Origin of the sequence: Pseudomonas oryzihabitans, assembly GCF_014522265.1 — a bacterium.
In the GTDB taxonomy this organism is placed as follows: Bacteria; Pseudomonadota; Gammaproteobacteria; order Pseudomonadales; family Pseudomonadaceae; genus Chryseomonas; species Chryseomonas aestiva.
Genome location: NZ_CP017024.1, coordinates 2,149,151 through 2,205,302 on the forward strand (window position 1 = coordinate 2,149,151; position 56,152 = coordinate 2,205,302).

General features: G+C 67.7%; 47 protein-coding genes, 2 tRNA genes, 1 other RNA gene, 3 pseudogenes and 1 riboswitch (2 of these 54 cut by a window edge). Of the genes and pseudogenes, 36 read left to right on the forward strand and 17 right to left on the reverse strand.

All coding sequences use genetic code 11. The features are described 5' to 3' along the window. The 7 genes and pseudogenes from hflX to BGI51_RS24035 form a co-directional block, all read left to right on the forward strand. On the forward strand, positions 1-849 hold the 3' portion of the coding sequence (gene hflX / locus BGI51_RS09925; RefSeq protein WP_158891393.1) for a ribosome rescue GTPase HflX. It extends 456 nt beyond the left edge of the window; the window shows 849 of its 1,305 coding nt (coding positions 457-1,305); its start codon lies off the left edge, out of view; its stop codon occupies positions 847-849. Between the two features lie 98 nt (positions 850-947). Further along, complete coding sequence (gene hflK, locus BGI51_RS09930) at positions 948-2,135, forward strand: FtsH protease activity modulator HflK (RefSeq protein WP_158891391.1); 1,188 nt, start codon at positions 948-950, stop codon at positions 2,133-2,135. Next, a complete protein-coding gene (gene hflC / locus BGI51_RS09935; protein WP_017642910.1) occupies positions 2,135-3,004 on the forward strand; it encodes a protease modulator HflC in 870 nt (289 codons plus the stop codon). Before hflK ends, hflC begins: the two co-directional genes overlap by 1 nt. 255 nt (positions 3,005-3,259) lie before the next feature. Next, the gene (locus BGI51_RS09940) at positions 3,260-4,447 is read left to right on the forward strand and encodes an ATP phosphoribosyltransferase regulatory subunit (protein ID WP_187981000.1); all 1,188 of its coding nucleotides are present in this window, start codon (positions 3,260-3,262) and stop codon (positions 4,445-4,447) included. Positions 4,448-4,525: 78 nt separating this feature from the next. Next, a complete protein-coding gene (locus BGI51_RS09945; RefSeq protein WP_187981001.1) occupies positions 4,526-5,821 on the forward strand; it encodes an adenylosuccinate synthase in 1,296 nt (431 codons plus the stop codon). A 1,105-nt stretch (positions 5,822-6,926) separates the two neighbouring features. Beyond that, positions 6,927-7,097 (forward strand): annotated as a pseudogene (locus BGI51_RS24030) (HAMP domain-containing protein); the annotation flags it as partial. Between the two features lie 342 nt (positions 7,098-7,439). Beyond that, positions 7,440-7,955: pseudogene (locus BGI51_RS24035) on the forward strand (methyl-accepting chemotaxis protein); the annotation flags it as partial. A gap of 88 nt (positions 7,956-8,043) precedes the next feature. Here the strand turns inward: BGI51_RS24035 and BGI51_RS09955 are convergent. Then, positions 8,044-8,130, reverse strand: a tRNA-Leu gene (locus BGI51_RS09955). Between the two features lie 112 nt (positions 8,131-8,242). Beyond that, a tRNA-Leu gene (locus tag BGI51_RS09960) sits at positions 8,243-8,329 on the reverse strand. 210 nt (positions 8,330-8,539) lie between these two features. Here BGI51_RS09960 and rnr point away from each other — a divergent pair. The 10 genes and pseudogenes from rnr to BGI51_RS10010 all read left to right on the forward strand — a co-directional run bounded on the left by rnr (position 8,540) and on the right by BGI51_RS10010 (position 19,381). Beyond that, positions 8,540-11,755, forward strand: coding sequence for a ribonuclease R (rnr, locus tag BGI51_RS09965; protein WP_187981003.1), 3,216 nt, complete (start codon positions 8,540-8,542; stop codon positions 11,753-11,755). Next, on the forward strand, positions 11,752-12,504 hold the full coding sequence (gene rlmB / locus BGI51_RS09970; RefSeq protein WP_187981004.1) for a 23S rRNA (guanosine(2251)-2'-O)-methyltransferase RlmB: 753 nt from the start codon (positions 11,752-11,754) through the stop codon (positions 12,502-12,504). The genes rnr and rlmB overlap by 4 nt, the downstream gene beginning before the upstream one ends. A 130-nt stretch (positions 12,505-12,634) precedes the next feature. Then, the gene (locus BGI51_RS09975; RefSeq protein WP_007161147.1) at positions 12,635-13,009 is read left to right on the forward strand and encodes a response regulator; all 375 of its coding nucleotides are present in this window, start codon (positions 12,635-12,637) and stop codon (positions 13,007-13,009) included. 182 nt (positions 13,010-13,191) lie between these two features. Next, positions 13,192-13,608: a 30S ribosomal protein S6 gene (gene rpsF / locus BGI51_RS09980; RefSeq protein ID WP_007161146.1), complete on the forward strand. Its 417-nt coding sequence runs from the start codon at positions 13,192-13,194 to the stop codon at positions 13,606-13,608. Between the two features lie 26 nt (positions 13,609-13,634). Next, positions 13,635-13,865 carry a 30S ribosomal protein S18 gene (rpsR, locus tag BGI51_RS09985; protein WP_059316384.1) on the forward strand — a complete coding sequence of 77 codons (231 nt, stop codon included), beginning with the start codon at positions 13,635-13,637 and terminating at the stop codon, positions 13,863-13,865. Positions 13,866-13,900: 35 nt separating this feature from the next. Beyond that, entirely contained in the window at positions 13,901-14,791 is an 891-nt protein-coding gene (locus tag BGI51_RS09990; RefSeq protein ID WP_187981005.1) for a hypothetical protein, read from the forward strand. A gap of 20 nt (positions 14,792-14,811) precedes the next feature. Beyond that, positions 14,812-15,258 (forward strand): 50S ribosomal protein L9, encoded by a 447-nt coding sequence (gene rplI, locus BGI51_RS09995; RefSeq protein WP_158896715.1) that lies wholly within the window; start codon positions 14,812-14,814, stop codon positions 15,256-15,258. Positions 15,259-15,408: 150 nt separating this feature from the next. Beyond that, positions 15,409-16,802, forward strand: a pseudogene (gene dnaB / locus BGI51_RS10000) (replicative DNA helicase). Beyond that, the gene (locus BGI51_RS10005) at positions 16,802-17,818 is read left to right on the forward strand and encodes a D-alanine--D-alanine ligase (RefSeq protein ID WP_187981006.1); all 1,017 of its coding nucleotides are present in this window, start codon (positions 16,802-16,804) and stop codon (positions 17,816-17,818) included. Before dnaB ends, BGI51_RS10005 begins: the two are co-directional and overlap by 1 nt. Before the next feature lie 81 nt (positions 17,819-17,899). Continuing rightward, positions 17,900-19,381 (forward strand): glucosyltransferase domain-containing protein, encoded by a 1,482-nt coding sequence (locus BGI51_RS10010; protein ID WP_187981007.1) that lies wholly within the window; start codon positions 17,900-17,902, stop codon positions 19,379-19,381. 108 nt (positions 19,382-19,489) lie between these two features. Here the strand turns inward: BGI51_RS10010 and BGI51_RS10015 are convergent, their stop codons facing one another. Next, on the reverse strand, positions 19,490-20,866 hold the full coding sequence (locus BGI51_RS10015; protein ID WP_187981008.1) for an amino acid permease: 1,377 nt from the start codon (positions 20,864-20,866) through the stop codon (positions 19,490-19,492). 355 nt (positions 20,867-21,221) lie between these two features. On the opposite strand from BGI51_RS10015, the gene BGI51_RS10020 reads away from it, so the two are divergent. Both BGI51_RS10020 and BGI51_RS10025 read left to right on the forward strand, forming a co-directional pair. Continuing rightward, positions 21,222-23,489 (forward strand): YgiQ family radical SAM protein, encoded by a 2,268-nt coding sequence (locus tag BGI51_RS10020; protein WP_187981009.1) that lies wholly within the window; start codon positions 21,222-21,224, stop codon positions 23,487-23,489. Positions 23,490-23,623: 134 nt separating this feature from the next. Next, positions 23,624-24,079 carry an REP-associated tyrosine transposase gene (locus BGI51_RS10025; protein WP_187981010.1) on the forward strand — a complete coding sequence of 152 codons (456 nt, stop codon included), beginning with the start codon at positions 23,624-23,626 and terminating at the stop codon, positions 24,077-24,079. A 99-nt stretch (positions 24,080-24,178) separates the two neighbouring features. On the opposite strand, the gene BGI51_RS10030 is transcribed toward BGI51_RS10025, so the two are convergent. The 7 genes from BGI51_RS10030 to urtA all read right to left on the reverse strand — a co-directional run bounded on the left by BGI51_RS10030 (position 24,179) and on the right by urtA (position 31,656). Then, entirely contained in the window at positions 24,179-25,033 is an 855-nt protein-coding gene (locus BGI51_RS10030) for a shikimate dehydrogenase (protein ID WP_187981011.1), read from the reverse strand. Positions 25,034-25,037: 4 nt separating this feature from the next. Continuing rightward, on the reverse strand, positions 25,038-25,481 hold the full coding sequence (gene aroQ, locus BGI51_RS10035) for a type II 3-dehydroquinate dehydratase (RefSeq protein WP_133862306.1): 444 nt from the start codon (positions 25,479-25,481) through the stop codon (positions 25,038-25,040). A gap of 146 nt (positions 25,482-25,627) precedes the next feature. Continuing rightward, on the reverse strand, positions 25,628-26,326 hold the full coding sequence (gene urtE, locus BGI51_RS10040; protein WP_187981302.1) for an urea ABC transporter ATP-binding subunit UrtE: 699 nt from the start codon (positions 26,324-26,326) through the stop codon (positions 25,628-25,630). 129 nt (positions 26,327-26,455) lie between these two features. Further along, positions 26,456-27,301: an urea ABC transporter ATP-binding protein UrtD gene (urtD, locus tag BGI51_RS10045; protein ID WP_187981012.1), complete on the reverse strand. Its 846-nt coding sequence runs from the start codon at positions 27,299-27,301 to the stop codon at positions 26,456-26,458. Continuing rightward, positions 27,298-28,377, reverse strand: a complete 1,080-nt coding sequence (gene urtC / locus BGI51_RS10050; protein ID WP_187981013.1) for an urea ABC transporter permease subunit UrtC — start codon at positions 28,375-28,377, stop codon at positions 27,298-27,300. Before urtC ends, urtD begins: the two co-directional genes overlap by 4 nt. After that, the gene (gene urtB / locus BGI51_RS10055) at positions 28,374-29,942 is read right to left on the reverse strand and encodes an urea ABC transporter permease subunit UrtB (protein WP_187981014.1); all 1,569 of its coding nucleotides are present in this window, start codon (positions 29,940-29,942) and stop codon (positions 28,374-28,376) included. The genes urtC and urtB overlap by 4 nt, the downstream gene beginning before the upstream one ends. Positions 29,943-30,381: 439 nt before the next feature. After that, positions 30,382-31,656, reverse strand: coding sequence for an urea ABC transporter substrate-binding protein (gene urtA, locus BGI51_RS10060; RefSeq protein WP_187981015.1), 1,275 nt, complete (start codon positions 31,654-31,656; stop codon positions 30,382-30,384). 261 nt (positions 31,657-31,917) lie between these two features. On the opposite strand from urtA, the gene BGI51_RS10065 reads away from it, so the two are divergent. The 3 genes from BGI51_RS10065 to BGI51_RS10075 are packed head-to-tail and all read left to right on the forward strand — an operon-like array spanning position 31,918 to position 35,567. Beyond that, positions 31,918-32,889, forward strand: a complete 972-nt coding sequence (locus BGI51_RS10065) for an NAD(P)-dependent oxidoreductase (RefSeq protein ID WP_273862791.1) — start codon at positions 31,918-31,920, stop codon at positions 32,887-32,889. Between the two features lie 2 nt (positions 32,890-32,891). Then, positions 32,892-34,409, forward strand: a complete 1,518-nt coding sequence (locus tag BGI51_RS10070; protein WP_173147203.1) for an aldehyde dehydrogenase family protein — start codon at positions 32,892-32,894, stop codon at positions 34,407-34,409. Between the two features lie 3 nt (positions 34,410-34,412). Further along, positions 34,413-35,567 carry a M20 aminoacylase family protein gene (locus tag BGI51_RS10075; protein WP_133862299.1) on the forward strand — a complete coding sequence of 385 codons (1,155 nt, stop codon included), beginning with the start codon at positions 34,413-34,415 and terminating at the stop codon, positions 35,565-35,567. Between the two features lie 27 nt (positions 35,568-35,594). Here the strand turns inward: BGI51_RS10075 and BGI51_RS10080 are convergent, their stop codons facing one another. Next, positions 35,595-36,497 carry a LysR family transcriptional regulator gene (locus tag BGI51_RS10080; protein WP_187981017.1) on the reverse strand — a complete coding sequence of 301 codons (903 nt, stop codon included), beginning with the start codon at positions 36,495-36,497 and terminating at the stop codon, positions 35,595-35,597. A gap of 273 nt (positions 36,498-36,770) precedes the next feature. Beyond that, positions 36,771-36,846: non-coding RNA, sX9 sRNA (locus BGI51_RS10085), on the reverse strand. Between the two features lie 124 nt (positions 36,847-36,970). Between BGI51_RS10085 and BGI51_RS10090 the strand changes: the two genes are divergently transcribed. The 4 genes from BGI51_RS10090 to BGI51_RS10105 all read left to right on the forward strand — a co-directional run bounded on the left by BGI51_RS10090 (position 36,971) and on the right by BGI51_RS10105 (position 41,939). Continuing rightward, a complete protein-coding gene (locus BGI51_RS10090) occupies positions 36,971-38,296 on the forward strand; it encodes a DUF3100 domain-containing protein (protein WP_059316366.1) in 1,326 nt (441 codons plus the stop codon). A 238-nt stretch (positions 38,297-38,534) separates the two neighbouring features. Next, entirely contained in the window at positions 38,535-39,461 is a 927-nt protein-coding gene (gene rbsK, locus BGI51_RS10095) for a ribokinase (protein WP_187981018.1), read from the forward strand. A gap of 47 nt (positions 39,462-39,508) precedes the next feature. Then, a complete protein-coding gene (gene fucP, locus BGI51_RS10100) occupies positions 39,509-40,840 on the forward strand; it encodes an L-fucose:H+ symporter permease (RefSeq protein WP_187981019.1) in 1,332 nt (443 codons plus the stop codon). A 13-nt stretch (positions 40,841-40,853) separates the two neighbouring features. Beyond that, the gene (locus tag BGI51_RS10105; RefSeq protein ID WP_187981020.1) at positions 40,854-41,939 is read left to right on the forward strand and encodes an aldose 1-epimerase family protein; all 1,086 of its coding nucleotides are present in this window, start codon (positions 40,854-40,856) and stop codon (positions 41,937-41,939) included. Here the strand turns inward: BGI51_RS10105 and deoR are convergent. Then, positions 41,932-42,696 carry a DNA-binding transcriptional repressor DeoR gene (deoR, locus tag BGI51_RS10110; RefSeq protein WP_187981021.1) on the reverse strand — a complete coding sequence of 255 codons (765 nt, stop codon included), beginning with the start codon at positions 42,694-42,696 and terminating at the stop codon, positions 41,932-41,934. The genes BGI51_RS10105 and deoR overlap by 8 nt on opposite strands. 94 nt (positions 42,697-42,790) lie before the next feature. Here deoR and deoC point away from each other — a divergent pair, with 94 nt between their 5' ends. Next, positions 42,791-43,468: a deoxyribose-phosphate aldolase gene (deoC, locus tag BGI51_RS10115; protein WP_187981022.1), complete on the forward strand. Its 678-nt coding sequence runs from the start codon at positions 42,791-42,793 to the stop codon at positions 43,466-43,468. A 100-nt stretch (positions 43,469-43,568) separates the two neighbouring features. Here the strand turns inward: deoC and cobM are convergent, their stop codons facing one another. From cobM to cbiE, 3 genes are all read right to left on the reverse strand, one after another. Beyond that, positions 43,569-44,300, reverse strand: coding sequence for a precorrin-4 C(11)-methyltransferase (cobM, locus tag BGI51_RS10120; protein WP_187981023.1), 732 nt, complete (start codon positions 44,298-44,300; stop codon positions 43,569-43,571). Continuing rightward, complete coding sequence (locus BGI51_RS10125; RefSeq protein WP_187981024.1) at positions 44,297-45,019, reverse strand: cobalt-precorrin-6A reductase; 723 nt, start codon at positions 45,017-45,019, stop codon at positions 44,297-44,299. Before BGI51_RS10125 ends, cobM begins: the two co-directional genes overlap by 4 nt. Positions 45,020-45,360: 341 nt before the next feature. Next, on the reverse strand, positions 45,361-46,563 hold the full coding sequence (gene cbiE, locus BGI51_RS10130; protein ID WP_187981025.1) for a precorrin-6y C5,15-methyltransferase (decarboxylating) subunit CbiE: 1,203 nt from the start codon (positions 46,561-46,563) through the stop codon (positions 45,361-45,363). A 98-nt stretch (positions 46,564-46,661) separates the two neighbouring features. On the opposite strand from cbiE, the gene cobG reads away from it, so the two are divergent. From cobG to BGI51_RS10165, 7 genes are all read left to right on the forward strand, one after another. Further along, on the forward strand, positions 46,662-47,948 hold the full coding sequence (gene cobG, locus BGI51_RS10135) for a precorrin-3B synthase (protein ID WP_187981026.1): 1,287 nt from the start codon (positions 46,662-46,664) through the stop codon (positions 47,946-47,948). Next, the gene (locus BGI51_RS10140; RefSeq protein WP_187981027.1) at positions 47,941-48,567 is read left to right on the forward strand and encodes a precorrin-8X methylmutase; all 627 of its coding nucleotides are present in this window, start codon (positions 47,941-47,943) and stop codon (positions 48,565-48,567) included. The genes cobG and BGI51_RS10140 overlap by 8 nt, the downstream gene beginning before the upstream one ends. Continuing rightward, on the forward strand, positions 48,567-49,307 hold the full coding sequence (locus BGI51_RS10145; RefSeq protein ID WP_133862286.1) for a precorrin-2 C(20)-methyltransferase: 741 nt from the start codon (positions 48,567-48,569) through the stop codon (positions 49,305-49,307). The genes BGI51_RS10140 and BGI51_RS10145 overlap by 1 nt, the downstream gene beginning before the upstream one ends. Further along, positions 49,295-50,965, forward strand: a complete 1,671-nt coding sequence (cobJ, locus tag BGI51_RS10150) for a precorrin-3B C(17)-methyltransferase (protein ID WP_187981028.1) — start codon at positions 49,295-49,297, stop codon at positions 50,963-50,965. The genes BGI51_RS10145 and cobJ overlap by 13 nt, the downstream gene beginning before the upstream one ends. A gap of 6 nt (positions 50,966-50,971) precedes the next feature. Further along, positions 50,972-51,118: riboswitch (cobalamin riboswitch) on the forward strand. A gap of 31 nt (positions 51,119-51,149) precedes the next feature. Next, positions 51,150-52,166, forward strand: coding sequence for an ABC transporter substrate-binding protein (locus tag BGI51_RS10155; RefSeq protein ID WP_187981029.1), 1,017 nt, complete (start codon positions 51,150-51,152; stop codon positions 52,164-52,166). Next, complete coding sequence (locus BGI51_RS10160) at positions 52,163-53,197, forward strand: FecCD family ABC transporter permease (RefSeq protein WP_187981030.1); 1,035 nt, start codon at positions 52,163-52,165, stop codon at positions 53,195-53,197. The genes BGI51_RS10155 and BGI51_RS10160 overlap by 4 nt, the downstream gene beginning before the upstream one ends. Further along, positions 53,194-53,958: an ABC transporter ATP-binding protein gene (locus BGI51_RS10165; protein WP_187981031.1), complete on the forward strand. Its 765-nt coding sequence runs from the start codon at positions 53,194-53,196 to the stop codon at positions 53,956-53,958. The genes BGI51_RS10160 and BGI51_RS10165 overlap by 4 nt, the downstream gene beginning before the upstream one ends. Here BGI51_RS10165 and BGI51_RS10170 read toward each other — a convergent pair. Continuing rightward, positions 53,943-54,461, reverse strand: coding sequence for a DUF962 domain-containing protein (locus BGI51_RS10170; RefSeq protein WP_187981032.1), 519 nt, complete (start codon positions 54,459-54,461; stop codon positions 53,943-53,945). The genes BGI51_RS10165 and BGI51_RS10170 overlap by 16 nt on opposite strands. 143 nt (positions 54,462-54,604) lie before the next feature. On the opposite strand from BGI51_RS10170, the gene BGI51_RS10175 reads away from it, so the two are divergent. Together BGI51_RS10175 and BGI51_RS10180 are read left to right on the forward strand one after the other, a co-directional pair. After that, complete coding sequence (locus tag BGI51_RS10175) at positions 54,605-55,459, forward strand: IclR family transcriptional regulator domain-containing protein (RefSeq protein WP_133862282.1); 855 nt, start codon at positions 54,605-54,607, stop codon at positions 55,457-55,459. A 117-nt stretch (positions 55,460-55,576) separates the two neighbouring features. After that, on the forward strand, positions 55,577-56,152 hold the start of the coding sequence (locus BGI51_RS10180; protein ID WP_252977260.1) for an MFS transporter. 801 nt of this gene lie beyond the right edge of the window; only the first 576 of its 1,377 coding nucleotides appear in the window; the start codon lies at positions 55,577-55,579; the stop codon falls past the right edge of the window.

Genomic DNA, 56,152 nt, shown 5'->3' on the forward strand with positions numbered 1-56,152 from the left:
CTGCGCGGTCCGGGTGAAACCCAGCTGGAGACCGACCGCCGTCTCCTGCGGATCCGCATCCGCCAGATCCGCCAGCGCCTGGACAAGGTGCGCAGCCAGCGCGAGCAGGCCCGTCGTGGGCGTCGGCGGGCCGAGATCCCCTCGGTGTCCCTGGTCGGTTATACCAACGCCGGCAAGTCCACCCTGTTCAACAGCCTCACCGAATCCGGCGTCTATGCGGCCAACCTGCTGTTCGCCACCCTCGACCCCACCCTGCGCCGTCTGGAGCTGCCGGATCTGGGGCCGATCGTGCTGGCCGATACCGTGGGCTTCATCCGCCATCTGCCGCACAAGCTGGTCGAGGCGTTCCGCGCGACCCTGGAGGAATCCAGCAACTCCGACCTCTTGCTGCACGTGATCGATGCCCACGAGGACGATCGCCAGCTGCAGATCGAGCAGGTCGAGGCGGTGCTGCACGAAATCGGCGCCGATGAGCTGCCGATGCTGGAAATCTACAACAAGCTCGATCTGCTCGACGGGGTCGAGCCGCATATCCAGCGCGACGACGAAACCGGACGCCCGATCCGGGTGTGGGTGTCGGCGCGCGAAGGTCGCGGTCTGGAGCTGGTCGGTCAGGCCGTCGCCGAATTGCTTGGCGAGGATCTCTTCGTCGGCGTGCTGCGCCTGCCTCAGCGACATGCCCGGCTGCGCGCGCAGCTGTTCGACCTGGGCGTGGTTCGCCAGGACGATCATGATGACGAAGGCAACATCCTGTTGTCTGTACGAGTACCCCGCGCCGAACTCAATCGACTGCTCAGCCGGGCCGGTGAAGAACCGGAAGTCTTTATCCAGCAACATGTTTTGCAATAAACCCCCGCTCGGCGCTTTTGTTCGGGCAGGGACCATCCGGTAGCATTGGTCGGCGCGCCATTTCGGCGCGTTTTCGCGTTATCAGTAGGGAGAGCGCTATGGCTTGGAACGAGCCCGGTGGCAACTCGAACAATCAAGACCCCTGGGGCGGCCGCAACAACAACGGTGGCGGCAATGGTGGACGCAAGGGGCCGCCGGATCTCGACGAAGCCTTGCGTAAGTTTCAGGACCGCATCAACCGCCTGGTCGGCGGCAAGAAGCGGTCCGGCGGCAGTGGCGGCGACAGTTTCGGCTCGGGTGGTGGCAAGGGCTTGCTGCTCCTGGGCGTACTGCTGGTCGGCGCGCTCTGGCTGTACAACGCCGTCTACGTCGTGGACGAGCAGGAGCAGGCGGTGGTGCTGCGCCTGGGCAAATACCATGAGACGGTAGGGCCCGGCCTGAACATCTACTTCCCGCCCTTCGAGACCAAGTACCAGGAAAACGTGACCCGTGAGCGGGCCTACAGCAAGCAGGGCGCCATGCTGACCCAGGACGAGAACATCGTCGAGGTGCCGCTGACCGTCCAGTACCGCATCACCAACCTCAAGGACTTCGTCCTCAACGTCGACCAGCCCGAGGTCAGCCTGCAGCAGGCGACCGACAGCGCCGTGCGCCACGTGGCCGGCTCCTCGACCATGGATCAGTTGCTGACCGACGGCCGCGAGCAGGTCGCCACCAATGTGCGCGAGCGTCTGCAGCGCTTCCTCGACACCTATGGCACCGGCATCACGGTGACCCAGGTGAACATCCAGAGCGCGGCGGCGCCGCGTGAAGTTCAGGAAGCCTTCGACGACGTGATCCGTGCTCGCGAGGATGAGCAGCGCGAGAAGAACCAGGCCGAAGCCTATGCCAATGGCGTGATCCCCGAGGCTCGCGGTGCTGCCCAGCGCATCATCGAGGAAGCCAACGGCTATCGCGACGAAGTCGTGGCTCGTGCCCAGGGTGATGCCTCGCGCTTCAGCCAGCTGGCGGTCCAGTACGCGGCCAATCCGCAGCTGACCCGCGAGCGTCTGTACATCGAGACGATGCAGGAAGTGCTTGGCCAGTCGAGCAAGATCATGGTCACCGGTCAGGCCGGCCAGAATCTGCTCTATCTGCCGCTCGACAAGCTGATGCAGAACCGTGCCCCGGCACCGACCTCGGCCATCAGCAGCGGTGCTGCCCCGGCGGCATCGAGCGACACGGCGGCCTCGGTCATTCGCAATCTGCCGCAGTCCACCGAAGCGCGTACGAGGGAGAGCCGCTGATGAGCAACAAATCGCTGGCCGCGCTGATCGTCGTGGTCGTTCTGGGCCTTGCGGCCTGGAGCAGTCTGTTCGTGGTGAAGGAGACCGAGCGCGCGGTGATGCTGCGCTTCGGTCGTGTGGTCGAGCCCAACCTGGAGCCCGGTCTGCACTTCAAGATCCCGTACGTCAACCGGGTACGCAAGTTCGATGCCCGCCTGCAGACGCTGGATACCCCGACGCAGCGTTTCCTGACGCTGGAAAAGAAAGCGGTGATGGTCGATGCCTACGCCAAGTGGCGCATCTTCAATGCCGATCGCTACTACACCGCGACTTCGGGCCTCAAGCAGATCGCCGACGAACGCCTGCTGCGCCGCCTGGAAGCGGGACTGCGTGACCAGTTCGGTCGTCGCACCCTGCATGAGGTGGTCTCCGGTGAGCGGGACGCCATGGTCGGTTCGCTGACCGCGGCGCTGAACAAGATGGCCAACCAGGAGCTGGGTATCGAGGTACTGGACGTGCGCGTCAAGGCCATCGACCTGCCCAAGGAAGTCAGTCGCAGCGTCTATGAGCGGATGAGTACCGAGCGCGAACGGGAAGCCCGTGAGCACCGTGCCAAGGGTCGCGAACTGGCCGAAGGCATCCGTGCCGACGCCGATCGTCAGCGCCGCGTGCTGCTGGCCGAAGCCTATCGCCAGGCCGAACAGGCTCGCGGTGAGGGTGATGCCCAGGCGGCCCAGGTGTATTCCCAGGCCTACTCGAAGAATCCGTCGTTCTTCTCCTTCTATCGCAGCCTGCAGGCCTATCGCTCCAGCTTCTCCAGCAAGAGCGATGTCCTGGTGCTGGATCCGAAGAGCGATTTCTTCAAGTATTTCCAGAGTCCGGGGCAGTGAGGTCCGGGATGAACGACGGCTAGGCTTCGCTCGTCGTTCATCCCCGATCGCCGATTTTTTCGTGTTATCATGAATCAGCCGGGGCCATCCCCGGCTTTTTTGCGTCCGTACGAAACCCGTGGAAGGGCGACGCCCTGGCTGATCCGGGTAGCAATCCACGGCAGAGCGGCTTGATCCGGCGGCAGGATTCTCCAGGAATCCACTGCGCCGACCTCGGCAGCCGCGTGCCGATCCATGACATGGAGAAGAGGCCTAATGGCTACGGTAGACCGCTGGCTGCTGCCTGACGGTATCGAGGAAATCCTGCCGCCCGACGCGGCGCGCATCGAAGGCGCTCGGCGCCGGGTGCTGGAACTGTTCCATTGCTGGGGCTACGAGTTCGTCATCACCCCGCACCTGGAATTCCTGGAATCGCTGCTCACCGGCGCGGCCAAGGAGCTGGAGCTGCGCACCTTCAAGGTGACCGATCCCAGTTCCGGTCGCCTCATGGGCTTCCGCTCCGACATCACGCCCCAGGTGGCGCGCATGGAAGCCCATAGCCTCAAGCAGAGCGGCCCAAGCCGACTGTGCTATGCCGGCAGCGTGCTGCATACCCGTCCCCGTGCCCTGTCTACCTCGCGCAGCCCGATCCAGGTCGGCGCCGAGCTCTATGGCGTGCCCGGCAGCGAAGGGGATCTGGAAGTCATCAGCCTGATGCTCGATGTGCTCGAGCAGGCCCAGGTGCCCGATATCCACATGGATCTGGGGCACGTGGGAATCTATCGCGGGCTGTGCCAGGCGGCCGGCATCTCCGGCGCCAGCGAGCAGCAGCTGTTCGATGCCCTGCAGCGCAAGGCGGTGGACGAGATCGGCGAGCTGACCGCCGAGTTGCCCGCCGCCGAGCGCGGCTGGCTGCGTGCCCTGGTCGAGCTCAGCGGCGATGCCGCAGTGCTCGACCAGGCCCGGCAGCGGCTGGCGGGTGCGCCCGCAGGCGTCCTGCAGTCGCTGGACGAGCTGATCGCTCTGGCCGAATCGCTCAGGGGTCGTTTCCCGGGCGTGCCGCTGTATTTCGATCTGGGCGAGCTGCGCGGTTATCACTACCACACCGGGGTGGTCTTCGCCGCCTTCGTGCCGGGCACCGGGCAGTCCATCGCCCAGGGTGGTCGCTATGACAACATCGGTGCCGACTTCGGGCGCTCGCGTCCCGCCACCGGTTTTTCCACCGATCTGAAGACCCTCGTCGAGCTGGGCACCGCCGTGCTCGACGAACCACGTCGCGGCATCTGGGCGCCGGCTGGCCATGCGCCGGTGCTCTGGCAGGCGGTGCGCGAATTGCGCGCCGCGGGCGAGCGGGTGGTCCAGGCCACCGGTCATGACGACGCGGACCAGCTGCACAGCTCGGGTTGCGATCGCCGCCTGGTCGAGCAGCAGGGGGCCTGGGTCGTGGTGCCCTTGAATTCCTAAGCACCGGATCTGGCATCCGGGTGAACGTGAGCATCGTCGGCCTGGCCGACAGAAATCTTCCTGACAGGGGATAAGGTTATGGGTAAGAACGTCGTCGTCCTGGGCACCCAGTGGGGTGATGAGGGCAAGGGCAAGATCGTGGATCTGCTGACCGACCAGGCCGCTGCGGTGGTGCGTTATCAGGGCGGTCACAATGCCGGCCACACGCTGGTCATCGATGGCCAGAAGACCATCCTGCGGCTGATTCCCTCGGGCATCCTGCGCGCGGACACCCAGTGCCTGATCGGCAATGGCGTGGTGCTGTCGCCGGAAGCCCTGTTCAAGGAAGTCGGCGAGCTGGAAGCGCGCGGCGTGCCGGTGCGCGAGCGCCTGCGCATCAGCTCGGCCTGCTCGCTGATCCTGCCCTATCACGTGGCCCTGGATCAGGCGCGTGAGAAGGCCCGTGGCGAAGCCAAGATCGGTACCACCGGTCGCGGCATCGGCCCGGCCTACGAAGACAAGATCGCCCGTCGCGGTCTGCGTGTCGGCGATCTGTTCCACCCGGAGCGTTTCGCGGTCAAGCTCAAGGAAGTGCTGGACTACCACAATTTCGTCCTGCAGAACTACTTCAACGAGCCGCCGGTGGACTTCCAGAAGACCTACGACGAGGCGATGGAGCACGCCAAGGTCATGCAGCCGCTGGTCATGGACGTCGTCAGCCGTCTGCACGAGCTGCGCAAGGCCGGTGAGAACCTGATGTTCGAAGGTGCCCAGGGCACCCTGCTGGACATCGACCACGGCACCTATCCCTTCGTCACCAGTTCCAACACCACCGCCGGTGGCGTGGCGACCGGTTCCGGCGTGGGTCCGCTGTACCTGGACTACATCCTCGGCATCACCAAGGCCTACACCACCCGCGTCGGCTCCGGTCCCTTCCCGACCGAGCTGTTCGACGAGACCGGTGCCTACCTGGCCAAGCAGGGCCATGAATTCGGCTCCGTAACCGGTCGTCCGCGCCGTTGCGGTTGGTTCGACGCCGTCATCCTGCGTCGCTCCATCGAGATCAACAGCATCTCCGGCCTGTGCCTGACCAAGCTGGACGTGCTCGACGGTCTGGAAACCGTGCGCATCTGCACCGGTTACAAGGATGCCGCCGGCAACCTGCTGACCGAGGCGCCCACCGACGCTGACAGCTACACCGGTCTGCAGCCGGTGTACGAGGACATGCCCGGCTGGAGCGAATCCACCGTGGGTGCCCAGAGCCTCGAGGCGCTGCCGGCCAATGCCCAGGCCTACATCCGCCGTATCGCCGAGCTGGTCGAGGCGCCGATCGACATCGTCTCGACCGGTCCGGATCGCAAGGAAACCATCGTGCTGCGCCATCCTTTCGCCTGATGCGTTAAAAGGATGCAGCCTGAAAAGCCCCGCCCCGCGGGGCTTTTCTGTTTTCGGAGTGCGAGAGGCGCTGGTAGGTCGCGGACGGCCGCTGGTCCGAAATGGCCAGCATATTGCTATGACTATTTATCGCTGAGGCTCCAGCTCTTCTCGAGTTGGCCGACAGCCTGTAAATGTCCCTCGCCGCTGGAGACCCCCAATGTCGTTTCTCTTGTCGCTGCTGCGCAGCCGCCTGTTGCTGCCGGTATTCATCAGCCTGTTGCTCGCCGTCGTTCTCCAGGTGGGTCTGGCGCTCTGGCTGACCCAGGATGCGGTGAAGGGCCTGCAGTCCGGTCTGGCCGCACGCCTGTCCGGTGAATCCGAGCAGCTCGCCGATACCCTGCGCCAGGCCGGTGGCGAGGTGGATGGCAGTCTTGCCGAGCTGGCCGGGCAGACCCGCACGCGGCTGGCCGAGGGGCTTGCGCAACGCCTGGCGCGCGAGCGGCAGCAGGTGGGTGAAACCCTGACCGCTACCCTCAAGAGCAATGCGCAGAATCTGGCCGAGTTGCTGGCGGGTGTGGCGCCCAAGGCGATGTGGGATGCCGATGTACCGGCGCTGTCCGATCTGGCGCGCCGGGCGCAGGGCAATCCCGAGGTGCTGTTCGTCGTCTTCCAGGATGCCCAGGGCCAGAATCTGACCCGTTATCTCAATCGTCAGGATGAGCGCGTGGCGCGCCTGCTCGCCATGGGGCAGGGCGAGGGTGCCCTGGCCAAGGTGCTGGATGCGGCGACCCGGGATCCCTCGGTCTATCGCGTGGATGCCTCCATCAGTCCCAACGGCGTGGAAATCGGCAAGGTGGTGGTGGGCTTTTCCACTCAGGTCATCGAGCGTACTGGTGCGGCCCTGGACCAGAGTTTCAAGACCCTGGTCGACGACGCCGGTGGTCTGGTCTCCAGTAGCGTGACGGCAGCCGCCAAGGGCAGTGCCGCGACCCTGGCGACGCGTCTGGAAGGCACCCGCCAGGCCGCCCTGGCCATGAGTCGCAATGCCGGTGAGACGGTTGCTACCCTGGCAGGGGCGCTGCGCTGGCAGATCGCCCTGGGGCTGATCGCTGTTGGCATGGTGATGGTCGTGGCCGTGGCGCTGGTGCTGGGTCGACGGGTGCTGCGCCGGATCGGCGTGCTGCAGCGGGCGCTGGACGATCTGGCGGCCGGGGAGGGGGATCTGACCCGCCGCCTGCAGCTGGGGCAGGGCGATGAGATCCAGGCGTTGGGTGGGGCGGTCGATCGCTTCCTGGCCAAGCTGCAGCCGCTGGTGGGCGAGGCCCATGGCGTCGCCGCACGCACCGGCGAAGAAATCCGCGGCTTGGCCGGCAGCAGCGCCACCGCCGAAGCGGCAGCGCTGCGTCAGCGCGAAGAGGTGGCCCGCAGCCTGGAGGCCTTGTCCGGCATCGCCGCGGAGGCCGAGGGCGAAAGTCTGGCCATGCAGGGCGCGTTGCAGCAGGTGGAAGCCATCCGCAGCTCTGCCCAGAGCAATGCCCGGATCGCCACCGAGGTGGCCGAGGGTATCGAGGGGCTGGTGACCCAGGTCGAGTCGGGTGCCCAGGTGATCGAGCGGCTGGCCGCGCAAAGCGAGCAGATCGAGGTGGTGCTGGACGTGATCCGCGGGATCGCCGAGCAGACCAATTTGCTGGCGCTCAATGCGGCCATTGAGGCGGCCAGGGCCGGCGAGAGCGGGCGTGGCTTCGCGGTGGTCGCCGACGAGGTGCGGGCGCTGGCCAGCAAGACCCAGGAATCCACCGGCAGCATCCGGACGCACATCGCCGGACTGCAGGAAGGGGCGCGCGAGGCGGTCGCCGCCATAGGCGAGGCGCGGCAGCAGGCCAGCAGCGGGTTGGCCGTGCTGCGCGACAGCAAGCGCATCCAGCAGGATGTCCACCGCGCAGTGGATCAGGTGCATGCCAGCATGAGCACGGCTGCCCAGGCCGCCCAGCGCCAGGCGGCGGGTGCCGCGGCGGTGCGTCAGCGAGTCGAGGTCATCCATGGTGAGGCGCTGCGTGCAGCCGAGTCGGTGGCGGCCACTGCGGACAGCAGTCGCACCCTGGCGGAACTGGCCGCTCAGCTGCGCGGCAGTCTGGGACAGTTCAAGGCGTAGGGGAGACCCGCGCCTTTTCGCGGGCAAGAAAAAACCGGCCGAAGCCGGTTTTTCTGTTGCGTCCGATCTGGGATCGTCCGCTTGGTATTGGTGCCCAGGAGAAGACTCGAACTTCCACGGTGTTGCCACCGCTAGGACCTGAACCTAGTGCGTCTACCAATTCCGCCACCTGGGCCTGCAGCGCGACTTCTGATCGCTTCCCGTCACCCTTGCGGGTTTCAGGATTAAAAAACCGGCTAGCGCCGGCTTTTCGTCGACCGATCTGCAAATCGATCGACTATAATGAGTGGTGCCCAGGAGAAGACTCGAACTTCCACGGTGTTGCCACCGCTAGGACCTGAACCTAGTGCGTCTACCAATTCCGCCACCTGGGCACTCAAGGCGATGATTGCTCATCTCCGACGTCGCGATTGCTCACGGCGTCGTGGGGCGGCACTTTACTTAGGGGGCGTTTGCTTGTAAACCCCTGCTGTGAAAAATATTTTTATTGAGCATGCCAGGCTAACTATTGCGCGGTTTTCACGTTTCAATAGGCGTTATGGCAGTTCCTACCGAACCCAGACTTAGAAGGTAACCCCAGACTGATGGCCGATTGGCAATCCCTCGATCCCGAGGCCGCCCGGGAAGCGGAAAAGTACGATAACCCCATTCCGAGTCGCGAACTCATTCTGGCTCATCTCGCCGATCGCGGCGCCCCGGCCACACGGCCCCAGTTGGCCGAGGAATTCGGTCTCGTCACCGAGGACCAGCTCGAAGCCCTGCGGCGGCGCATGCGCGCCATGGAGCGCGATGGTCAGGTGATCTATACCCGCCGCGGCGCCTATGCGCCCATCGACAAGCTGGATCTGGTGCGCGGACGCATTGCCGGCCATCGCGATGGCTTCGGCTTCCTGATCCCCGACGACGGCAGCGACGACCTCTTCCTCAGCCCGGCGCAGATGCGCCTGGTGTTCGACGGTGACATCGCCCTAGCGCGGGTCGCCGGCCACGATCGGCGCGGTCGTCGCGAAGGCGGCCTGGTCGAGGTGGTCACCCGGGCACATGAATCCCTGGTCGGTCGTTTCTTCCAGGAGAGCGGCCTGGCCTACGTGGTGCCGGACAATCCCAAGATCGGCCAGCAGGTGCTGGTGCCCGAAGGCAAGCACGGCGGCGCCGCCCACGGCCAGTTCGTGCAGGTGCGCATCGACGAGTGGCCCACCACCTTCCGCCAGGCCCAGGGCGAAGTGGTCGAGATTCTCGGCGACTACATGGCGCCGGGCATGGAGATCGAGGTGGCGCTGCGCAGCTACGACATCCCCAACGAGTGGCCCAAGGCCGTCGAGAAGGAAGCCGCCAAGCTCAAGCCCGAGGTGGAAGAGAAGGACAAGCAGAAGCGCATCGACCTGCGCCAGTTGCCCTTCGTGACCATCGATGGCGAAGACGCCCGCGACTTCGACGATGCCGTCTATGCCGAGGCCAAGAAGTCCGGTGGCTGGCGGCTCTACGTCGCCATCGCCGACGTCTCCCACTACGTCAAGGTCGGTTCGGCGCTGGACGCCGAGGCGGAAAAGCGCGGCAACTCGGTGTATTTCCCCGAGCGCGTGATCCCCATGCTGCCCGAGGCCCTGTCCAACGGGCTCTGCTCGCTCAATCCCCAGGTGGATCGCCTGGCCATGGTCTGCGAGATGACCATCGCCGCCTCCGGGCGCATGACCGGCTACCAGTTCTACGAAGCGGTCATCCATTCCCACGCGCGCCTGACCTACAACAAGGTCTCCACGGTGCTGGAGCAGCCCAAGTCGGCCGAAGGCAAGCAGTTGCGCAAGCAACTCGGCGAGGTGGTGCCGCACCTGGAGCAGCTCTACAGTCTGTACAGGGTGCTGCTGGCTGCCCGGCATGTCCGCGGGGCCATCGATTTCGACACCCAGGACACCCGCATCGTCTTTGGCGCCGATCGCAAGATCTCCGAGATCCGCCCGACCCAGCGCAACGATGCCCACAAGCTGATCGAGGAATGCATGCTGTGCGCCAACGTGGCCACCGCCAAGTTCCTCGAGAAGCACAAGGTGCCGGCCCTGTACCGGGTACACGATGCGCCACCCCTGGAAAAGCAGACCAATCTGCGGCAGTTCCTCGGTGAGATGGGGCTGTCGCTGACCAAGGGCAAGGCCAACCCGGTGCCGTCGGACTACCAGGCGCTGCTGCAGCAGATCCGCGAGCGGCCGGACTTCCGGCTGATCCAGACGGTGATGCTCAGGTCGCTGAGCCAGGCGGTCTACAGCCCGGACAACAACGGTCACTTCGGTCTCAACTACGAGGCCTATACCCATTTCACCTCGCCGATCCGGCGCTATCCGGATCTGCTGGTGCATCGGGCGATCCGCAGCGTCATCCGCTCCAAGCTGGAGACCAAGCACGTCAAGCGCGCAGGCGCGACGAGCATGGCCAAGGCGCGCATCTATCCCTATGACGAGTTGCGCCTGGATCAGCTCGGCGAGCAGTGCTCCATGACCGAGCGCCGCGCCGACGAAGCCACGCGGGACGTCTCCAACTGGCTCAAGTGCGAGTTCATGAAGGATCGCGTCGGCGAAACCTTTGCCGGCGTCATCACCGCAGTGACCGGCTTCGGCCTGTTCGTCGAATTGTCCGAGGTGTTCGTCGAGGGTCTGGTGCATGTCACCGCGCTGCCCGACGACTACTACCACTTCGACAGCGTCCACCATCGCCTCTCCGGTGAGCGCAGCGGTCGCAGCTATCGCCTGGGCGATCCCCTCGAGGTGGTGGTGGCTCGGGTCGATCTGGACGAGCGCAAGATCGACTTCGTACTGCCGGCTAGTGCCGGGGCGCCACGGGTGCGTGAAGAGCGCGAGCCGCGCAACAAGCGCGACAGCCGTCGCCGCGGTGCGCCAGCGCCAGCACAGGAGCCAAGCGCTGCTCCGGCTGTCGAAGCCTCGGGCGAGCCCGTCTCCCCGGCGCCAGAGCGAGGGTCTCGCCGCTCGCGTAACGGCCGTCGTCGCGGTGCGCCGGCGCAGGAATCGAGCGTTGTCCCGGTTGCCGAGGCTGCGGTCGAGACCGTTTCGGCGAAGCCTGAGCAGCAGCCCGACCCTTCGCGTAACGGCCGTCGTCGCGGTGCGCCGGCGCAGGAATCGAACGTCGTCCCGGTTGCCGAGGCTGCGGTCGAGCCCGTTTCGGCGAAGTCTGAGCAGCAACCCAATTCTTCGCGTAACGGTCGTCGTCGTGGTGCGCCGGCGCAGGAGCAGGGTGTCGCCGCGGCGGTCGAGGCAACACCTGCAAGCGTTTCGCCAGAGTCGGAGTCCGAACCGCGGCGCTCGCGCAGCGCTCGTCGGCGCGCGGCCGCTGCGGGGCGAAAGCAGGACGCCGGGGCGTCTATGCCAGCCTCGGTTGAGGCGACTTCGCCAGAAGCGCCGAAGCAGGACGACCCGTTGCTTGGTAATACCGACGTCAGACGTAGTCGTGCGGTGAAGCAGGCGCTGCTGGCCGAAGCCAAGGTCGAGGGCGGCAAGCCCAAAAACCAAGGCAAGGCCAAGGCCAAGGCCAAAGGTAATAGCGACAAGGGCAAGGCCAGCGACACGGCCAAGAGCCGTACCGCGCCAGCACGTCAGGATAAAGGGGCGGCTGCCGAAGGGGCTGCGGCGGTGGATGCCAAGGTCAAGAAGGCCAAGGCTGCAAGTGCCAAGAAGAAATCGGCAGGCAAGTCCAAGGCCGAAGGCCAGACCAAGGCTGCAGCCAAAGGCAAGACCAAGACCAAGGCGAAGAAACCTCATCGCAAGGGTCAGTCGCGCCCCAAGGATGACGCATGAGCCAGCTGGAAACCGTCTACGGTATCCACGCCGTGGAAGCGCTGTTGCGCTTCCATCCGCGGCGGGTGAAGCAGCTGTGGATCGCCGAAGGGCGGCGTGAGCCGCGGGTCGAGGCCCTGCTGGAGCTGGCCGCCGGTCAGCGTCTGGCGGTGGAAAACAAGCCGCGGGCCTTGCTTGATGAGCTGGCCGAGGGTGTGCACCAGGGCGTGGTGGCCCAGGTCAGTCCGAGCCAGGTCTGGGGCGAAGCCATGCTCGAGGAGTTGCTCGACCGGGCCGAAGGGCCGCCGCTGCTGCTGGTGCTCGATGGCGTGACCGATCCGCACAACCTCGGTGCCTGCCTGCGCAGCGCCGATGCCGCCGGGGCCCTGGCGGTCATCGTGCCCAAGGACAAGTCGGCTACCCTGACCGCGGTGGTGCGCAAGGTGGCCTGTGGTGCTGCCGAGGTGCTGCCGCTAGTGGCTGTCACCAACCTGGCGCGGACCCTGGAAAAGCTGCAGAAGCGTGGCCTGTGGATCGTCGGGACCGCCGGTGAGGCGACCCAGGAGATCTACGATGTCGACATGAGCGGGCCGACCGTGGTGGTCATGGGTGCCGAGGGCAAGGGCATGCGCCGTCTGACCCGCGAGCATTGCGATCATCTGGCTCGGCTGCCCATGGCTGGCAGCGTCAGCAGTCTCAACGTCTCGGTGGCGACCGGGGTCTGCCTGTTCGAGGCCGTGCGTCAAAGACGCGCCTCTGCGCCCCGGTAGTCCACGCCAGGAAACGTCTGGGTACCGACGCAGCACGTATCGCACTATACGAATCGCGTCGCAGTGCGCAGAATACCGGCCTCGCCCCGGAAAAGCCCGGGGCGAGGCCTGTCAACAAGAGGATGCCCGCGTGAGTCAGGAGATCCAAGAGCCGGTAGGCTTGCGAGTGCTGCTCGTCGAAGACGATGCCACGCTGCGCATGCTGACCACCGAAGTCATCGAGGAGCTGGACCATCAGGTCACGGCGGTCGCCTCGGCAGAGGCTGCCCTGGAGTTGCTGCCGCAGCGCGAACACGATGTGCTGTTCACCGATATCGGGCTGGGCGGCATGTCCGGCATCGAATTGACCCGGCGCGCCCTGGCGATGGATCCGACGCTGCGCATCGTCGTCGCCTCGGGTTATGCCTTCGAGCGCGAGCCGGGCATGGAAGCGCGGGTCGGGGTGCTGATCAAGCCCTATGACCTGAACAAGATCCGCCAGGCCCTGGCCGACGTGCAACGCTGAGTGCCTGAGGTTGTCCGGCGGTCGCGCCGGACATGCCTGCGGTTGCGCCCTCCGGCGCCCTTCTCTAGAATGTTGCCCCTTGCCCGGAGTGCGTCCGCATTCCACAGGGCAAGTCATCCGAACTATTCACTCCTTGTCTGACCGCGTTTCCGCGGCAGGCTGCAACCCGTAAGGAGCATTAAATGCGTCATTACGAAGTCGTGTTCCTGGTTCATCCGGACCAGAGCGAACAGGTGGGCGGCATGGTCGAGCGCTACACCAAGGCTATCGAAGAAGACGGTGGCAAAGTCCATCGCCTGGAAGACTGGGGCCGTCGTCAGCTGGCTTACGCCATCGACAACGTTCACAAGGCTCACTATGTACTCATGAACATCGAGTGCAGCGCCAAGGCCCTGGCCGAGCTGGAAGACAACTTCCGCTACAACGACGCCGTGATCCGCAACATGATCCTGCGCCGTGACGAGGCCGTCACCGGTCAATCCGAGATGCTCAAGGCCGAAGAAAACCGCAACGAGCGTCGCGAGCGTCGCGAGCGTCCTGCCGAGTCCGAGTCCGAGTCCGCCGAAGGCAACTCCGACGACGCCGACAGCGCCGAGTAATCTGGATCTAGCGAGGAATCATTGTCATGGCACGTTTCTTCCGTCGTCGTAAGTTCTGCCGTTTCACCGCCGAAGGCGTGAAAGAGATCGACTACAAGGATCTCAACACCCTGAAGGCCTACGTCTCCGAAACCGGCAAGATCGTCCCGAGCCGTATCACTGGCACCAAGGCCAAGTACCAGCGTCAGCTGGGCGCCGCCATCAAGCGTGCCCGTTACCTGGCCCTGCTGCCCTACACCGACAGCCACGGTCGTTGATCGACGCCTGATCACGAATAACGGATAAACACGGCATGCGGCCTCTGGCTGAGTTCATCATGCGCGGCCGTACTCAAGCCACCCTCGTGGTGGTGCTGGGTGCAGTCGTGCCGCTGCTGTACTGGATGACCGCTGCCGGTGGCAGCCTGGTGCTGTTGCGCCGGGGACCTGCCGCGGCGGCCGGGGTGCTGGTCTGGGCCCTGCTGCCGGCGCTGTTCTGGCTGTATCTGGGGGATGCCAGCATCGTGCTGGTGTTGCTGGGTTCGACGCTGCTGGCGGCCATTTTGCGCCAGAGCCTGTCCTGGACACGGGTGTTGTTGGCCAGTGTCCCGCTGGGGTTGGTTTTCGCCCTGGTGCTGGGGCAGGTCTATGCCGAGGGCATCGCGCAACTGGCGGAGGAAATCCGCCGGCTGCTGCCCCAGGTGTTGGGCCCGAGCGCGGCGCAGTTGCCGCCGGAAAAGCAGGCGCAGTTGCAGCAGTTGCTGCTGCCCGTGCTGACCGGCCTGATGGCGGCGTTCTTCCAGATCACCTGCCTGCTGTGCCTGATGCTCGGGCGCTACTGGCAGGCGGCGCTGTACAACCCCCAGGGGTTCGGTCGCGAGTTTCGCGTCCTGCGTATGCGTCCGGCCATCGCGCTCGGCCTCTTGGCCCTGCTGGTGCTGGCGCCGAACCTGGGCAGCGGGCTTGGCCTGCTGACCCCGCTGTGCAGCGTGCCGCTGGCCTTTGCCGGCATCGCCCTGCTGCACGGGCTGGTGGCGGCCAAGCGCCTGGCAGGATTCTGGCTGGTGGGGCTGTACGTGACGCTGCTGCTGTTCGGGCAGCTGATCTATCCGTTGTTGGTGATTCTGGCTGTGATCGATAGCGTGTTCGATTTCCGTGGGCGGTCTGCGCAAGAGCCGCAGGGGCCCGCGGACGGTGAAGGTTAAAAGTTAAGAGGAAAGACTCAATGGATGTCATCCTGCTGGAAAAGATCGCCAACCTGGGCAACCTGGGCGACAAAGTGAACGTCAAGGGCGGCTACGCCCGTAACTTCCTGCTGCCGCAGGGCAAGGCTACCGCAGCCACCGCTGCCAACGTCGAGGCTTTCGAAGCTCGTCGCGCCGAGCTCGAGAAGCAGGCTGCCGAGAAGAAGTCTGAGGCTGACGCCCGTGCCGCCAAGCTGGCTGACCTGACCGTAACCATCGCTGCCAACTCCGGCGACGAAGGCAAGCTGTTCGGTTCCATCGGCACCCGCGACATCGCCGAAGCCGTCAGCGCCGCTGGCGTCGAGCTGGACAAGAGCGAAGTTCGCCTGCCCAACGGCGCGCTGCGCAGCGTTGGCGAATACGATGTCGAAGTGCACCTGCACACCGACGTCGAAGCTACCGTCAAGATCGTCGTCGTCGCTGAATAAGCGCGCCGTCGCCTGACTGGCGGACTTGCGCCCCGGCGCCGGTCTGTCGACAATCGGGCACGTCATTGCCAAGGCAGTGACGTGCCCTTTGTCTTTTCTGCCGTCCAAAAAATCATTTCGCCGCCCGCAATGGGGGCCCAAGACCTGCGCATGAACGAGATTTCCCTGCCCGAGCAGTACGATCTGCAGACCGCTGCCCTCAAGGTCCCGCCGCACTCCATCGAGGCCGAACAGGCCGTGCTGGGTGGTCTGATGCTGGACAACAATGCCTGGGAGCGCGTGCTCGATCAGGTGTCCGATGGCGACTTCTATCGCCACGACCACAGACTTATCTTCCGCGCCGTGGCCCGTCTGGCCGAGCGCAACCAGCCGTTCGACGTGGTGACCCTGTCCGAGCAGCTGGACAACGAAGGCCAGCTGCCCCAGGTGGGCGGCCTGGCCTATTTGGCCGAGCTGGCCAGGAACACCCCCTCGGTGGCCAATATCAAGGCCTATGCGCAGATCGTGCGCGAGCGGGCCACCCTGCGGCAGTTGATCGGCATCAGCGCCGCCATCGCCGACAGTGCCTACAACCCGGAAGGCCGCGGGGCCAACGAGCTGCTCGACGAAGCCGAGCGCAAGATCTTCGAGATCGCCGAGGCCCGCCCGAAATCCGGTGGTCCGGTCGGGGTCAACGACATCCTGACCAAGGCCATCGACCGTATCGACACCCTGTTCAACTCCAGCGAAGCCATCACCGGGGTCTCCACCGGTTTTGCCGATCTGGACGAAAAGACCAGCGGCCTGCAGCCGGCGGACCTGATCATCGTTGCCGGTCGTCCGTCCATGGGCAAGACCACCTTCGCCATGAACCTGGTGGAGAACGCGGTGCTGCGCACCGACAAGGCGGTCCTGGTGTTTTCCCTGGAGATGCCCGCCGACTCCATCGTGCTGCGGATGCTCTCGTCCCTCGGTCGCATCGACCAGACCAAGGTGCGTTCCGGCAAGCTCGACGACGACGACTGGCCGCGGCTGACCTCTGCGGTCAACCTGCTCAACGACCGCAAGCTGTTCATCGACGATACCGCCGGCATCAGTCCTTCGGAAATGCGCGCCCGCACCCGGCGCCTGGTGCGCGAGCACGGCGACCTGGCGCTGATCATGGTGGACTACCTGCAGCTGATGCAGATCGGCGGCAGCAGCGGCGAGAACCGGACCGCCGAGATCTCCGAGATCTCGCGCTCGCTCAAGGGCCTGGCCAAGGAATTCAACTGCCCGGTGGTGGCGCTCTCCCAGCTCAACCGCTCGCTGGAACAGCGGCCGAACAAACGCCCGGTGAACTCCGACCTGCGGGAATCGGGGCCATCGAGCAGGACGCCGACGTCATCATGTTCGTCTACCGGGACGAGGTGTACCACCCGGAGACCGAATACAAGGGCGTGGCGGAAATCATCATCGGCAAGCAGCGTAACGGCCCGATCGGCACCACGCGGCTGGCCTTCATCGGCAAATACACCCGGTTCGAGAATCTCGCGCCCGGCAGCTACGTTTTCGAGGACGAATGATGGTCAAGGACAAGCTGAAGATCGCGGTCCTGCTCGGCGGCACCAGCGAAGAACGCGACGTGTCCATCGCCAGCGGTGCCCAGGTGGTGGCGGCCCTGCGCCGGCGCGGGCACCAGGTGGTGACCGTGGATACCGCCCTGGGCCTGCTCGACGAGGATGCCGAGCGCGCGCTGCTGGAAGCCCGGGTCGGCCTCGAGCCGCCGGAGCGGACCGCCCTGGTGCGGATGCGCGGCCAGGACGCCGGCGCGCTGCTCAGCCGCGCCCAGCTGGGCGACCAGGATCTGCTGTTCCTCGCCCTGCACGGCGGCACCGGCGAGAACGGCACCCTGCAGACCCTGCTCGACCTGGCCGAACTGCGCTACACCGGCAGTGGCCGGGTGGGCAGCGCCGTGGCCATGGACAAGGACCTCAGCAAACGGCTGTTCCGCGCCGCTGGCGTACCCACCGCCGACTGGCTGATGGCGCCGGCAGATGCCGCGACCGTGGCCGCGACCCTGGGTTTTCCGGTGATCGTCAAACCCAGCCAGCAGGGCTCCACCGTGGGCCTGAGCAAGGTCAGCCGCGCCGAAGACCTGCAACCGGCCATCGAGCTGGCGCTGCGCTATGACCGCGAGGTGATGATCGAGCGCTTCGTCGCCGGGCGCGAGCTGACCGTGGGCGTGCTGGGCGACCAGCCGCTGGCGGTGGGCGAGATCGTGCTCGGCCAGAGCGGGGTGTTCGACTACACCAGCAAATACCAGCCCAAGGGCGCGGTGGAGGTGTTTCCGGCCGAGGTCTCGCCCGAGATCGCCGAGGAAGCGCGCCGCCTGGCCCTGGCCGCGCATCGGGCGCTCAAGCTCGACGGCTACAGCCGTGCCGACTTCCGCCTGGACGCCGAGGGGCGGCTCTGGTGCCTGGAGGTCAACACCCTGCCGGGGATGACCGCCACCAGCCTGCTGCCGCAATCGGCGGCGGCCATGGGCATCGACTTCGACGAACTCTGCGAGCGGATCTGCCAGCTGGCCCTGCAGGACTGACCCCCCACGCAGCCGGCGCCGCTATCGCTTCGGGTGGCGGCGGCTGCGTCTCCCGTCGAAGCCGGATTCGGATCCGCCGCCATGCCCCAGACGCTCACCCCGCTGCAGACCCGGGCGCTGTTCTTTTCCGCGCTGCTGCTGTTCGTGCTGCCCTTCATCCTGGTCGACTTCCCCTATGTCGATGACAACTGGCGCATCCAGCTGGAGAACGGTCCGGAGTGGCGGCAGCAGGGGCGGTTGCTTACCGAGGTCTTCTACCGGCTGCTGACCTTCAGCGGCAGCACCCTCAATCTCTTCCCCCTGCCACTGCTGATCGCCTGCGCCGCAGCCGCCTGGGCCCTGACCGACCTGGCCCGCCACTGTTTCGGCGCGCCGCGGCCGACCCAGTGCCTGGCCCTGCTGCCGCTATGGTTCTCGCCGTTCTGGCTGGGCAACCTGACCTACCAGTACGACGGCCCGACTATGGCCCTGAGCCTGGTGGCGGTGATCTATGCGGTGATCTATCGCAGTCGCCATACCACGCTGGCGCTGCTGGTACCGGCGGCGCTGCTGGCGGCGGCCATCGCCTTCTACCAGGTGGCGTTCAATGTCTTCGTCGGCCTCTGCTGCCTGGAGCTGGTCCGCGCGGTGCAGCGCCGCGAGGCGCCCAAGCAGGCGCTGCGGCTGGTGCTGCGCCAGGGCCTGCAGCTGCTGCTGGGTGGCGTGCTCTATTGCCTGACGGCCTACCAGCTGATGGCGACCACGCGGCACGCCGGCGTGGGCGGCCAGGTGCTACCCGAGCTCTGGCACCGGCTGGGCGAGGTGCTGCACAGCGTCGGCTTGCTGGTCACCCCGGGCAATCTCTGGCTGTGGTGGCTGTTTGGCGGGCTGGCCGCGATCGGTTACGGCCTGGGGGCCCTGACCTATGCCCGCGCCTATGGCCGACGGGCGCTGCTGCCCCTGCTGCTGTACGCTGCGACCTTGCCGGTGCTGGCCTTTTGCGTGGCCGGCATCACCCTGCTGTTCAGCGATTTCATCCTCGAAGCCCGCACCCTGATGGGACTGGCGGTCGTCCTGACCCTGGCGCTGCTGCTGGCCCATGATCTGCTGGAGCGATTCCAGCCACGGCTGACCTGGCTGCTGGTGCTGCCGGTGCTGTGGATGCTGTCGCTGGCCTATGTCTATGGCCAGGTGCTGTCGGCGCAGAAGACCTTCGAGCGCGGTTTCGTCCAGGAGCTGCACCACGACCTCAGCAGTCGTCCGGAGCTGCGGCCGCTCAAGCGCCTGCTCTGGACCGGCGGTCCGCTGGAGGTGGCCTGGCTGCCGCTGGCGCAGAAGACCTTCGAGCAGGTGCCGGTGCTACCCTTCATCCTCGGCCTGTCGCCGGGCAACTTCATGATCGCCGAGCGGCTGCTGGACCTGGGGGTGATCGACGATGCCGACAGCGACAGCTGCAGCCAGCGGGTGGCCGTGCCGGGCGCCGCCACGCGGCTGGTGGACAACCGCTTCTACGACATCTGGGCGCTGGGTGAGGACGGCTGCATCATCATGAAGCCGCAGCGACCCTGGGTGCCGTTCGAGTAGCGGGGTAGGTTGGGCTGAGACGGTTCCCTCGTCGAAGCCCAACGAGCGGTGCCTGATGCAGGTATTGGGCTTCGCTCTGCTCAGCCCAACCTGCGGGGGCGAAGGCGATCAGTCCCGGCGCAGCTTGTAGCAGAGGAACAGGAAGGCCAGCCAGACCGGGATGGCGTAGACCGAGACGGCGATGCCGGGGATGCGCAGCATCAGCACCAGGATCATGCCGACGAAGGCCAGGCACAGCCAGTTGACGAAGGGCGACCAGAACGCCGGGAAGTGCGAGGTGCGCCCGGCCTGGCGCTGGGCAGCGCGGAATTTCAGGTGGGTCAGGCTGATCAGCGCCCAGGCGATCACCAGCGAGGCCACCACCAGCGACATCAGCAGCTCCAGGGCATTCTGCGGCAGCAGGTAGTTGACCACCACGCAGAGCAGGGTCACCGCCGAGGACACGGCGATGCCCAGCAGGGGCACGCCCTGGCGATTGGTGCGCAGCAGGGCGCGCGGGGCATCGCCCTGTTCGGCCAGGCCGTAGAGCATGCGGCTGGTGCAGTAGACGCCGCTGTTGTAGACCGACAGCGCCGCGGTCAGCACCACGAAGTTTAGCAGATGGGCGGCGGTGTCGCTGCCGAGCAGGGCGAAGGTCTGCACGAAGGGACTGCCGGCGTAGTCGTCGCCGCCGGCGCCGATGCTGCGCACCAGTTCGTCCCAGGGATGCAGCGACAGCAGGATGGTCAGGGCGCCGACATAGAAGATCAGGATGCGCCAGACCACCTGGTTGATGGCCTTGGGGATCACGGTGCGCGGCTGGTCGGCTTCGGCGGCGGTGATGCCTACCAGCTCCAGGCCGCCAAAGGAAAACATGATGATCGCCAGCACCGCGAACAGGCCGCTCCAGCCGTTGGGCAGGAAGCCGCCATGGTTCCAGAGATTGCTCACCGAGGCCTCGGGGCCACCGCTGCCGCTGACCAGCAGCCAGAGCCCGAAGGCCATCATGCCGAGGATGGCCACCACCTTGATCAGCGCGAACCAGAACTCGGTCTCGCCAAAGGCCTTCACGTTGAACAGGTTGATGGCGTTGACCAGCACGAAGAACACCAGGGCGCTGGCCCAGGTCGGCACCTCGGGCCACCAGTACTGCACGTACTTGCCCACCGCAGTGAGCTCCGACATGCCCACCAGCACATAGAGCACCCAGTAGTTCCAGCCGGAGAGAAAGCCCGGGAAACGGCCCCAGTAGCGACTGGCGAAGTGGCTGAAGGAGCCGGCCACGGGCTCCTCGACGATCATCTCGCCGAGCTGGCGCATGATCAGGAAAGCGATGAAGCCGGCGATGGCATAGCCGAGGATCATCGCCGGACCCGCCGACTTGAGCACCCCGGCCGAGCCGAGGAACAGACCGGTACCGATGGCTCCGCCGAGGGCGATCAGCTGGATATGACGATTCTTCAGGCCGCGCTGCAACTGGCCGGCGGCGGGTTGGGGCTGGGACATGGACGGGGGTGTCTCGGTGGGGAGGGGAGCGGGCGGCTATGGTAGCACTCCTGTCGCCAGGGGCCTGGTCCGGGGCGTTGCCCTCACCCCGGCCTCTCCCGGAGGGAGAGGGGGAAGAGCGTAGCGGGGCAGGGGTCTCCGGTGAGTCTCCCTGCCGGCCCTCTTCCCCTGGAGAGCGGAACGAACAGGTGCCTGAGGTGCTTTTGCCCCCTCTCCCCCGGGGAGAGGGTTGGGGGGAGGGCGAGTCCAGAGCCACCGTCGATAGCCAAAGGCAATCGATGTCCGGGGCTGAACTGGTCATTTTTTGTGCTATTCTTCGCGCCCTCCTGAAAACACCCCTATCCCGGAAGCTGCCATGCAAGCCGCCACGCCGCTGTTCGACTATCCGAAATACTGGGCCGAGTGCTTTGGTCCTGCACCCTTCCTGCCCATGAGTCGGGCGGAGATGGAGCAACTCGGCTGGGACAGCTGCGACATCATCATCGTCACCGGGGACGCCTACGTCGATCACCCGTCCTTTGGCATGGCCATCATTGGCCGGTTGCTGGAGGCCCAGGGCTTCCGCGTGGGCATCATCGCCCAGCCGGACTGGCATTCGAAGGACGACTTCATGAAGCTCGGCGAGCCGAATCTGTTCTTCGGTGTGGCCGCGGGCAACATGGACTCGATGATCAACCGCTACACCGCGGACAAGAAGGTCCGTTCCGACGATGCCTATACCCCGGGCAACGTCGCCGGCAAGCGTCCGGATCGCGCCAGCCTGGTCTACAGCCAGCGCTGCAAGGAAGCCTACAGCCACGTGCCGATCGTGCTCGGTGGCATCGAGGCCTCGCTGCGCCGGATCGCCCACTACGACTACTGGCAGGACAAGGTCCGGCGCTCGATCCTGATGGACGCGACCGCCGACATCCTGCTCTATGGCAACGCCGAGCGGGCGGTGGTCGAGATCGCCCAGCGGCTGTCGCGTGGCGAGCGCGTCGAGGCCATCACCGATGTGCGCGGTACCGCCTTCATCCGGCGTGATACGCCCGCGGGCTGGTTCGAGGTCGACTCGACCCGCATCGATCGACCCGGCCGCGTCGACAAGATCATCAATCCCTACGTGAATACGCAGGACACCGAGGCCTGCGCCATCGAGCAGGCGAAGGGTGAGGTGGAGGACCCCAACGAAGCCAAGGTGGTGCAGCTGCTGGAAAGCCCGCGCATGACCCGCGACAAGACGGTGATCCGCCTGCCGTCCTTCGAGAAGGTGCGCAACGACCCGGTGCTCTATGCCCACGCCAACCGCGTGCTGCACCTGGAAACCAATCCGGGCAACGCCCGCGCGCTGGTGCAGCGGCATGGCGAGGTGGACGTCTGGTTCACGCCGCCGCCCATCCCCATGACCACCGAGGAAATGGACTATGTGTTCGGCATGCCCTATGCGCGCGTGCCGCACCCGGCCTATGGCAAGGAAAAGATCCCGGCCTACGAGATGATCCGTTTCTCGGTCAACATCATGCGCGGCTGCTTTGGTGGCTGCACCTTCTGCTCCATCACCGAGCACGAAGGCCGGATCATCCAGAATCGCTCCCACGACTCGATCATTCGCGAGATCGAGGAGATGCGCGACAAGGTGCCGGGCTTCACCGGCGTGGTCTCGGACCTTGGCGGGCCGACCGCCAACATGTACCGCATAGCCTGCAAGGATCCGGAGATCGAGCGTCACTGCCGCAAGCCGTCGTGCGTGTTCCCCGGTATCTGCGAGAACCTCAATACCGATCACTCCTCGCTGATCGAGCTGTACCGCAAGGCGCGGGCGCTACCGGGGGTGAAGAAGATCCTGATCGCCTCGGGGCTGAGATACGACCTGGCCGTGGAGTCGCCCGAATACGTCAAGGAACTGGTCACCCACCATGTCGGCGGCTACCTGAAGATCGCGCCCGAGCACACCGAGCGCGGTCCGCTGGACAAGATGATGAAGCCCGGCATCGGCAGCTATGACCGCTTCAAGCAGATGTTCGAGAAGTACACCAAGGAGGCGGGCAAGGAGCAGTACCTGATCCCCTACTTCATCGCGGCGCACCCGGGCACCACCGACGAGGACATGATGAACCTCGCGCTGTGGCTCAAGCGCAACGGCTTCCGCGCGGATCAGGTCCAGGCCTTCTATCCCTCGCCGATGGCCACCGCCACGGCCATGTACCATTCGGGCAAGAATCCGCTGCGCAAGGTCACCTACAAGAGCGACGGCGTGACCATCGTCAAGAGCGACCAGCAGCGCCGCCTGCACAAGGCCTTCCTGCGCTACCACGATCCCAGGGGCTGGCCGATGCTGCGCGAGGCGCTCAAGGAGATGGGGCGCGCCGACCTGATCGGGCCGGGCAAGCACCAGTTGATCCCGGCCACCCAGCCGGTGGGCGACGCCGGCTACCAGAGCGCGCGGCGCAAGAATTCCACCCCGGTGGGCAGCAAGAAGGCCGGTACCGGCGGTGGGCGCATCCTCACCCAGCACACCGGCCTGCCGCCCCGCGCCAGCGATGGCAGCAAGGCCTGGGACAAGGGCCAGGAAGGCCAGGCCGCCGGCTACGCCAAGGGCGGTCCGCGCAAGAAATCGCGGCGCCAGCCGAACATGCCGCGCTGAGGCTATCGCGGCCAGGGCAGTCCGCCGAAGCGGTCGCTCCTACGGGGTGCGATGCTTCTGTAGGAGCGGCCCATGGCCGCGATCAAGCCGCTACAAATGTTTAACTGGTCGTTTTCATCTCTCAAGGACGAGCGATGTCATCACGTCATGCGGCGTTGCGCAAGGGTCGTGTTTCTTTGCCCGGCCAGCTGTATCTCCTGACCACGACTACCAGCCAGCGCCAGGCGCTGTTCGCCGATTTCCCCGTGGCATGCACGGTGGCCCGGACCTTTAACGATCCTTGTTTGCTTGATGACGCCAGGCTGCTTGCGTGGGTGTTGATGCCGGATCACGTCCATTGGCTGGTTTCGTTGGGTGAGCGTTTCAGCCTGGACGAGTTGGTCCTGCGCCTAAAGTCGGCCAGTGCACGTCGGGTCAATGCGATCCGCAATACCAAAGGGGCTGTGTGGGCGCCGGCCTATCATGACCACGCTCTAAGAGCCGAAGAAGATGTCCAGGCGGTGGCCCGGTACATCGTTGCCAATCCGGTGCGGGCGGGGCTGGTGAAGCGGGCGGGTGATTATCCGTTTTGGGATGCGGTGTGGTTGTAGATCGTGCCAGGAAAGCTGATCGCGGCCATGGGCCGCTCCTACGGGGCATATCGGAGCCTATAGGAGCGGCCGCATCGGCGGACCGCCATGGCCGCGATATCAGCCGCGCAATTCGGCGAAATGGGCCTGCATGCGGTCGGCGTCGGCGCTGCGGCCGCTGAAGAGTTCGAAGGCCTTGACCGCCTGGAACACGGCCATAGTGCCGCCATCCAGGGTGCGGCAGCCGAGGGCGCGGGCCTGGCGCAGCAGTTCGGTTTCCAGCGGGAAGTAGATGATTTCGGCGACCCAGAGGCCGGGGTGCAGCAGTTCGGCCGGCAGTGGCATGCCGGGCAGCTTGACCATGCCCACCGGCGAGGTGTTGACCAGGCCGTCGGCGGCGGCGACTGCGGCGGCCCGGTCGGTGCCGACCGCGGCGCGCCCGGGGCCGAAGTGGCGGGTCAGGTTGTCCACCAGCGCCTGGGCGCGCTCGGCCTCGACGTCGAAGATGAACAGATGGTCGACGCCCTCGGCGAGCAGGGCGTGGGCCACGGCGCTGCCGGCGCCGCCGGCGCCCAGCTGCACCACCAGGCGCTTGGCCACGTCCGGCAGGCCGCGGCGAAAGCCTTCGGCGAAGCCCAGGCAGTCGGTGTTGTGACCCACGGTGCGGCCGTCGGCCAGCACCACGGTATTCACCGCGCCGATGCCGCGCGCCTCGGGCGAGAGATCGTCGAGCAGCGGGATGATCGCCTGCTTGCAGGGAAAGGTGATGTTGAGGCCGGTGAAGCCGGTGCGCTGGGCGGCCTGCAGCAGCTCGGGCAGGGCGTCGGCAGCGAGGCCGAGGGCATCCAGGTCGATCAGCCGATAGAGGTATCTGAGACCCTGGGCGTCGCCTTCGCGTTCGTGCATGGCGGGCGTCAGCGAGGCCTGGATGCCGGCGCCGATGAGGCCGGCGAGGACGGATTTGGGTGCGGTCATGGAGTCAGTTTCCCTGGTGGGCGATGAGGGCGGCGATGGCGGCGCGATATCCCTGGCTGCCGAGGCCGCAGATGACGCCGACGGCGATGCCCGAGACATAGGAATGATGACGGAAGGCTTCGCGGCGATGCACGTTGGACAGGTGCACCTCGTAGACCGGCAGCTCGCTGGCCACCAGGGCGTCGCGCAAGGCCACCGAGGTGTGGGTCCAGGCGGCGGGATTGATCACCACCCCGGCATAGGCGCCGCGGGCCGCGTGAATCCAGTCGAGCAATTCGCCCTCGTGGTTGGTCTGGCGGAAGTCCACCTCGTAACCCCCGGCGGCGGCGCTCTCGGTACACAGCCGGGCGACGTCGGCCAGGGTCTCGTGGCCGTAGGTGGCGGGCTCGCGGGTGCCGAGCAGATTGAGGTTGGGTCCGTTGAGGACCAGGATGCGGCGGGAGGACATGACAGCCTTCTCTCTTGTTGTCTTGCCGGGCAGGCGCTGCCCGGCACTGGAGAGAAAATGTACCAGCCGGTTAATTCCGTCAATCGAGTCGGTCGGGCGGGTGGCAGGGCAGGCTGCGGAAGCGTTCGATTATCGGCCCTGGTGACTCAGATCGCCACCAGTCCGCGTACCCCCTCGGCCTCCATGTCGACCCCGCGACCGCGCTGGACGATCTCGCCACGGGACATCACCAGGTAGCCGTCGGCCAGTTCGCTGGCAAAGTCGTAGAACTGCTCCACCAGCAGGATGGCCATGTCGCCGCGCTTGGCCAGGTGGGCGATGACGGTGCCGATCTCCTTGATCACCGAGGGCTGGATGCCCTCGGTGGGTTCGTCGAGGATCAGCAGCCGCGGGCGGCTGGCCAGGGCGCGGCCGATGGCCAGCTGCTGCTGCTGGCCGCCGGAGAGGTCGCCGCCGCGACGCTGGCGCATCTGCCGGAGCACGGGGAAGAGTTCGTAGATGGATTCGGGCACCTCGCGGGCTTCCCGGGCGGGAAAGCGCGACAGGCCCATGAGCAGATTTTCCTCGACGGTGAGGCGCGGAAAGATCTCGCGGCCCTGGGGCACGTAGGCGATGCCGGACTGCACCCGCTGATGCGGCTTGCGGGCGGTGATGTCCTGGCCTTCCCAGGTGACGCTGCCGCGCTTGGCCGGGATCAGGCCCATGAGGCAACGCAGCAGGGTGGTCTTGCCGACGCCGTTGCGGCCGAGCAGGCTGGTGACCTCGCCGATGGGGGCCTCGAAGGACAGGCCACGCAGGATGTGGCTGCCGCCGTAGTACTGATGGAGTTCGTTGACCTGGAGCATGGGGGCCTCGGTGGGGCTCGATGTTTGGGGCATCGCGGCCATGGGCCGCTCCTACAGGCGTGGATATCTCCGTAGAAGCGGTCGTGGCGGCGAACCGCCATGGCCGCGATTCATATTCAAACCAGGGCGCTAGCGCCCCAGATACACCTCGATCACCTGGTCGTTGGCCTGGACCTGGTCCAGCGAGCCTTCGGCGAGGACGTGACCCTGGTGCAGCACGGTGACGTGGTCGGCGATGCTGCCGACGAAGCCCATGTCGTGCTCCACCACCATCAGCGAGTGCCGGGGCACCAGCGACTTGAACAGCTCGGCGGTGAATTCGGTCTCGGCGTCGGTCATGCCGGCGACGGGTTCGTCGAGCAGCAGCAGTTGCGGCTCCTGCACCAGCAGCATGCCGATCTCGAGGAATTGCTTCTGGCCGTGGGACAGCAGCCCGGCGGGGCGCCCGCGCGACTCCTGCAGGCGGATGGTGGTGAGCACCTCTTCCAGACGGTCGCGCTGCTCGCCGGAAAGCCGCGCGCGCAGACTGGCCCAGACCGACTTGTCGGTCCGTTGCGCCAGCTCCAGGTTCTCCCAGACGGTCAGGGCCTCGAACACCGTGGGCTTCTGGAATTTGCGGCCGATGCCGGCCTGGGCGATCTGCACCGGTTGCAGGCGGGTCAGGTCGAGGGTCTCGCCGAACCAGGCGCTGCCGCGGTCGGGGCGGGTCTTGCCGGTGATGACGTCCATCATGGTGGTCTTGCCGGCGCCATTGGGGCCGATGATGCAGCGCAATTCACCGACGCCGATGTAGAGATTGAGGTCGCGCAGGGCCTTGAAGCCATCGAAGCTGACCTCAATGCCTTCCAGGCTGAGGATGGTGCCGTGGCGGGTGTCCAGGCCCCTGCCGGCGCGATGGCCGAGACCGCTGGCCTCGGCGCCGATGCCGGGATCAAGCACTTCCGCGGCGGTGGGAGGTATGGGGGCGGCTTTCATGCGTCGCGCTCCTTCTTGATGAGGCCGATCACGCCACGCGGCAGATAGAGGGTGACGACGATGAACAGGGCGCCGAGAAAGAACAGCCAGTATTCGGGAAAGGCTACGGTGAACCAGCTCTTGGCGCCGTTGACGATGCCGGCGCCGAGCACCGGGCCGATCAGGCTGCCGCGTCCGCCGAGGGCGACCCAGATGGCCGCTTCGATGGAGTTGGTCGGGGCCATCTCGCTGGGGTTGATGATGCCCACCTGGGGCACATAGAGGGCGCCGGCCAGGCCGCAGAGCACCGCTGAGAGCACCCAGACGAACAGCTTGAAGCCGCGCGGATCGTAGCCACAGAAGGTCACCCGGTTCTCGGCGTCGCGGATCGCCGTGAGGATGCGGCCGAACTTGCTCTGCGCCAGGCGCCAGCCCAGCCAGAGGCTGGCGGTCAGCAGGGCCACGGTGAGCAGGAAGAGCACCGCGCGGGTGCCCTGGGCGGCCACCGGAAAGCCCAGCAGGGTGGTGAAGCCGGTGAAGCCGTTGTTGCCGCCGAAGCCGGTCTCGTTGCGAAAGAACAGCAGCATGCCGGCAAAGGTCAGCGCCTGGGTCATGATCGAGAAGTAGACGCCCTTGATCTTCGAGCGGAAGGCGAAGAAGCCGAACGCCAGCGCCAGCAGGCCGGGGGCCAGCACCGCCAGGCACAGCGCCCAGAGGAAATGGTCGGTGCCGGCCCAGAACCAGGGATAGCGGGTCCAGGAGAGAAAGCTCATGAAGGGGGGCAGCCCGTCGCCGGCGGCCTGGCGCATGAGGTACATGCCCATGGCGTAGCCGCCGAGGGCGAAGAACAGCCCGTGGCCGAGGGAGAGCATCCCGGCATAGCCCCAGACCAGGTCCAGGGCCAGGGCGACGATGGCGTAGCAGAGGATCTTGCCCACCAGGGTCAGGGTGTAGGCCGAGACCTGGAAGGCATTGTCGGCCGGCAGCAGGGACAGCAGCGGCAGGGCGATCAGCACGGCGAGGGCCAGGCCGAGCACGGCCAGGCTCAGGCGCGGACCGGCCTTCTGCACAGCGGTAAGCGCGAGTGGCTGGTTCAATCGATGACCCTCCCCTTGAGGGCGAACAGGCCCTGGGGCCGCTTCTGGATGAACAGGATGATCAGGCCGAGGATGAGGATCTTGCCCAGCACGGCGCCGATCTGGGGTTCGAGAATCTTGTTGACGATGCCCAGGCCGAAGGCCGCCAGCACGCTGCCGGCCAGTTGGCCGACGCCGCCGAGCACCACCACCAGGAATGAGTCGATGATGTAGCTCTGGCCGAGGTCCGGGCCGACGTTGCCGATCTGTGACAGGGCCACGCCACCGAGGCCGGCAATGCCGGAGCCAAGGCCGAAGGCGAGCATGTCGATGCGCCCGGTGGGGACGCCGCAGCAGGCGGCCATGTTGCGATTCTGGGTCACGGCGCGCACGTTGAGACCCAGCCGGGTCTTGTTCAGCAGGGCCCAGGTCAGGACCAGCACGAAGACCACGAAGCCGAGGATGATCACCCGGTTCCACGGCAGGAGCAGGTTGGGCAGCACCTGGATGCCGCCGGACAGCCAGGCCGGGTTGGCCACCTCGACGTTCTGGGCGCCGAACAGCACCCGCACCGCCTGGATCAGCATCAGGCTGATGCCCCAGGTGGCCAGCAGGGTTTCCAGCGGTCGGCCATAAAGATGGCGGATCACGGTGCGCTCCAGCGTCATGCCGATGGCGGCAGTGACGGCGAAGGCGACCGGCAGTGCCAGCAGCGGATACCAGGCCAGCCACTCGGGGGCCAGGCGTTGCAGGGTCAGCTGCACCATGTAGGTGCTGTAGGCGCCGAGCATCAGCATCTCGCCATGGGCCATGTTGATGACGCCGAGCAGGCCATAGGTGATGGCCAGGCCCAGGGCGGCGAGCAACAGGATGGAGCCCAGCGACAGCCCGGTGAAGGCCTGGCCGAGCAGATCGCCCAGCAGCAGCTTGCGATCCACCTGGGCGAGGCCGGTAGCGGCGGCCTTGCGGACGTCTTCGTTGGCTTCCACCGCGGGATCGAGCAGGGCCTGCAGGCGGGTCTTGGCCTGGGGCTCGCCGGATTCGCCGAGCAGGCGTACCGCGGCCAGGCGCACGGCGGGATCGGGATCGGTCAGCTGCAGGTTGGCCAGGGCGGCGGCGAGGGCGCCTTGCACTTCCTTGTCGGCTTCGCTCTGCAGACGTTTTTCCAGGAAGGCACGCTGCTCGGGCTTGGCCTCCTGGCGCAGGGCCTGGGCGGCGGCCAGGCGTACGCCGGCATCCGTGGACAGCAGCCCGCCGCTGGCCTGGGCAGCGCCGATGAGGATGCGCAGGCGGTTGTTCAGGCGGATCTGCTTGGGCGTGCCGGTCGGCGCCGTGGCCTCACCTTCGGCGGCGCTGTAGCGATCGCCGGTCTTGTAGAAGGGGCGCCTGTCTTCGTCGACATAGAAGCGGCCGTCCTGCAGTGCCTGGAGCACCGGGAGTTGGGCGGGATCAGGCGTGGCGGCCCAGTCCTGCAGCAGTTTGGCCTGGTCGTTGGCGCTGGCGGCGGCCAGTTCGGCGGCGGGACCGGCCTGGGCGGTGCCCACGAGCAGCAACAGCAGGGGCAGAAGAAAAAGGCGTAGGGACATGCTCGGCCTCGTCGATGGGTAAAGGCTCCTGCGCGACGTCTCCCGGGGGAGGGCGGGCGTGGCCTCGTTTCTGGTGCCGGGCACCGGGCATTGTGGCCGGGTGCGCTGGCGAGCCCTCACCCCGGCCCTCTCCCAGAGGGAGAGGGGGAGGAGCGGAGCGGTGGTGGTGCGGGTGTTTCCTGTGGGCTGCGGAACGCCTTTTGCCCTCACCCCAATCCTCTCCCCGAGGGAGAGGGGGGAAGAGCTATTGGCCTCGGCACGGCTTTGGCCCTCAACCCAACCCTCTCCCCGAGGGAGAGGGGGAAGAGCTATTGGCCTCGGCACGGCTTTGGCTCTCAACCCAACCCTCTCCCCAGGGGAGAGGGGGTAGGAGCGGGGTGCCATCTTTCAGGCTTCGCTCCCCCGAGGGGGAAGCGAAGCCTAGGGTGAGGGCTGGCCGTTACTTGCCGCTCTTCACCGGTTCGTCGGACTTCTTGTCGTTGCCGGGGATGTAGGGGCTCCAGGGCTGGGCGCGGACCGGGCCCTCGGTCTGCCAGACGACGTTGAACTGACCGTCGTCCTGGACCTCGCCGATCATCACCGGCTTGTGCAGGTGGTGGTTCTTCTCGTCCATCTTCACGGTGTAGCCGTCCGGTGCGGCGAAGGTCTGGCCGGCCATGGCCTTGCGGACCTTGTCGACGTCGGTGCTGCCGGCCTTTTCCACCGCCTGGGCCCACATGTGGATGCCGACATAGGTGGCTTCCATGGGGTCGTTGGTCACGGCGGTCTGGTAGTTGGGCAGGTTCTTGGCCTTGGCATAGGCCTTCCAGGCCTCGACGAATTTCTTGTTCACCGGGTTATCCAGCGACTCGAAGTAGTTCCAGGCGGCCAGCTGGCCCACCAGCGGCTTGGTGTCGATGCCGCGCAGTTCTTCCTCGCCCACCGAGAAGGCCACCACCGGCACGTCGGTGGCCTTCAGGCCCTGGTTGCCCAGTTCCTTGTAGAAGGGCACGTTGGAGTCGCCGTTGATGGTGGAGACCACCGCGGTCTTGCCGCCGGCGGAGAACTTCTTGATGTTGGCGACGATGGTCTGGTAATCGCTGTGGCCGAAGGGGGTGTAGACCTCTTCGATGTCCTTGTCCTGCACGCCCTTGCTGTGCAGGAAGGATCTGAGAATCTTGTTGGTGGTACGCGGATAGACGTAGTCGGTGCCCAGCAGGAAGAAGCGCTTGGCGCCGCCACCTTCTTCGCTCATCAGGTATTCCACCGCCGGGATGGCCTGCTGGTTCGGCGCCGCGCCGGTGTAGAAGACGTTGGGCGACATCTCTTCGCCTTCGTACTGCACCGGGTAGAACAGCAGGCCGTTGAGTTCTTCATAGACCGGCAGCACCGATTTGCGCGAGACCGAGGTCCAGCAGCCGAAGGTGACCGCGACCTTGTCCTGGGTCACCAGCTGGCGCGCCTTCTCGGCGAACAGCGGCCAGTTGGAGGCCGGGTCCACCACCACGGGTTCCAGCTTCTTGCCCAGTACCCCGCCCTTGGCGTTGATCTCGTCGATGGTCATCAGCGCCATGTCCTTGAGCGAGGTCTCGGAGATGGCCATGGTGCCGGACAGCGAATGCAGGATGCCGACCTTGATGGTGTCCGCGGCGTGGGCGGCACTCCAGGGAAACAGGCCGCTCATGAGCAGGGCGGACGCGGCAAGGGTGGTCTTCAGTAGGGGGCGGCGCTTCATGCGAAAGGCTCCTGAGCGAACGTGCGCTGTTGTTGGGCTGGACTGCGGGCCAGCCAGGGCGCCTTTTCAGGAACTGTGCCAGGCGTCGGCAAGGCGCATGGGGACTGGCGCCTTGCCGCCAGCCGCGGCTACGCGACCAGTTGTCCTGCACCAGCCTGGGGCCGAGCAGTGCCCTCGAATCGCGCCTTTGCACGATGCTGGTGCTCCCGCCTGACGTTGCCTTTTGCGCAACATGAAAGTCCGAATGCCGTATTGGTGGTGATGCCTGGGGCCTCCCATACTCGATCACAAGAGGTCGGCCACCGGGTCGGTCACCGCCAATTCGAAGCAGAGGAACAAGGCATGGGCAGGCAGGTCGGGGTCATCGGACTCGGCAACATGGGCGGCAACATGGCGATCACCCTGGCGCGCAAGGGCGTTGTCGTCACCGGGCTGGATCCCTCCAGCGCCGCCTGCGAGCGGGTCGCTGCCCAGGGCGTGGCCATCGCCGGTGATCTGGCGGCCCTGGCCGCCAGCAGCGACGTCATCGTGCTGTCGCTGCCCAAGGCCGAGCACGTCGAGGCCGTGTGCCTGGGCGAGGCGGGCCTGGTCAGCCGCGTGCGGCCGGGCACTGTGGTGGTCGACACCACCACCTCCACCCCGGAGACCAGCCGCCGGGTAGCGGCGGCCTTTGCCGAGGTCGGTGCCGATTTCCTCGATGCCCCGGTCTCCGGCGGCCCCGCCGGTGCCGCGGCCGGCACCATGACCATGGTCATCGGCGGCAGCGAGGCGGCCCTGGCCAAGGCGCTGCCGGCGCTGGAAGCCATGAGCGCGACCCGGGTGCACATCGGTGCCGTGGGCGCCGGCAACATCGCCAAGATCGCCAACAACCTGCTCGCCGCGGCGCACCTGATCACCACCGCCGAGGCGGTGACCATGGCTGCCCGTGCCGGCGTCGCCCCGGAGAAGCTGCTCGAAGGCATCAATGCCGGTTCCGGGCGCAGCGCCGCCAGCCAGGGCATGTTCCCTACCTGGGTGCTGAACAAGGCCTATGACTCCGGCTTCACCATGGGCCTGATGCGCAAGGACGTGGGCCTGGCCCAGCAGCTCATCGCCGAACTCGGCCTCGACCTGCCGCTGGCCGCGGCCACCGCCCAGGCCTGGAAGGCCAGCGCCGAGACCCTGGCCGATGGCGAGGATTTCTGCGCCATCGCGCGACGCACCAGCGAAGACCTGTTCGGCAAGGGGGAATGATCATGATGAACGCCAAGACACTGGAATTGCTCAAGCCCTTCTGGGGCGACCGCCAGCAGGTCGCAAGCTTTGTGGACGGCGCCTTCGTCGATGGCAGCGGCGAGCGGATCACCGTGCGCAACGCCCATGACGACAGCCCGGCCTACAGCTACCCCGATGCCGACCTGGCCGTGGTCGAGCGCGCCGATACCGCCGCCCGCCGGGCGCGCGAGGAATGGCGCGCCCTGACCGCCCAGGCGCGCGGGCGCATCATCTACCGCGTCGGCGCGCTGATCCGCGAGGAGGCCGAGGCCCTGGCGCAGCTGGAATCGCTGACCGCCAACAAGCCGATCCGCGATGCCCGCGTCGAGGTGCTCAAGGTCGCCGAGATGTTCGAGTACTACGCCGGCTGGGCCGACAAGCTGCATGGCGAAGTCATCCCGGTGCCCACCAGCCACCTCAACTACGTGACCTACGAACCCCTGGGTACGGTGCTGCAGATCACCCCCTGGAATGCGCCGATCTTCACCGGCGGCTGGCAGATCGCCCCGGCCATCACCGCCGGCAACGCGGTGATCCTCAAGCCTTCCGAGCTGACTCCGGTGACCTCGCTGCTGCTGGGCGTGCTGGTGGAACGCGCCGGTGCGCCAAAGGGCCTGGTCAACGTGCTCGCCGGCCAGGGCCATACCGTTGGCCAGCAGGTGATCGCCCACGCCGACATCCGCAAGGTGGTCTTTGTCGGCTCGCCGGCCACCGGTCGGCACATCGCCGCCGCCGCGGCCCAGCGCTGCATCCCGGTGGTGCTGGAGCTGGGTGGCAAGTCGGCTAACATCGTCTTCGAAGACGCCGACCTGGACCTCGCCGTACGCGGCGCCCAGGCGGCGATCTTTTCCGGCGCCGGCCAGAGTTGCGTCTCGGGTTCGCGGCTGCTGGTGCAGGAATCCATCTACGAGCGCTTCATCCAGGCGGTGGCCCGCGCCGCCAGCCAGTTCAAGGTGGGAGATCCGAGCGATCCCGAGACCCAGATCGGCCCGATCCACAACGCCAAGCAATTCGCCCATGTGCGCAACATGGTGGAAGGCGCCCTGGGTGAAGGCGCGCGGCATGTCGCCAATGGCGTCGAGCCGCTGCCCGCCGGAACCGGCTACTACGTCAATCCCACGGTGCTGGCCGGTCACAACGGCCTGAGTTGCGCCCAGGAAGAGATCTTCGGGCCAGTGGTGGTGGCTATCCCGTTCAAGGACGAGGCCGACGCCATCCGTATCGCCAACGACAGCCGCTTCGGCCTGGCCGGGGCGGTCTGGACCCGCGACGTCGGTCGCGCCCACCGGGTGGCCCGGGGCGTGCGCGCCGGTACCTTCTGGGTCAACGGCTACAAGACCATCCACGTCAGCTCGCCCTTCGGCGGCTACGGCGAGAGCGGCTACGGTCGCTCCTCCGGCCTCGACGCCCTGCGCGAATACAGCGAAGTGAAGAGCGTCTGGGTGGAAACCGCCGCGGTGCCCGCCGCTGGCTTCGGCTACGGCGCCAGCCTGGAGTAACAGATGACCATCCATCAAGCCTTGTTGGACGACGCCCGCAGCTGGCGTCGCGATTTCCACGCCCATCCGGAACTGGGTTTCGCCGAGCACCGCACCGCGGCGCGGGTGGCCGAGTTGCTGGAGGGCTTCGGCCTGGAGGTCCATCGTGGCCTCGGTGGGACCGGCGTGGTCGGGGTGCTGCGTCACGGCGAGGGCCCCAGCCTGGGTCTGCGCGCCGACATGGACGCCCTGCCGATGCAGGAGGTGGGGGATGTCCCCCACCGTTCCACCGCCGCCGGGCGCATGCATGCCTGCGGTCATGACGGCCACACCGCCATCCTGCTGGCCACCGCCCGCCACCTGAGCGAAAACCGCGATTTCCGCGGCACCCTCTATTTCGTCTTCCAGCCCGCCGAAGAGAATCTTGGCGGCGCCCAGAAGATGATCGAGGACGGCCTGTTCGAACGCTTTCCCATGGACGCCCTCTACGGCCTGCACAACTGGCCGGGATTGCCAGCCGGGCAGGTGGTGGTCAATCCGGGCGCCATGATGGCCTCGCTGGACACCTTCGCCATCACCCTGACCGGCAAGGGCTGCCATGCGGCCATGCCCGAGCGCGGGCGTGATCCCATCGTCGCCGCGGCGGACCTGATCCTGCAGCTGCAGACCATCGTCGCCCGGCGGATCTCGCCGCTGGCCGCCGCGGTGGTCAGCGTGACCATGCTGGAGGCAGGGGAGGCCATCAACGTCATCCCCGAGGTGGCGCGGCTCAGGGGCACGGTGCGCTGCCTGGATGGCGCGGTGCGCGCCGAGGTGGAGCGGCTGATCGGCGAGATCGTCGCCCAGGCGCCGCTGGCCCAGGGGGTGCGCGGCGAGCTGGAATTCACCCGCGGCTATCCGGTGACCCAGAACCATCCCGAGCAGGCGGCGCGAGTACGTCAGGCGGCGGTGACCGCCTTTGGCGCCGAGCGGGTCAGCGATGGCGTACCGCCGTCCATGGCCTCCGAGGACTTCGCCTTCATGCTGGCGGCGCGCCCGGGGGCCTATCTCTGGCTGGGCGTCGACGGCGCCCAGCCCTCGGCACCGCTGCACAACCCGGCCTATGACTTCAACGACGCCATCATCGAGCCGGCCGTACGGCTGTGGGCCGAGCTGGTGCGCCAGGAGTTGCCGGTCTAAGTCTCTTGCAGCGAGCGCCGCCGACGCTCAGCGAAAGGCGGTCATCTGCTGCACCATGGCCGTGCGCAACTCGTCCGCGGCGCGACTGAGCTTGCGCCCCAGGCGGGTGACCAGTTCGACGTGGGCGCGGGCGAAACCCGGATCGGCCAGGGGCAGGGCGCGCAAGGCGCCGCTGTCCAGTTCCTGGGTGGCGGCGAACAGCGGCAGCAGGGTCACGCCGCCCTGCTGGGCGTAGTGCTTGAGCAGGGCGAAGGTGTTGCAGGTCAGGGTTGGCGCCAGGCGCTGGCCTGCGGCCTGCTCCACGGCGTCGAGCATCTGGCGGATGCCGTAGGAGATATCCGGCAGCGCCAGGCGATGCTCGCCCAGCGCTGCCAAGGTCACGGGGCCCTGTGTCGCGGCCAGCGGATGCTCGGGCGCCACCATGGCATACAGCGGCTGCTCGCGGCTGCCATGTACGCGCAGGTGCGGATCGCGCGGCGGATTGAACACCAGCCCCAGTTGCGCCTCGTCTTCCATTACCTGGCGAATCACCTCGTTGGTGCCCACCACATTGACCCTGACCTCGATCTCCGGATGCCGCGCGGAAAAGTCGCCCAGGCTGCGCGAGAGGTCGCCGATGAAGCCCTCGCCGATGGCCAGCACCACGCGGCCGGTGCGCAGGCCCTGGAGATCGGAGATAGCGTCTCTCAGGCCGTCGAGCTGGGTCTGGCGCTGGCGGAAATAGTCCAGCACCAGACGTCCGGCCTCGGTTGGGGTGATGCCACGGCGGTGGCGCTCGATGAGGTCGACACCCAGCTCCGCCTCGACCTGGGCGATCTGCCGGCTGACCGCGGAAGGGGCGATATCCAGGGCGTCAGCCGCGGCGCGCACGCTGCCCAGGCGCACCGCCTCGACGAAATAATGCAAGCGTTGTTCGTGAATTCCACGCATCCGTGTGTTCTCTTAAAGGCAACGGAAAAGGCCATTTCCAGTATTGGAGAGAGAACAGGCCGCTGTCCATACTCGGGCCAAGACCACGGCCGCCCCGGCCTGGCCAAGGCCCGCGACGCAGAGCTCCGGAACGGCGAGAAGTCCCAGGCGAGACCCTGTCCGCGTCGGGCTTCCTCCCTTCGGCACGCCAGGCGTGCGACCTCGACCAGGCCTCCAGAACGACCGGGTCCTGCTCCCTAGCGGAGCCCTTTTCTGCCCAGCGGGCCTAAGAGCGGCTAACAAAACGTAGCGAGCGGTTGTCAGGCGGGTGCGCGCGGCGCGCAGGAACCGGAGTGTACGAGCGGTACATGAGGATTCCGAGCACTGCACGCACGTGTCTGGCGGACGCGCAGTAGTTTTGTTGGTCGCTCTGAGTCGCTCGCGACTGCCAACCAGACCAACAACCGAGCCCGCGAGCGGGCCGCAGGGGAAGAATGAGCGCCAATCCGACGCTGGCCGTGGGCCAGGACCGAGCCGTCAGCAATACCGTCAGACTCTACATCTGGGCAGCACTGGTGCTGCTGATCGCCGAGCTGATCGGCTCCCTCACCATACCGCTGGGGCCGGGCAAGGTGGTGCTGCTGCCGATGATCTGGGCGCTCTTGCTGGGTGCGGCGGTGGGGCAGGTCGGCAAGCGCATGCCGCTGGGGCTGGGTATCGACCGCGGCGCCCAGGTGCGCTCGGCGGCCATCCTGCAATACGCCTTGCTGGTGTTCATCGCCAAGCTCGGCCTGGTGGTGGGTGGCTCGCTGCCCACGGTGATCGCCGCCGGCTGGGCACTGGCCTTCCAGGAGCTGGGGCATTTCGTCGGCACCATCCTGCTCGGCCTGCCGGTGGCCCTGCTGCTGGGCATCAAGCGCGAGGCCATCGGTGCCACCTTCTCGGTGGGGCGTGAACCGAGCCTGGCGATCATCAGCGAACGCTATGGCATGGACTCCCCGGAAGGTCGCGGCGTGCTCGCCGAGTACCTGACCGGCACCCTGTTCGGCGCGGTGTTCATGGCCATCGTCGCCGGTTTCATCGCCAGCCTGAACATCTTCCACCCCTATTCCCTGGCCATGGGCGCCGGCCTGGGCTCGGGCAGCATCATGGCCGCCGCGGCCGGTGCCATCGCCGCCCAGCAGACCGCCGAGGTGGCCAAGGAGGTCATGGCCCTGGCCGCCGCTGCCAACCTCATCACCCTGACCCTGGGCACCTACTTCACCCTGTTCATCTCCCTGCCGCTGGCGGTCTGGGGCTACCGGGTGATGGAGCCGCGCATCGGCCGTACCACCAAGGCTTCCTTCCAGCAGAGTTCGGTGGATGCCGCCGTGGTGGACGAACCCGTGGAACTTGGCTGGTCGGCACGCTTCAGCGCCTGGCTGGCCTCGGGTGCCCTGGCGCTGCTGGCGACCCTGGTGATGAGCAAGACCCTGCCACCGGCTGCTTTCCTAGGCGTCGCGGTGATGATCCTGGCGGCCTTCGTCGGTGAACTGCTCTGCCAGCTGTTCCGCCGCAAGGTGCCGGCGGTGTGCTGGGTATCGCTGGTGGCCATGTTCCTGACCTCGCCCTGGTGCCCGCTGGCGCCGCAGATCACCGCCGCCCACAACGCGGTCGGCATCATGGCGCTGATCACCCCCATGCTGGCCTTCGCCGGCCTGTCCATCGCCAAGGATATCCCGGCCTTCCGTCGCCTCGGCTGGCGCATCGTGGTGGTTTCGCTGATCGCCAGCTTCGGCACCTTCATCGGCGCGGCCTTCATCGCCGAAGTGTTTCACTGATCCTCGCGCGCACCGGGTCCCCGGTGCGCCGCTTCCCGCTGCCGTATCGCTCCGCCGCTTGATCTCTGCGCTTCCCGCATTTCGTGTCGCAGCTCCCAGCCTTGAGTCCTGGCGGCCCGGTGTCGTCCGTGGGCGATCACCGGCGCTTGAGCTGCGCCCCGAGTTGCAGTATCTATGATGGAAAATTAACAAAAACCGTTAATTTAATAACATCAAGAAAAACGGAGGCGCGCTCGGCATGGGCAAAATCGCGGTCATCGGCAGCAACATGGTCGATCTCATCACCTACATCGAGCGACTGCCCGTGCAGGGCGAGACGCTGGAGGCGCCGGACTTCGCCCTCGGCTGTGGCGGCAAGGGCGCCAACCAGGCGGTCGCCGCGGCCAAGCTGGGCAGCGAGGTGCTGATGGTGACCAAGGTCGGCGACGACCTCTTCGCCGACAACACCCTGGCCAACTTCCGCCGCTTCGGTATCGACACCCGTCACGCGACCCGTGCGCCGGGTCGCTCCAGCGGGGTGGCGCCGATCTTCGTCCAGCCCGACTCGCACAACAGCATCCTCATCGTGAAGGGCGCCAACGCCGCCCTCGGCCCGGCGGACATCCAGGCCGCGGAAGCCGATCTGCGCGATTGCGCGCTGATCGTGCTGCAGCTGGAAATCGCCCTGGAGACGGTCTACGCGGCCATCGACTGCGGCCAGCGCCTGGGCATCCCCGTGCTGCTCAATCCGGCGCCGGCAGTGGCCGACCTGAGCGCCACGCACCTCGCCCGGCTGGATTACTTCGTCCCCAACGAGACCGAACTGGCCCTGGTCAGCGGTCTGCCCGTGCAGGATCGCGAGAGCGCCTTCGCCGCCGCGCGGGTGCTGGCCGGTCGCGGCATCCGCCACGTGGTGGTCACCCTGGGCGCCGCGGGCGCGCTGTACGTGGGCGAGGAGGGCGAATTCAGCCTTCCCGGCCAGCCGGTGGCGGCCATCGACACCACCGGCGCCGGCGATGCCTTCATCGGCTGCTTCGCCCATGGCCGCGTCCAGGGCCTCGGCCTGCGGGACGCCATGCAGCGGGCCGTGGCCTATTCGGCACTGTCGGTCACCGGGCGCGGCACCCAGACCTCCTATCCCGAGGCCGCGGTCTTCGAAGACTACCTCGCGTCCCTGGATCTCTGACGCAAGGTCGGCAATCCCTCACCCTGGCACCCCTACGGAGAACAACAATGAGCCAGTCATCCCTGCGGCCCAGCGCCGACGGCTACTACCTGAACCGCACGCCGTGGTTCGCCTTCATCCTGCTGTGCTGCATCTTCGCGCTCTGGGCCGCCGCGGCGAGCATGAACGACGTGCTCATCGCCCACTTCAAGAAGGCCTTCCTGCTCAGTGACTTCCAGACCGCCTTCGTCCAGTCGGCCTTCTACCTCGGCTATTTCTTCCTGGCCCTGCCGGCCGCGCTGATGGTGCGGCGCTTCAGCTACAAGACGACCATCCTCTTCGGCCTGTTCCTCTACATGGTCGGCTGCCTACTGTTCTTTCCGGCCGCCTCCATGGCCAAGTACGGCATGTTCCTGCTGGCGCTGTTCGTGATCGCCGCCGGGCTGTCCTTCCTGGAGACCGCCTGCAACACCTATTCGACCCTGCTCGGGCCGCGCGAGACCGGCACCCGCCGGCTGAACATCTCCCAGACCTTCCACCCCTTCGGCGCCATGACCGGCGTCTACGTGGGCAGCTTCGTGATGTTCAAGGACGGCGACGCCAGCCAGGCGCAGCTGCTGCAGATGAATCCCGCTGAGGCCGCCGCCCAGCAGCTGCAGATGATCCAGGCCACCCTGACGCCCTACCAGTGGATGATCGGCGTGCTGGTGCTGATCTTCGTGCTGATCGCCTGCACCCGCTATCCGGCCTGCAAGGGCAACGATGCCGTGCGCAGCGAAAGCGACGGTATCGCCGCCAGCCTCGGGCGGCTGCGGCGCAATCCGCGCTTCGTCTTTGGCGTGCTGGCGCAGTTCCTCTATGTCGGCGCCCAGGTCGGCGTCTGGAGCTTCACCATCCGCCTGGCCATGCAGCTCGGCGGCATGAACGAGCGCAGCGCCTCCTGGTTCCTGCTCACCACCTTCGCCGCTTATTTCGTCGGCAAGCTGATCGCCAACCTGCTGATGCGTCGCTGGCATCCGGCCAAGGTGCTGGGCGTCTACGGGGTGCTGTGCATCGCCCTGCTGGCCTACACCATCCTGGTGCCCAACATCACCGCGGTGTACGCCGCCGTGGGCGTGAGCATCTTCCTCGGCCCCTGCTGGCCGACCATCTATGGCCTGACCGTCGACGGCATCGGCCGCGACACCGAATTCGGCGGCTCGCTGCTGGTGATGAGCATCGTCGGCGGCGGGGTGATCCCGATCTTCCAGGGCCTGCTGTCGGACTACACCGGCGGCAACATGCAGCTGGCCTATTCGGTGCCGCTGCTGTGCTTCACGGTGATCGTCGCCTACGCCCTCTATTGCCTGCGTCATCCGGCCAGCGAGCGGCTGCCGGTGGGCGCCGCCCAGACCGCCTGAGGAGGGCACCGCCATGTCCGTACGCCTGCCCCTGCAGCCTGAGCAATTCACCGCGTGCGAGCGTACCCTGCTCGCCAGCGACGCCTTCCAGGTGCGCGCCTGGACCTATCCCTCCGGGGTGCGCGCCCTGGCGCTGGAGAATCGCCGTGGCCGGCTGATCGTACTGCCCTACCAGGGGCAGATGGTCTGGGACGCCAGCTTCGACGGCTGCCGCCTGACCATGCCCGGATTGTTCGACCAGCCGCGGCCAACCCGGCGGATCATCGAGACCTATGGCTGCTTCATGTTCCACGCCGGGGTGCTGCGCAACGGCTGCCCGGCGCCGGAGGACAGCCACGAGCTGCACGGCGAACTGCCCTGCGCGCCGCTGGACGAGGCCTGGCTGGAGCTGGGCCGGGACGCTGAGGGTGACTTCCTGCGCCTGGGCGGTCGCCATGACTACGCCATGGGCTTTGGCGATCGCTATCGCGCCCAGCCCAGGGTGACCCTGAGACCGGACAGCGCCGTGTTCGAGCTGGGCCTGGAAGTGGAAAACCAGGCCGGCCAGCCCATGGACCTGATGTACATGGCGCACATGAACTACGCCTACGTACCTGGCGGCCGCTTCCATGAGCCGCTCGGCGTGGCCCGCACCCGGGTGCGTACCAGCGTGCCGGCCCATGTGCGGCCGACCGCCGACTGGCAGGCCTTCATCGCCGAGCTGGCGGAAGATTCGGAGCGGCTGCGGGTGCTGGATGCGCCCGCGCGCTACCAGCCGGAAATCGTCAGCTTCATCGATGCCCCGGGCACCGACGCGGCGGGGGAAGCGCACTTCCTGCTGGAGCATCCGGACGGCGCCGCCTTCTACACGGCCTATCGCCCGGCGGCCTTGCCCCATGCCACGCGCTGGGTGCTGCACAACCCCGATCAGCAGGTGGCGGCCTTCGTGCTGCCGGCGACCTGTGAGCCGGAGGGCTATCTGGCCGAGACCGCCAAGGGCCAGGTGCAACAGCTGCAGCCGGGTGAACGGCGCGCCTTCAGCGTGCGTACCGGCTATCTCGCCGCCGCCGAGCGCGAGGCGCTGTTGGCGCGCCTGGCCGACCCGGCGCGGATCAGGTAAGCAGTTGCGCGCCGTTCGCCTCGATCCGCTCGCGATAGCTGCGCGGAATGCGCCCGTCGCTGACCACCCCGTCGAAGTCGTCGAGCGCCGCGAAATGCGCGGCGCGCACCACGTCGAACTTGGTATGGTCGACCAGCAGCAGCCGCTGCTGGGCCTGGCGCAGGACCTTCTGCTTGACCTCGACCTCGTTGAAGTTGAAGCAGGTGACGCCGAAGTCCTCGCTCACCCCGGCCGCCGAGACGAAGGCGTGGGTGAGGCGCACGCCGTCGAGCACCCCGGTCTCCAGGCGACTCTCGAAGATCTGGTTCTTGCGCTGGAAGGTCCCGCCGCACACCACCAGGGTGCAGTTGACCTTCTGCTGCAGCTTGAGCAGCACATTGAGCGAGTGGCAGACGGCGGTGAATTCCAGGTCATCGGGAATGAAGTCCACCACGAAGGGCGTGGTGGTCCCGCAATCGAGGAAGACGGTGTCGCCGGCGCGGATCTGCGCCGCGGCCAGCCGACCGATGCGGCGCTTTTCCTCGACCTGGCGCAGGTCCTGTTCCACCACCTGGTAGCCGGGCGCCTCGCTGCCGCCGACATCGCGGGTGACGTGACCGCCGAGCAGACGCAGGCCGTCCGGCGGGAGCCGCAGGTCGCGTCTCAGCGTCATTTCCGAGACACCCAGCAGCTGGGCCATCTCGCGCAGGTGAATGGCGTGCTGATCCTGCAGCGCCTGGTGCATCAGCTTGAGCCGAGCGGCTTTCTTGCTATCCATGAGGGGTGCGCTACGGGAGTCCGACTAGAGGTGCAGGCCGCACCAACCAAGAATTCTGATCCGATCATACGCTACCCGTGCCTGAGGAGGCCCCATGCAGCTTGAACCCGGCGAACTCGCCAAGACCATCGACCACACCCTGCTCGCCGCCGATGCCCGCCGCGCCCAGATCGAGCGCCTGTGCCAGGAGGCGCGTACCCATGGCTTCTACTCGGTGTGCGTGAATTCCGCCCAGGTCCCCCACGCCGCGGCGCAACTGGCCGGCAGTGCGGTCAAGGTCTGCGCGGTGGTGGGCTTTCCGCTCGGCGCCGGGCTGAGCGCGGCCAAGGCCTTCGAAGCCGAGCAGGCCATCGCCGCCGGGGCGGGGGAGATCGACATGGTGCTCAACATCGGCTGGCTCAAGGATGGCCTGCTGGACGAGGTCTCCGCCGACATCGCCGCGGTCCAGGCCGCCTGCGGTGCGGTACCGCTCAAGGTGATCTTGGAGACCGGTCTGCTCGACGAGCCCCAGAAGCGCCAGGCCTGCCGGATCTGTCGCGACCTCGGGGTCGCCTTCGTCAAGACCTCGACCGGTTTCGGCCACGGCGGCGCGACCCTGGAGGATATCCGCCTGATGCGCGAGGAGGTGGGTCCGGAGATGGGCGTCAAGGCCTCCGGTGGCGTGCGCGATCGCGTCACCGCCCAGGCCATGCTGGACGCCGGCGCGACCCGCCTGGGGACCAGTTCCGGCGTGGCCATCGTCAGCGGCGGCGAGGGTGGGGCGGGGTATTAGAGCAGGACGCCTGTAGGTTGGGTTGAGCGCAGCGAAGCCCAACGATGCCGCCTGGTGTTGGGCTTCGGCGGAGGAGCCGCCTCAGCCCAACCTACGCGTGCTACCCCGGTCCTTGCCGATACAGCTTGGAATCCTGGAAATCTCCCGGTGCCAGCACCTCGCCGACCAGGATCAGGGCAGTGCGGCGGAAATCCTTGTCCCGCGCCCGTTCGACGATGTCGGCCAGGGTGCCCTGGATGCTGTCCTGGTCCGGCCAGCTGGCGCGGTGGACGATGGCCACCGGGCAGGCAGGGCCATAGTGCGGCAGGAGGTCGGCGACGATGCGTTCCAGCTGGCCGACGCCGAGGTGGATGGCCAGGGTCGCGCGGTGGCGGGCCAGGTCGGCCAGCGCCTCGCCTTCCGGCATGGCCGTGCGACTGGCATAGCGGGTGAGGATCACCGTCTGGCTGACCCCGGGCAGGGTCAGTTCGCAACCCAGCAGGGCGGCGCAGGCGGCGGTGGCGGTCACGCCGGGAACGATCTCGTAGGGAATGCACAGCGCCTGCAGGCGGCGGATCTGTTCGCCGATGGCGCCATACAGCGAGGGATCGCCGGAATGCACCCGGGCCACGTCCTGGCCGCGGGCATGGGCGGCGGCCAGGTGGCCGACGATGGCCTCCAGGTCCAGGTGGGCGGTGTCGATCACCGTCTCGGCCTGGTGACCCTCCAGCACCGCGGGCGGCACCAGGGAGCCGGCATAGAGGATCACCGGGCACTGGCGGATCAGCCGCTGACCTTTGACGGTGATGAGGTCGGGATCGCCGGGGCCGGCGCCGATGAAATGGACGGTCATGGGATTTCCTCGGCGAGGGCGGTGAGCAGGTCGGTGACACTGGCGAATTCGCGATCGACGCTAGGCAGGGCTGGGCGACGCAGGATCAGTACCGGCAGGCCCCGCTCGCGGGCGACCTGCAGCTTGGGTTGGGTAGCGGCGCTACCACTGTTCTTGCTGATCAGCACATCGAAGTCACCCTGGGCGAAGAGCGCGCGCTCGGCCTCCAGGGCGAAGGGGCCGCGGTCGGCGATGATCCGCGCCCGGACGTGACCGGGATGGGTATCGAGCAGGCGCAGGGTCCAGAACTGCCCGCCGGGAATCTCCTGGAGATGCTCCAGCGGCTCGCGACCCAGGGTGAAGAAGGGGCGGGCGAAGGGTGCCAGGGTTCGCTGCAGCTCGGCCCAGTCGGCCACCTCGCGCCAGTCGTCTTCTGGTCCGGCCTGCCAGCCGGGTCGGCGCAGCGCCCAGCAGGGGAGGCCAGCGTCAGCAGCGGCCCGCGCGGCGTTGTGGCTGATCCGGGCGGCGTAGGGGTGGGTAGCGTCCATCAGCAGGTCGATGCCTTCACTGCGGAGAAAGGCGCTCAGCCCCTCGGCGCCACCATAGCCGCCGACTCGCACCTGGCAGGGCAGGTCCTGAGGCACCCGGCCGAGACCGGCTAGGCTGTAGATCGCCTTCGCCGGCAGTGTGCGGGCGATGGCCAGGGCTTCGGTGGTGCCGCCGAGCAGGAGGATCTTCATGGGCGGTCTTCCGTCAGAGTGGCGGAGGCTTCGTCATGCATGGCGTGCCCTCACCCCCGGCCCCTCTCCCGGGGGGAGAGGGGAGCAAAGCCAGTGCCTGGGATCGAGCGGCGGAATAGGCGTATTGGTCTCGTAGGCGGCTTGCCCGCCGATGATCACAGGGTGCTCAGCAAGCGTCGTGGGCGTCAGCCCGGACACCAGACTTCCAAGCCTCCACCGAACTGCCTCCTCGCCCCTACGGGGAGAGGGCTGGGGTGAGGGGGCCAGGCGCCGCTCACAGTCTTCAGGGATGAAGGAGGCACACCCAATCATCCTCTCTACTTTTGCCGAGCGACGGCCACTCACGGCTTCACCACGTCCAACAAGGTGATGGGCAGCGCCGCGCGCCAGGTGTCGAAGGCGCCCAGTGGCTGGGCCTGGGCCACCTGCAGGCGGGTCAGGTCGCCGCCGTGGCGTTCGCGAAAGGCCACCAAGGCGGCTTCGGTCTGCAGGGTCACGGCGTTGGCGACCAGGCGACCGCCGGGGCGCAGCGCGGTCCAGCAAGCGTCCAGCACGCCCGGCGCGGTAAGCCCACCGCCGATGAAGATGGCGTCCGGGGTGGCCAGACCGGCCAGCGCCTCGGGCGCCTGGCCGGCGACCAGTTGCAGGGCCGGGGCGCCGAGCTGGTCGCGGTTATGAAGGATATGGGCCTGGCGATTGGCGTCGACCTCGATGGCCAGCACCCGGCAGCGGGGATGGCTGCGCGCCCATTCGATGCCGATGGAGCCGCAGCCGGCGCCCACGTCCCACAGCAATTCGCCCGGGCGCGGCGCCAGGCGCGCCAGGGTCACGGCGCGCACGTCTCGCTTGGTCAGCTGGCCGTCGTGGCGATAGGCGCTGTCCGGCAGACCGGGGGTGAGCGGCAGTCCCGCTTCACCGGTCTCGCTCAGGACTTCGATGGCCACCAGGTTGAGCGCTGCCGCCTCCGCCAGCGACCAGTCCTGGGCGCGGCCGCTGATCCGTCGCTCCAGAGGACCGCCCAGGTGCTCCAGCACCTGCAGCTGGCTGGCGCCAAAGCCCTGGTCCACCAGCAGCGCGGCCAGGGCGGCAGGGCTGTTGCCGTCATTGCTCAGTACCAGCAGGCGTGCGCCGGGATGCAGGTGGCGCACCACCCCGGCCAGGGGCCGCGCCACCACCGATATCAACGCCACCTCCTGCAACGGCCAGCCCAGACGAGCCGCGGCCAGGGAGTAGGAGGAGGGCGCCGGCAGCACCTGCAGTTCGTCGGCCGACAGCTGGCGCGAAAGGCTCGCGCCGACGCCGAACAGCATGGGATCGCCGCTGGCCAGCACGCAGACCGGGGTGCCGCGGCGGTCCAGGACCGGGGCCAGGGCGAAGGGTTGCGGCCAGGGCTCGCGGATGGCGCGAAGGCAGGGTGGCAGCAGCGCCAGCTGGCGTGGACCGCCAATGATGACCTGGGCGTCCAGCAGCGCGCGGCGGGCCTGCTTGCCGAGGCCGGGGTAGCCGTCTTCGCCGATACCCACCACGGTCAGCCAGGGGATCATGAACACACCTCATCGAACGTCAGCCGACCGGGCGTTTTCAAGGGGTCGGGCAAAGCGGGCATAATAACGTCTTTCCCCGTTCAGCCCGACCTTCCGCCGTGAATCCTCCTTCTCCCTCCGCCCTCGTCCCGCGGCCTTCGGCCTGTCCGGGGCTGCTGCGCATCGTGCCCGCGCGCGATGGCGGCCTGTGCCGGGTGAAGTTGCCGGGCGGGCGACTCACGGCAGGCCAGGCGCGGGCCATCGCCGCCGCCAGCGAGCGCTGGGCGAACGGGGTACTGGAGCTGACCAACAGGGCCAACCTGCAATTGCGCGGCGTGCGCCCGGACGGCGCCGACGCCCTGGTGGCCGCGCTGCAGGCCGCTGGCCTTGGTCCGGCCGATCCGGCCGCCGACGACGTGCGCAATCTGCTGCTCAGCCCGGCGGCAGGCCGTGATCCTCAGCAGTTGCAGGATGTCCGTCCCCTGGCCGCCGAATTGCTCGCCCTGCTGGAGGGCGACCGCCGACTGCATGGGCTGTCGGCCAAGTTCGCCCTGCAACTGGATGGCGGCGAAGCCCTGGCGCGGCTCGACCATCCCCATGATGTCTGGCTGTCGGCTCGCCCCGAAGGCTACCTGCTCGGTCTCGCCGGTATCCCGCTGGATGCGCCAGTTGGATTGATCGCCCCGGGCCAGGAGGTGGCGACCGTCGCGCGGCTGCTGCATCGCTTTCTCGACCTGGCCGGTCCCGAGCAGGGCCGCCTGCGTCAGCTGCTGGCGCAGCGTCCGGTCGCCGAACTGCTGGCGGGGTTGGATCTGCTGCCGGTTCCGCGCAGCCCACGCGCGGCGGCCGCAACCGCGCTGCGCCTGGGCAGCCATCCCCAGCTTCAGCCGGGTCGCTGCTGGGTCGGCGCCCAGCCCGCCCTGGGCCGACTGCCGGCAACCAGCCTGGCTGCCATCGCCGACCTGGCCGAGCACCTCGGCGAGGGCGCGCTGCACCTGACCCCCTGGCAGGGCCTGCTGCTGCCCGACGTGCCGGTCGACAGGGCCCCCGAGCTGCTCGGCGCTCTGGCCACCCTGGAGCTGACCACCGATCCAGCCGCGCCCCTGGCCCGGCTGATCGCCTGCACCGGCAGCCAGGGCTGCGCCAAGGGCCAGGCCGACACCAAGGGCGATGCCCTGCGCCTGGCCGAGCGGCTGCCGGCGGACGTGGAGGTGCATCTCTCCGGTTGCCCGCGCAGTTGCGCCCTGGCCGGCCAGGCACCCCATACCCTCTTGGCGGTGGCTCCCGGCCGCTATGACCTCTTCGTGCGCGACGCCACCCAGCCCGGTCCGGGCCGGCGGCGCGCCACCCGACTATCCCTCGACGAGGCCGCCGCCTGGCTGGCCCGGAGTCCCAGTGATGCTTGAATACGAACGCGACGGCCAGGCGATCTATCGCCAATCCTTCGCCACCATCCGCGCCGAAGCCGATCTCTCGGCCATCCCCGCCGACCTGGAAAAGCTCGCCGTGCGGGTGATCCACGCCTGCGGCATGGTCGACGTGGTCCAGGACCTGGCCTTTTCCCCGGGTGCCGGCGCGGCCGGTCGCGCGGCCCTGGCGGCCGGCGCGCCCATCCTCTGCGATGCGCGCATGGTCGCCGAGGGCGTCACCCGTACCCGCTTGCCGGCCAACAACCCGGTGATCTGCACCCTGCACGACGAAGGCATTCGCGAACTGGCCTTGGCCCAGGGCAACACCCGTTCGGCGGTGGCCCTGGAGCGCTGGCGGCCGCACCTGGCCGGCAGCGTGGTGGTGATCGGCAACGCCCCCACGGCGCTGTTCTATCTGCTGGAGATGCTCGATGCCGGCGCGCCCAAGCCGGCGCTGATCCTCGGCATGCCGGTGGGCTTCGTCGGCGCCAGGGAGTCCAAGGACGCCCTGGCCGCCGACAGCCGCGGCGTGCCCTATGTCATCGTCCGCGGCCGGCGGGGCGGCAGCGCCATGGCCGCCGCCGCGGTCAACGCCCTGGCCACGGAGGTGGAGTGATGGCGGGCCGCCTGCTCGGCCTGGGCGTCGGCCCCGGCGATCCGGAACTCATCACCGTGAAGGCCCTGCGCCTCCTGCAGGGCGCGCCGGTGGTGGCCTATTTCGTCGCCAAGGCCAAGGCCAACGCGGGCCAGGGCGGCAATGCCTATGGCGTCATCGAGGGCTATCTGCTGGATGGCCAGCAGCGCCTGCCGCTGGTCTATCCGGTGACCACCGAGAAGCTGGCGCCGCCGCTGTCCTACGAGACGGTGATCGCCGACTTCTACGACACCGCCGCCGCCCAGGTGGCCGACCATCTCGACGCCGGTCGCGACGTGGCGGTGATCTGCGAGGGCGATCCCTTCTTCTACGGTTCCTACATGTACCTGCACGACCGCCTGGCCGAGCGCTACGAGGCCCAGGTGGTGCCGGGGGTCTGCTCCATGCTCGGCGGCGTGGCCATGCTCGGCCTGCCGCTGGTCTATCGCAACCAGACCCTCACGGTGCTCTCCGGGGTGCTTTCCGCCGAGGAACTCAAGGCGCGTCTCGCCAGCGCCGACGCGGCCGTGGTGATGAAGCTCGGACGCAACTTCGAGAAGGTGCGCCAGGTGCTGCGCGACCTGGGTCTGGACCAGCGCGCCCGCTACATCGAGCGCGCCACCATGGACAACCAGCGCATCGTCGCGCTGGATGCCGTCGAGCCCATGGCTTCGCCGTATTTCTCGCTGGTGGTGGTGCCGGGGGTGAAATGGAAGGGTTGAGCCCGGCCATCGTCATCCTCGGCCCCGGTGCCCTGGCCACCGCCCGCCGCCTGCAGGCTGGCCTGCCGGGCAGCCTGGTGCACGGCCTGGCCGGGCGGGTCGAGGGCGATGTCAGCTACAGCGCCTTCGGCGACCACCTGCGTAACCTCTATCGCCAGCAGCGCCCGCTGCTGGTGCTCTGCGCCGCCGGCATCGTCATCCGCAGCCTGGCGTCCTTGCTGGATGACAAGACCGCCGAGCCGCCGGTGCTGGCGGTGGCCGAGGACGGCAGCGCCGTGGTGCCGCTGCTGGGCGGCCTGGCCGGTGCCAATCGCCTGGCTCGCCAGTTGGGTACCTTGCTGGACGTGGCCCCGGCCATCACCACCAGCGGTGAACTGAGATTCGGCACCTGCCTGCTCGATCCGCCGGCCGGCTATGCCCTGGCCGATGTCGACGTGGCCAAGCACCGGGTCGCCGATCTGCTGGCCGGCGCCCCGGTACGCATCGAGGGCGAGGCGCCCTGGCTAGATGAGGTGCCCCTGGCCCGCGATCCCGAGGCGCGGCAACGCATCCTGGTCTCGCCCCTGACCAGCGCCGACGACCATACCCTGCTGATCCACCCCCGCGCCGTGCTGGTGGCGGTACGCGCCGATGCCACCGCCGCCGCCATTACCGCGCTGCTCGCCAGCACCGGCTATGCCACCGGGGCCGTGGCGGTGCTGCTGGCTCAGGCGGCCGACATGGCCGCGCCCGGCCTGGCCGAGCTGAGCCAGACGCTGGAGGTGCCGCTGAGATTCGTCGACGCCCGTACCCCGGAATTCGCCCAGGCGGCCGTGGCACGGGCCCAGGCCCAGGGCCTCGCCCTGCACCTGCATGACCGGCCGCTGGACGCCGATGACCTCGGCCAGCGCCGTGGCCGCCTCAGTGTGGTGGGCCTAGGCCCCGGCGCGGCCGAACTCATGGCACCGGTGGTGCGCCGCGCCCTGGACCAGGCCGAGGACGTGCTCGGCTACGCCACCTACGTGCAGATGGCCGGTCCCCTGCGCCCGGACCAGCTGGCCCATGCCAGCGACAATCGCGAAGAACTGCAGCGCGCCCGCCATGCCTTCGAACTGGCCGCCAGCGGGCGCCAGGTGGTGATGGTGTCGTCCGGCGATCCGGGCGTCTTCGCCATGGCCGCCGCGGTGCTGGAGGTGCTGGAGGGCGCCGCCGACCCGCGCTGGGCGGCGGTGGAGCTGGAGATCCTGCCAGGCATCACCGCGGCCATGGCCAGCGCCGCCCTGGCCGGGGCGCCGCTGGGTCACGACTTCTGCCTGATCTCCCTGTCCGACAACCTCAAGCCCTGGACGGTGATCGAGCAGCGCCTGCGCCAGGCCGCCGCGGCGGACCTGGCCATGGCCTTCTACAATCCCATCTCCAAGGCCCGACCGCATCAGCTGGACCGGGCGCTGGACGTCCTGCGCAGCTGCCGCTCGGCAAACACCCCGGTGATCCTCGGTCGCGACATCGGCCGTCCCGGTGGCGGTCTCGAATACACCAGCCTCGGCGCCCTGCGCAGCGAGATGGTGGATTCGCGCACCCTGGTGATCCTCGGCTCCAGCCATACCCGGCGCTTTCCGCGGGCCGACGGCGGCGAATGGGTCTATACCCCGCGCTGGTACGATACGGAATTGTTATAAAGTAACATTTAGTGCTTGAATCCTGGTCGCCGCTGGCTCACCCTCGGCGACCTTTCCGTTCCCTGGCGGGAAGCCGGTGCAACTCCGGCGCGGTCGCGCCACTGTGAGCTTCGCGAGAAGTGAGCCAGACCTTGCCAGGGGACATCCATCATCCACCAGGGACGCGTCATCCCAAGGAGAGTCCATGTTTCGCCATCTTCTGCCGCTGCTCGCCGCCGGCCTGCTGTCCGTAGCCTCCCTTACCGCCCAGGCGGCCACCCCCTATCCGCTGACCATCCACAACTGCGGCCGCGACCTGGTCTTCGAGCGCGCGCCTCAACGCCTGGTCAGTCTGGGCCAGGCCAGTACCGAGTTGCTCTTGCGCCTGGGCGTGGGCGCGCGGCTGGTGGGCACCGGCGTCTGGTTCGGCGGCTTGCCCGCGGACCTGCAGGCGGCGGGCAAGGGCATTCCGCGGCTGGCTGACAACGCCCCCAGCTTCGAAGCCGTGGTCGGCACCCGGCCGGATCTGGTGGCGGCCCAGTACACCTATCACGTCGGACCCGGCGGCGAGGTGGCGGACTTCCCGCGCTTCGCCACGCTGGGCATCTCCGCCTATGTGGCGCCCAGCGATTGCGAGGGCAAGGCGGTGACCGCCGATTCCAACAGCGACGGCAGCCGCAGCGCGCCCTTCGACATGAATCTGGTGACCCGTGAAGCCCAGGAGCTGGCGGCCATCCTCGATGTGCAGCCGGCCGGCAAGCAGCTGGTCGCCGAGCTGGACCGCCGTATCGCCGCCGCTGGCGAGCAGGCCAAGGCGGCCGGGGTCCGGGGGCGTTCGGTGCTGTTCTGGTTTTCCAGTCCGCGGCTGGAAGGGGATCCCTGGGTAGCTGGCAACCTCGGCGCGCCGGCCTGGATCGCCCGCGCCCTGGGCCTGCGCAACGTGGTCGACAGCGCCGAGGAATGGCCGGCGGTGAGCTGGGAGCGCATCGCCAGTCTGGACCCTGACTATATCGTCGTGGCGCGCATGGACCGCCGTCTCTATCCCGCCGATGACGTGGACAAGAAGCTGGCCTTCCTGCGCAGCGATCCCCTGACCCGCGAATTGCGCGCGGTGCGCGAGAACCACCTGCTGGTGGTGGACGCCCCGACCCTCAATCCCTCGCTGCGGGTGGTGGACAGCGTCGAGACCCTGGCCGCCGACCTGGCCAAGCCGCAACCATGAGTCTGCCCCTGGCGGCCGAGGGGGCCCGGCCCTGGCGCTGGCTGCTGGGCCTGGCCGCGGTGCTGGCGCTGGCGGCGAGCGTGGTGCTGGCGGCGTCCTTCGGCGAGATGCCCATCGCACCCCTGACCAGTCTGCAGGCTATCGCCAACGGCCTCGGCCTGGGGCCCTATCCGGTGGAGCGCATCGTCCAGGGCATCGTCTGGGAATACCGCCTCAGTCGTGCCCTGGTGGCCGCCTGCTGCGGCGCCGGCCTGGCGGTCTCCGGCGCCATCCTCCAGGCGCTGCTGCGCAACGCCCTGGCCGAACCCTATGTGCTGGGGCTGTCGGCCGGCGCCTCCACCGGTGCGGTGCTGGTGATGCTGCTGGGCGTTGGGGGCGGCATGCTCGGCGTGTCCCTCGGCGCCTTTCTCGGCGCGGTGCTGGCCTTTACCGTGGTGCTGCCCTTTCTCGGCAGTGGCGGCAGCACCCGCATCATCCTCGCCGGGGTGGCCGCGTCCCAGCTGTTCAATGCCCTGACCACCTATATCGTCGCCACCGCGGCCAATGCCGAGCAGGCACGCAGCGTCATGTTCTGGCTGCTCGGCAGCCTGTCCGGGGTGCGCTGGCCGGACGTCTGGCTGGCCGCCGGGGTGGTGCTCGCTGGCTTGCTGGTGTGCCTGGCCTGCGCCCGGGCGCTGGATGCCTTCGCCTTTGGCGAAGACGCCGCCGCCAGCCTCGGGGTCGCTGTGGGGCCGCTGCGCCTGCTGCTGCTGGCGGTCACCGGCCTGATCACCGCCTGCCTGGTCAGCCTGGTGGGTGCGGTGGGCTTCGTCGGCCTGGTGATCCCCCATGTGGCACGCTTCCTGGTCGGTCCGGGGCATGGCCGGCTGTTGCCCACCTGCGCCCTGATCGGCGCGCTGTTCATGGTGCTGGCCGACATCGTCGCCCGCACCCTGGTGGCCAAGCAGACCCTGCCCATCGGCGTGGTCACCGCCCTGGTCGGTGCGCCGGCCTTCGCCTTCATCCTCTACCGCGCGCGGGAGGTCCGATGAGCCTCGCCGCGCGGAACGTGGCCTGGAGCGCCGGCGGCCAGCCGATCCTCGCCGGGGTGACCCTTGAGGTGCCGCCCGGCGGGGTGCTTGGGTTGCTGGGCCCCAATGGCTCGGGCAAGTCCAGCCTGCTGCGGCTGCTGGCCGGGCTGCGGCGGCCAGAGGAGGGCAACGTCAGTCTCGACGCGGTGCCGCTGGCCGAGTTGCGCCGGCGCGACCTGGCGCGGCGGGTCGCCCTGGTGGAGCAGCAGGCCGGTACCGAGGCCGATCTATCGGTGGCCGAGGTGGTGCGCCTGGGGCGCACGCCCCATCGCGGCCTGCTCGATGCCTGGAGCGCGCGCGACGCCGAGATCTGTCAGCGCGCCCTGGCCCAGGTCGGCCTGGTCGACAAGGCGGCACGGCGCTGGCACAGCCTCTCCGGTGGCGAGCGCCAGCGCGCCCAGATCGCCCGCGCCCTGGCCCAGGAGCCCAGCGAACTGCTGCTGGACGAACCCACCAATCACCTCGACATCCAGCACCAGCTGGAGATCCTCGACCTGGTCCGCCGCCTGCCGGCCACCTGCGTGCTGGCGATCCACGATCTCAATCTGGCCGCGCTGTTCTGCGATCGCCTGGCGGTGCTGCGCGACGGTCGCCTGGTCGCCGAAGGCGCTCCGGCCGTGGTGCTGACCGCCGCGCTGATCCAGCAGGTCTGGGGGGTAAGGGCGCAGGTGACGCTGGACGGCCCCGACGGTCGGCCGACGATCCGCTATCGGCTGGGCTGACGCCGCCGCACCGGGCCGGCCCGCTCTTCGATCGCCTGCCTGAGCTGCGGGCGACCACCCAGCCAGAAGACCGCTTCGGTGGCGATGAACAGCGGGCCGATGGCCAGGCCGGCGAGGTCGTCGAGAAAGGCCGGCTTGCGCCCCTCGTAGTGGTGACCGACGAACTGGATGGCCCAGCCGACCAGGAACAGACCCAGCTCCCAGCCCAGCCAGACGCCCGTGGTCCGGGCCGCCAGCGCGGCACCCAGCCAGAGGGCAAGCCCGAGCAGCACGCTCATCAGCAGCCCCAGCGGCCGATCCAGGCGCAGGTAGAAGACCGCCACCGCCCCGGCCACCGGTACCGCGGGCGACAGCGGCCAGCCGGCGAGGCTGAAGACCGGTCGCGACAGCAGGATGGCCACCGCCAGCACGATCAGCAGGATGCCGGGAAAGTGGCTGACGATGTTGCGCGGATCGCGGTGGTAGCTCGCGTACTGGCTGAGATGATCTTCCAAGGTCTTCATCGGCAGGCATCCAGGCGGCTGGGCGGGAAGCCTCAGCATGCACCGGGAAGACCCTGTGCGTCAGCGGGCACCAGGAGAAATGCGATTGCGATAATCGCCCTCTCGCTCGATAATCGATCAAAAGCCTGCCGAGGACCGGCCAGATGGACGATAACCGCACTGCTCACGCCACCGGCCTGCCGCCACTGGCCGCGCCGCCCATCATTGCCTCGCCGGCCAAGCGCATCGAAGCCTTCACCGGCGACCCGAACTTCATGACCTCCCTGGCCCGCGGCCTGGCGGTCATCCACGCCTTCCAGGAGCGCAAGCGCCAGCTGACCATCGCCCAGATCAGCCATCGCACCGAGATCCCCCGCGCCGCGGTGCGCCGCTGCCTGCATACCCTGATGAAGCTGGGCTACGTCACCACCGACGGCCGCACCTATTCGCTGCTACCCAAGGTGCTGACCCTGGGGCACGCCTATCTGTCGTCGACGCCGCTGGCGGTTACCGCCCAGCCGGTGCTCGATCGCTTGAGCGAGCAACTGCACGAAGCCTGCTCCATGGCCACCCTGGAGGGCGACGAGATCCTCTACATCGCCCGCTCGGCGACGCCGCAGCGACTGATCTCGGTGGACCTCAGCGTCGGCAGCCGGCTGCCGGCCTATTGCACCTCCATGGGCCGCATCCTGCTCGCCGCCCTGGACGATGCCGCCCTGCACGACTACCTGGAGCACGCCGACCTGCAGGCCAAGACCAGCCGCACCCTCTATCAACCGCCGGCGCTCATCGCGTGCCTGGGCCAGGTGCGCCAGCAGGGCTACGTCATCGTCGACCAGGAGCTGGAGGTGGGGCTGAGATCCCTGGCGGTGCCCCTGAGAGACGCCGCCGGCCAGGTGCTGGCGTCGCTCAACGTCGGCACCCACGCCAGTCGGGTCAGTCGCCAGGAACTGGAGACGCGCTTCCTGCCGGTGCTGCTGGCGGCCAGCCAGGAATTGAGCACCCGGCTGTTTCACTAGCGAATCCGGTCGATTATCGGCCATATCGCCGATAATCGAATTGTCAGCTGTTCGGGGTGGGCTTAACGTCGGCGCAGTGGCGCACTACGCCGATAACAACAACACGAGCAGACCACCATGACACAAACCCTCGCGGGCGCCGTGCCCCTGGCCGATTCTTCGGCCACGGCGACAGCCGGCACCCTGGATGTCCAGCACTTCATCAATCGCCAGGCGCTGTCCGCCTACCAGTGGCGCATCGTCGCCCTGTGCTTTCTCATCGTCTTTCTCGACGGCCTCGACACCGCGGCCATGGGCTTCATCGCCCCGGCGCTGTCGGTGGAGTGGGGCATCCCGCGGGCCAGCCTGGGGCCGGTGATGAGCGCGGCCCTGGGCGGCATGGTCTTTGGCGCCCTGGGCTCCGGGCCCCTGGCCGATCGCTTCGGTCGCAAGGGCGTGCTGGTGGTCGCCACCTTCATCTTTGGCGGCTTCAGCCTGCTCTCGGCCTTCAGCGCCAACCTCGAACAGCTGGTGATCCTGAGATTCCTCACCGGGCTGGGCCTGGGCGCCGCCATGCCCAACGCCACCACGCTGCTCTCGGAATACACCCCCGAGCGCCTCAAGTCGCTGCTGGTGACCAGCATGTTCTGCGGCTTCAACCTGGGCATGGCCGGCGGTGGCTTCGTCTCGGCCTGGATGATCCCGGCCTATGGC

Excerpts from the sequence above, each read along its gene's own strand:
- urtA (WP_187981015.1), bottom strand. The coding sequence starts at position 31,656 with ATGAAGCGCCGCCCCCTACTGAAGACCACCCTTGCCGCGTCCGCCCTG.
- BGI51_RS10065 (WP_273862791.1), top strand. The coding sequence starts at position 31,918 with ATGCCTGGGGCCTCCCATACTCGATCACAAGAGGTCGGCCACCGGGTC.
- BGI51_RS10155 (WP_187981029.1), top strand. The coding sequence starts at position 51,150 with ATGTTTCGCCATCTTCTGCCGCTGCTCGCCGCCGGCCTGCTGTCCGTA.
- BGI51_RS09990 (WP_187981005.1), top strand. The coding sequence starts at position 13,901 with ATGCGGCCTCTGGCTGAGTTCATCATGCGCGGCCGTACTCAAGCCACC.
- BGI51_RS10140 (WP_187981027.1), top strand. The coding sequence starts at position 47,941 with ATGCTTGAATACGAACGCGACGGCCAGGCGATCTATCGCCAATCCTTC.
- BGI51_RS10075 (WP_133862299.1), top strand. The coding sequence starts at position 34,413 with ATGACCATCCATCAAGCCTTGTTGGACGACGCCCGCAGCTGGCGTCGC.
- BGI51_RS10030 (WP_187981011.1), bottom strand. The coding sequence starts at position 25,033 with ATGACCGCACCCAAATCCGTCCTCGCCGGCCTCATCGGCGCCGGCATC.
- rlmB (WP_187981004.1), top strand. The coding sequence starts at position 11,752 with ATGAGCCAGCTGGAAACCGTCTACGGTATCCACGCCGTGGAAGCGCTG.
- rpsR (WP_059316384.1), top strand. The coding sequence starts at position 13,635 with ATGGCACGTTTCTTCCGTCGTCGTAAGTTCTGCCGTTTCACCGCCGAA.
- BGI51_RS10080 (WP_187981017.1), bottom strand. The coding sequence starts at position 36,497 with ATGCGTGGAATTCACGAACAACGCTTGCATTATTTCGTCGAGGCGGTG.
- deoR (WP_187981021.1), bottom strand. The coding sequence starts at position 42,696 with ATGGATAGCAAGAAAGCCGCTCGGCTCAAGCTGATGCACCAGGCGCTG.
- BGI51_RS10025 (WP_187981010.1), top strand. The coding sequence starts at position 23,624 with ATGTCATCACGTCATGCGGCGTTGCGCAAGGGTCGTGTTTCTTTGCCC.
- BGI51_RS10105 (WP_187981020.1), top strand. The coding sequence starts at position 40,854 with ATGTCCGTACGCCTGCCCCTGCAGCCTGAGCAATTCACCGCGTGCGAG.
- cbiE (WP_187981025.1), bottom strand. The coding sequence starts at position 46,563 with ATGATCCCCTGGCTGACCGTGGTGGGTATCGGCGAAGACGGCTACCCC.
- rnr (WP_187981003.1), top strand. The coding sequence starts at position 8,540 with ATGGCCGATTGGCAATCCCTCGATCCCGAGGCCGCCCGGGAAGCGGAA.
- urtE (WP_187981302.1), bottom strand. The coding sequence starts at position 26,326 with ATGCTCCAGGTCAACGAACTCCATCAGTACTACGGCGGCAGCCACATC.
- fucP (WP_187981019.1), top strand. The coding sequence starts at position 39,509 with ATGAGCCAGTCATCCCTGCGGCCCAGCGCCGACGGCTACTACCTGAAC.
- cobM (WP_187981023.1), bottom strand. The coding sequence starts at position 44,300 with ATGACCGTCCATTTCATCGGCGCCGGCCCCGGCGATCCCGACCTCATC.
- BGI51_RS10090 (WP_059316366.1), top strand. The coding sequence starts at position 36,971 with ATGAGCGCCAATCCGACGCTGGCCGTGGGCCAGGACCGAGCCGTCAGC.
- urtD (WP_187981012.1), bottom strand. The coding sequence starts at position 27,301 with ATGAAAGCCGCCCCCATACCTCCCACCGCCGCGGAAGTGCTTGATCCC.
- BGI51_RS10145 (WP_133862286.1), top strand. The coding sequence starts at position 48,567 with ATGGCGGGCCGCCTGCTCGGCCTGGGCGTCGGCCCCGGCGATCCGGAA.
- BGI51_RS10175 (WP_133862282.1), top strand. The coding sequence starts at position 54,605 with ATGGACGATAACCGCACTGCTCACGCCACCGGCCTGCCGCCACTGGCC.
- BGI51_RS09940 (WP_187981000.1), top strand. The coding sequence starts at position 3,260 with ATGGCTACGGTAGACCGCTGGCTGCTGCCTGACGGTATCGAGGAAATC.
- BGI51_RS09945 (WP_187981001.1), top strand. The coding sequence starts at position 4,526 with ATGGGTAAGAACGTCGTCGTCCTGGGCACCCAGTGGGGTGATGAGGGC.
- urtB (WP_187981014.1), bottom strand. The coding sequence starts at position 29,942 with ATGTCCCTACGCCTTTTTCTTCTGCCCCTGCTGTTGCTGCTCGTGGGC.
- BGI51_RS10020 (WP_187981009.1), top strand. The coding sequence starts at position 21,222 with ATGCAAGCCGCCACGCCGCTGTTCGACTATCCGAAATACTGGGCCGAG.
- cobJ (WP_187981028.1), top strand. The coding sequence starts at position 49,295 with ATGGAAGGGTTGAGCCCGGCCATCGTCATCCTCGGCCCCGGTGCCCTG.
- rpsF (WP_007161146.1), top strand. The coding sequence starts at position 13,192 with ATGCGTCATTACGAAGTCGTGTTCCTGGTTCATCCGGACCAGAGCGAA.
- rplI (WP_158896715.1), top strand. The coding sequence starts at position 14,812 with ATGGATGTCATCCTGCTGGAAAAGATCGCCAACCTGGGCAACCTGGGC.
- BGI51_RS10010 (WP_187981007.1), top strand. The coding sequence starts at position 17,900 with ATGCCCCAGACGCTCACCCCGCTGCAGACCCGGGCGCTGTTCTTTTCC.
- aroQ (WP_133862306.1), bottom strand. The coding sequence starts at position 25,481 with ATGTCCTCCCGCCGCATCCTGGTCCTCAACGGACCCAACCTCAATCTG.
- deoC (WP_187981022.1), top strand. The coding sequence starts at position 42,791 with ATGCAGCTTGAACCCGGCGAACTCGCCAAGACCATCGACCACACCCTG.
- BGI51_RS10165 (WP_187981031.1), top strand. The coding sequence starts at position 53,194 with ATGAGCCTCGCCGCGCGGAACGTGGCCTGGAGCGCCGGCGGCCAGCCG.
- BGI51_RS10005 (WP_187981006.1), top strand. The coding sequence starts at position 16,802 with ATGGTCAAGGACAAGCTGAAGATCGCGGTCCTGCTCGGCGGCACCAGC.
- BGI51_RS10070 (WP_173147203.1), top strand. The coding sequence starts at position 32,892 with ATGATGAACGCCAAGACACTGGAATTGCTCAAGCCCTTCTGGGGCGAC.
- rbsK (WP_187981018.1), top strand. The coding sequence starts at position 38,535 with ATGGGCAAAATCGCGGTCATCGGCAGCAACATGGTCGATCTCATCACC.
- hflC (WP_017642910.1), top strand. The coding sequence starts at position 2,135 with ATGAGCAACAAATCGCTGGCCGCGCTGATCGTCGTGGTCGTTCTGGGC.
- BGI51_RS10015 (WP_187981008.1), bottom strand. The coding sequence starts at position 20,866 with ATGTCCCAGCCCCAACCCGCCGCCGGCCAGTTGCAGCGCGGCCTGAAG.
- BGI51_RS10170 (WP_187981032.1), bottom strand. The coding sequence starts at position 54,461 with ATGAAGACCTTGGAAGATCATCTCAGCCAGTACGCGAGCTACCACCGC.
- BGI51_RS10125 (WP_187981024.1), bottom strand. The coding sequence starts at position 45,019 with ATGAAGATCCTCCTGCTCGGCGGCACCACCGAAGCCCTGGCCATCGCC.
- BGI51_RS10160 (WP_187981030.1), top strand. The coding sequence starts at position 52,163 with ATGAGTCTGCCCCTGGCGGCCGAGGGGGCCCGGCCCTGGCGCTGGCTG.
- hflK (WP_158891391.1), top strand. The coding sequence starts at position 948 with ATGGCTTGGAACGAGCCCGGTGGCAACTCGAACAATCAAGACCCCTGG.